We start from the raw sequence: 57,671 nt of genomic DNA, 5'->3' as shown, positions 1-57,671 counted from the left end.
AGGCCCTGCCCCATTGCCATGGTGCCGGAATGCAGGATGACGCGGCCATTGGCCGTGGCGCGCAGGCGAACCTTCTCGGTGGTGCCCGGACCGCCGGTCCATTCGATGTAGCTGGTGAGCCCGCGGCCGTAGAGCAGGCCTTTCTTCTTCGCCGCCTTCTTGCGCGCGGCGAAGCCGTCCCAATCCGACAATTCGGTGGCGCGGTCGAGCATGTGCGCGAAGGCGCCGCTGTCATAGGTCTGACCGACGGCGTTCTTGTAAGGAAACTGCGTCGGCTTGATGTAATTCACCTTGCGGATGGCGCGCGGATCCATGCCCATCTGCCGTGCGGCGGCATCCATCAGACGCTCGATGATGAAAACGGCTTCCGGACGTCCGGCACCGCGATAGGCGCCCACCGGCGCGGTGTTCGTGATGACCGCCTTGATATCGTAATGCACGTTCTGCAGGTCGTAGACGCCGGTCTGCACGAACGGCCCCAGCACCAGCGGAATGATGACAGCGGTGGCCGACATATAGGCACCAGTGCCGCCGATCGAACGGACGCGATACGCCAAGATCCGACCCTTGGCATCGAGCGCGAGTTCTGCCGTCGACGTCAGATCGCGACCATGCGTCCCGCCGACAAATTCGTCGGTACGATCGCCGCGCCAGCGGATCGTCTTGTTCAGCTTCACGGCTACATAGGCGACGACGCCGTCTTCGGGATACAGGCTCGTCTTCTGGCCGAACCCACCGCCGATATCGCCCACCACCACGCGGATCGATTCCTTCGGACGCTTGAGCACCGCGTCGGCAAGGATATCGCGGGTCGATGCCGGGGTCTGCGACTGCACGTACAGGGTCAGCTTGCCGGACTTCTTGTCGACTTCAGCGATGGTCGAGCGCGGCTCCATGGCCGATGGCACGAGACGCTGACTCACGATGTCCAGCGACACCGTATGCTTGGCAGCGGCAAAAGCAGCCTCCACCTTGGCAGGATCGCCATAGCTGGTGGCCGCGACAATATTGTCCGGCGCATCCGGCCAGACCACCGCCGCACCGGGCTTCATCGCCTCGACGGGATCGACCACCGCAGGCAGGACATCATAGCTGATGTCGATCGCTTCGGCCGCGAGCAGGGCAGCGGCGCGCGACGTGGCGACGATCGCCGCCACTGCTTCGCCGGCGAACCGCACGACCTCATGCGCGAGCAGCCGGCGCGGCGGAAAGGTCGCTGCGGAGCCGTCAGGACGCTTGAAGATCGGCAGCGTCGGCAGCGTGCCGACATCGTCGGCCACGAGATCCGCGCCGGTGTAGATCGCCTCGACACCGGGCATCGCCTTGGCGGCGGCCACGTCAATCGCGGTGATCTTCGCATGGGCATGCGGCGAGCGCAGCAGATGCAGCCACAGCGCGCCGTCTTCCGGCTTGTCGTCGATGAATTTGCCCTGCCCGGTGAGAAGTCTTTGATCTTCAAGGCGCTTGGGAGAAAGACCGGCGCCGAAGCGCAGATTGCCGGGCAGAATGTTCATCAGACGTCCTTCAATGGCGAGCCTTACGGGCGGGCTGTATGGTTTCTAGCCCAGAAAGACCGCGTGAGCCAACAGGCCAGCCGCACAAGGCTGAGCGACAGAATGTGCATGAGCGCTGCTCGTTTGCGCGTCTGGCGGCAACGACATCGATCAGCCGACATCCTGCAAAACGGCCTCGATCACCTTGCGCTCGTCGGCGGTCAAAGCCGGCTGCGGCGCTACGGGATCGCCGACATCGTAGCCCTGGATCGCCAGGCCCGTCTTGATGCAGGCGGCCAGATTATAGCGCGCAAAGGCCTCGTTGAGACGCCACATCCGCCGTTGCAGAACCATGGCTTCGTCCCAGCGATGCGCCTTGCAGAGATTGTAGAGTTCGACGCTCTGCTTCGGCACGACGCAGGCCGGGCCCGCCATCCAGCCGACGCCGCCGATCAGCATGACGGCTGACGGAATATGCGCCGAGGCGGCAAACACTTTCAGTTTGTCGCCGCAGCGGTTGATGATCGACAACAGCCGGCCGGTATTGGTGGAGGCATCCTTGATATACTGAATGCGCGGATGTTCAGCGAGCCGCGCCACGACGTCGAGTGTCAGATCCGAACGCTGGAATTGCGGATTGGTGTAGATCACCACGGGAATATCGACGGCATCGGCGATGGCGCGGAAGTAGGATTCGATCTGCGCATCCTTGAGCGGGAAATACGCTTCGAGAATAGCTAGGATGCCGGTGGCGCCGAGCTTCTGATACGACTTCGCCTGCGCCACCGCATCGACCGTCGAGGTCGATGCCACGCCTGCCACCACCGGCACGCGCCCGCCTGCCGCCTCGATCGTAGCCTGCACCACCGTCCTGCGCTGCTCGCGATTGAGATAGGCGAATTCGCCGGTCGAGCCGAGCGGCGTCAGACCATGCACGCCCGCGCTGATGAGATCCCCGCACAGGCGGCCCAGCACATCGGTGCGGATACGCCCCTCGTCGTCAGCAGGCGAGACGAGATAGGGAAACACGCCGTGGAAATCTGCCATCGCATCAGGCCTTCGGCTTGAAATTCTCGATCACGCGCAACAACACGCGCGCACCGACCTCGACATCCGCATCGTCCACATGCTCGGCAGGATTGTGGCTGATCCCGCCGCGACAGCGCACGAACAGCATCGCCACATCGGCAATATCGGTCATCGCCATGCCGTCATGGCCGGCCCCGCTCGGCAGCTCGAACGCGCGATAGCCCTCGGCAGTAATTGCATCGGCGATCTGCTTCTGCAGCCAGGGCGCACACGGCACCGTGCGATTCTCATGGGTGATGTTGATCTGCAGATCGAGCTTGCGCGCTTTGGCGATCGACTCGATCTCACGCACCATGTCGGTGATGGCGAGCTTGCGATAGGAATCCTTTGGCGACCGGATATCCATGGTGAACGATACCAGCCCGGGAATGACATTGGTCGCACCCGGCATCGCATTGATATAACCCACGGTGCCGACAAGACCGCCGCGGTCCGACTGGCAGAACTCCTCGATCGCAACGATACATTCGGCGGCGCCCACCAGTGCATCGCGCCGCATCGCCATGGGTACCGTGCCGGCATGACCGGCCATGCCGTGCAATTCGACTGCGAGACGCGTCGCACCCGAAATGGCAGTCACGACCCCCACCGGCAGCTTCTGCGCTTCAAGCACCGGCCCCTGCTCGATATGCAGTTCGAGATAGGCGAGCAATTCGCCGGGCGCGCGCGCTGCGGCGCCGACGTGATCGGGATCGAGGCCGAAGGTGATCATCGCCTCGCGCATCGAGATACCCGCTTTGTCGCGGCCGCCGAGCACGCTCTCGACAAACGTCCCGGCCACCGCGCGGCTGCCGAGCAGCGTCGAGGCGAAGCGTACGCCCTCCTCGTCGGCGAAAGCAGCGATCTCGATGGCGAAGGGCAAACGAAGGCCGCGACGGTTGAGATCGCCGACGCAGGAAATCGCCGTGATGATCCCGAGCGGTCCGTCCCAGCGGCCGGCATCGCGGACGGTGTCGTAATGTGAGCCCAGCATTAGGCACGGCAGACCGGGCCGGTCGCCTTCATAGCGTCCGCAGACATTGCCGATCGCATCGATACGCGCCCGCATGCCGGCTGCCTGCATCCAGCCGATGATCAGTTCGGCGGCAGCACGATGTTCCGGTGTAAGGAATATTCGCGTGATGTTGTCCGGCGCTTCCGAAATAGCAGCCAGCGCGTTGATGCGTTCGACGATCTCGCCGCCGAGCGATTGGCCGGAAGCTCCGACGACTTTCTCTTCCATCGCAATCATGCTTCTTTGTTCAGACCAGTGGCCCGGCTGGGACTTGAATGATCCAGCTCGTAAATACTAGTGCGGCTAGCAGGGCAAAGCGAATCCGCGTTTGACCTCGCGGGAAGCTAGCAGATTTCGACACCCGGACGACAGGAGCCCCGATGGCCAGGCAAGACTCGTCGAGTAGAGATGAGGCCCTTCTCAGACTTTCTTTCGACGCCGCACGCAAAGCCATGGAGCGCGGCAACCATCCGTTCGGCGCGATCCTGGTCGATGCACACGGCAAGGTCCTGATGGAAGCCGGTAACGCCTTCATGCCGTCCCATGACGGCACCGCCCATGCCGAACGGCTGCTCTGCAGCGAAGCCTCGATTGCCTATGACGAGAGCGAACTAAAGACCTTCACGCTGTATTCGTCGGCAGAACCCTGCGCCATGTGCGCCGGCGCGATCTATTGGGTCGGCATTGGCCGGCTGGTTTATGGGCTCGGCGAAGCAAGGCTCAAGGCGATCACCGGCGACCATCCGGAGAATCCCACGCTGGATCTGCCTTGCCGCAATGTCTTTGCTGCCGGGCAGAAGAGCATCGAGGTCGTCGGACCGCTGCTCGAAGACGAGGCAGCCGTGCAGCACGAGAATTTCTGGGCGCAACAGGGCTAGTCATGTCGACATGAAAACGACGCCGCGATTCACGCAGCGTCGTTTTCGTATTGAAGTCAGCTCAGATCAGAACTTGACGGTGACGCCGGAATAGAGCGAGTCCTCGCGGCACGATCCGGGCGCAAACGTGGTGCACGGCAGGCTGGCATTCTCATCCAAGCCGAACTTGTTCCGCCAGAGCCGATAGGCCACCCACACGTCGACATTGTGAGTGTATTTCGGTCCCCAGATCGCCTTGCTGGCGTCGAAGGTCAGACGGATCGGTTCGGCGTTGATCTCCATCTTGGTTGCCGTGCCGATGATCTGGCCGTTCTCCGAACCTTTCGGCCCGTAGAAGCCGGCCCGGCCGCTGATCGCGAAATAATCCATGCTCGGCGGCAGGAAGCCGAGATCCATGTAGTAATTGAGTTCAACGGCCCAGGTCGGGTTGAACTGGCGGTTGCCGTCGATGTTGCACGAGACGCCCGGGATTTGACCGGGAGCGCCGGCGTAACCGCACTGCGTAAAGGTGCTGCGGTTGGCGAACTCGTAATAGAACAACGGATTGACGTTGAAGAAGCCCTTGTAAGGCAGGTCGAAAGCGAATTGCAGACCGGTCACGACGTCGCGCTTGGATGCGGAGAAGAACCGGTTTTCAGTGCTGCCATCCGCACCGATGACGAACGACACGTTGCGCAGCGGGCCCATCGAGAAGGCCTTGGTGTTGAAGACCTCGTTGAAGCCGATCGTGCTACGGATCAGGCCGTAGATTTCTGTTGCGCCTTCGCAGCCCGTGATCGGACGCAGCGGATCGGCGCACGGATTAGCCGGGCTGCTCTTGCCCGCCTTCTCGAGGCCGATGTTGAAGAAGTTGGTGCCGTAGGTCCAGACGTCGAAGTGGGTGAAGGCGAAGACCTGTTTGGTGGTCTTGTTGGTCACGCCGGGATCGACCGCCCCCCACTGATAGGCATAGGTGAAGCGGTTATCGATCAACAGGAAGAACGGAAGATCCGGGATCGGCTTTGCCTTGACCGGCATGGCCGCCATGTCGGCGGCGCTTGCCGAGCCTGTCGGCACCATGGCTGTTAGCGACAGCAACGTCGCGGCTGCGATTGCGCGGAAACGATTGGCCATTGGAATTACCCCCACCTGTTGACAATGATTGCGTGCCTCTCGCGAGAGAGTTGTTGCAATCAGTCCGAGTGAGAAGCCTCAACTTTTTCCAATAGTTGCCACGGATTTCATCAGGGATGCCCAGTGAAATCAGTATTTTATGCTTGAAGCATCGTGTTTTCGGGATGGTGAAATGACACCATGCGAGCGCGTGTAAGACACGCGCTTAGAGACTGTAAAGATTGGTATTTTGCGACGTTCTGTCGCAGGTTTCCGAACGAAGCTCCGATGGTGAATTCACACTGTGATTCCGTGTTTGCACCGCAAGAAAATCACTGCCCAACTTCTCAACACACGAGAAAATCCGGATATCGAATTCGTTGCACATGTACCAGAACTGCAACACTTCAGACCAAGTATACAATGCGAAAGTCGAATAAACGTCATTCAATCAACGAAAAGCCCGAGCTCACGCGATTGCGTCGACAGGAATCGCCCAAGAAAGCGATCCAGTCCAAAAATAAGGCAGACGCTGGCGCTTATTCGAGATTTACGCTGCATTCCAATCCGGCACACACTTGCCGCAAACCTCCTTTTCACGCGTGAGTAGCGAATGTTGGATTCGGGATCGGGACACGCGCGTTCGGGGACGGTGCTTCTGCAGACCATCGGTCTGACCAAGCGCTATGGCAGTTTCCTCGCCAATGACGCCATCGACATCGCGATCCGTCCGCAGGAAATTCACGCGCTGCTCGGCGAGAACGGCGCCGGCAAATCCACGCTCGTCAAAACCATCGACGGCCTGATCCAGCCAAGCGAAGGCGAGATGCTCTGGCAGGGCGAGAAGATGGTGCTCGCCGGCCCGCACGATGCGCGCGCCCGCGGCATCGGCATGGTGTTCCAGCACTTCTCGCTGTTCGACAATCTGACCGTCGCCGAGAACGTTGCGCTCGGTCTCGACGGCAAGGAATCCTTCAAGGCGATGTCGGCGCGGCTCGAACAGGTGTCGCAGCAATATGGCCTGCCGCTCGATCCGAAGCGCGAGGTCTGGCAGCTCTCGGTCGGCGAACGTCAGCGCATCGAGATCGTGCGTGTGCTGATGCAGAATCCGAAATTCCTGATCCTCGACGAGCCCACCGCCGTGCTGACGCCGCAGGAGGCCGATCAGCTCTTCGTCGTGCTGGAGCGCCTGAAGTCGGAAGGCCGCGCGATCCTTTACATCAGCCACAAGCTCGACGAGGTGAAGCGGCTCTGCGACACCGCCACCATCCTGCGCGGCGGCAAGAAGATCTCGACCTGTCTGCCACGCGAAGAAACTGCCGCATCATTGGCGCGCATGATGGTCGGCACCGAGATCAAGCAGGTGAAAGCCGCCGCCAATCGGCAAACCACCGTGCCGCGGCTCGTGGTCAACGATCTCAGCCTCGCGCCCGACGAACCACATGGCGTGCATCTGAAAAACATCTCGCTGGAGCTGAAGGGCGGCGAGATCCTTGGCATCGCCGGCGTCGCCGGCAATGGGCAGGACGAGTTCTTCGCGGCGCTCTCCGGCGAGCGTCTCGCCAAGGATCCCGGCACCATCGTCATCGACGGCCACGCCGCCGGACATCTGTCGATTACCGCGCGCCGCAAGCTTGGCGCGGCCTTCGTTCCCGAAGAACGGCTCGGCCACGGCACCGCGCCGCGCATGAGATTGTCGGAGAACGCGCTGCTCACCGGCCACGCCGCATCCGGCATGGTGCACAACGGTTTCATCAATACGGCGGCGACGCTCGCGACCGTCGACCGCGCCACCGCGAGTTTCGACGTGCGCAAGGCCAAGCGCGATCCGGAAGCTGCCAGCCTTTCCGGCGGCAACCTGCAGAAATTCATCGTCGGCCGCGAGATTCTGCGTAATCCCATCGTGCTCGTGGTCAGCCAGCCGACATGGGGCGTCGATGCGGGTGCAGCCGCCGTCATCCGTCAGGCGCTGCTCGATCTTGCCGCTGCGGGCGCTGCCATCCTCGTCACCAGCCAGGACCTTGACGAACTCGCTGATATCGCCGACCGCATCGCTGTGATGTTCCACGGTCGTCTGTCCGAGCCGTTAATGACGGCGGATGCCGACAGGGAAACGCTGGGCCTGCTGATGGGCGGCAGCGCACTCACGCCAAAGGACGTGCCCGATGCAGTTGGTGCTTGAGAAGCGCGCGGAGCGATCGACCATCATCGCGCTGGTATCGCCCGTTATCGCCATCGGGCTCACCATCGTGACCATGAGCATCCTGTTCGTGATCATCGGCAAGAATCCGATCGCCGCGCTCAACGTCTATTTCATCACGCCGCTGACCGACGCCTATTCGCTGCAGGAGCTCGCGGTGAAAGCCGCGCCTTTGGTGATGATCGCCATTGGCCTGTCGCTTTGTTACCTCGCCAATGTCTGGAATATCGGCGCGGAGGGACAGTTCCTCGTCGGTGCCGTGGCGGGCAGTTGGCTTGCGGTGAAGACCAACGGCACCGATGCCGGCGTCTGGGTCTTGCCGGCGATGCTGCTGCTCGGTGCCATCGCGGGCGCGCTCTATGCGTTGATCCCGGCCTTCTGCAAGGTGCGCTTCGGCGCCAGTGAAATTCTGGTCAGCCTGATGCTGGTCTATGTGGCCGACCTGCTGCTGGACTATCTCGTCCGCGGCCCGTGGCGCGATCCCAAAGGGTTCAACTTCCCGACCACGGCCGAATTCGATCCGGTCGCCACCGTGCCCCTGCTGTTCGAGGGTGGACGGCTGCATCTCGGCGCGGTCATCGCGCTGGTGATCGTTGTTGCCGCTGCTGTCCTGCTCGGCCGCACCATCAAGGGCTTTGAAATTCGCGTGGTTGGCGCGGCACCGCGGGCGGCGCGCTTCGGCGGCTTCTCGTCGAACCAGCTCGTGCTGCTGACTTTCGCGATATCCGGCGCGCTGGCTGGCCTTGCGGGGATCATCGAGGTCGCCGGCCCCGTTGGTCATCTGCAGCCCGGCATCTCGCCCGGCTATGGCTTCACCGCGATCATCGTTGCATTTCTCGGACGGCTCAACCCGGTTGGAATACTAATTGCAGGGCTTTTCCTGGCGCTGACATTTATCGGCGGGGAGCAAGCGCAGATCGCCATGAAGATCCCACTCGATATCACCAAGGTGTTTCAGGGCATCCTGCTGTTCTATGTGCTCGCCTGCGACAGCCTGATCCTGTACCGGATCAAGCTCATCATGCCGCAGCGGAAGGTCGCCGATGGAGCTGCTTGAAGCCATCATCCTTGCCGTACTCGCGGCGTCGACACCGCTGCTGCTCGCCGCCTCTGGCGAGTTGCTGGTGGAGCGCGCTGGCGTGCTCAATCTCGGCGTCGAAGGCATGATGATCGTCGGCGCCGCCTGCGGCTTTGCCGGCGCCTGGGCCACCGGCTCGACCTTCATCGGAGCGCTGTGCGGCATTCTCGCCGGCGTCGCGCTATCGCTGGTGTTTGCACTGATGACGCTCGGCCTCGCCGTCAATCAGGTCGCCACCGGTCTCGCGCTGACCATCCTGGGCATCGGCGTGTCCGGCCTGATCGGTGCCGGCTTTGTCGGCGAACGCGTCAGCACAGCGCCACGTCTGTATATTCCCGGCCTGACCACGCTCCCCTTCGTCGGCAAGATCCTGTTCGGTGAAGATGCCTTCGTCTACGTCTCGCTCGCGCTGATCATCGGAATGTCCTGGTTCCTCTATCGCACCCGGGCGGGGCTGGTCCTCCGCGCCATCGGCGACAATCACGTCTCCGCCCATGCGCTCGGTTATCCCGTGCTCAAGATCCGCATGTTCGCCGTGATGTTCGGCGGCGGCTGCGCGGGACTGGCCGGCGCCTATCTGCCGCTGGCCTATACGCCGTTCTTCGTACCCGGCATGACCGCCGGCCGCGGCTGGATCGCGCTGGCGCTGGTGGTATTCGCCTCATGGCTGCCGGGGCGCCTCGTGATCGGCGCCTATCTGTTCGGCGCGGTCTCGATCTTGCAACTTCATGCGCAGGGCTGGGGCGTCGGCGTGCCCTCGCAACTAATGTCCGCACTGCCCTATCTCGCAACCGTCGTCGTGCTGGTGCTGATCTCGCGCACCCGCAGCGGCGGCTCCACGGCGCCGGCCGCATTGGGCACGGTATTCGTGCCCGACCGCTAAAGACATTCTCGCAAGACTATCTCGCAAACAGGAGACGCGTATGAACAGGAAAGCACTTGCAGCCGCCGCCCTACTGCTGGCCACCGGCCTCGGATTGGGTGCAGCCGTCGCCGCCGACAAGCTGAAGGTCGGCTTCGTCTATATCGGCCCGGTCGGCGATTTCGGCTGGACCTATCAGCACGAAGTCGGCCGCCAGATGATCGTCAAGGAATTTGGCGACAAGATCGAGACCACCTATCTCGAAAACGTCAGCGAAGGCCCGGACTCCGAGCGCTCCATCGAACAGCTCGCGCGGGCCGGCAATCAGCTCATCTTCACCACGTCGTTCGGCTATATGGATCCGACGCTGAAAGTCGCCAAGCGCAATCCCAAGGTGATGTTCGAACACGCCACCGGCTTCAAGCGCGACAAGAACATGTCGAGCTATTCCGGCCGCTTCTTCGAAGGCCGCTACATCCAGGGCCTGATCGCCGCCAAGATGTCGAAGAAGGGCGTGCTCGGCTATATCGGCTCGTTCCCGATCCCGGAAGTGATCTCCGGCATCAATGCCACCATGCTGGCCGCGCAGAAGATCAATCCGGACATCAAGATCAAGATCATCTGGGTCAACACCTGGTTCGATCCCGGCAAGGAAGCCGATGCCGCCAAGGCGCTGCTCGATCAGGGCGCCGACGTGATCATGCAGCACACGGATTCGCCGGCCGCCATGCAGGTCGCCTCCGAACGCGGCGCGCTCGCCTTCGGCCAGGACTCCGACATGATCAAGTTCGGTCCCAAGACCCAGCTCACCGCGGTCACCAACAACTGGGGTCCGTACTACGTGGAACGCGTCAAGGCGGCCCTCGATGGCACCTGGAAGTCGGAAGACACCTGGGCCGGCCTGAAGGAAAAGATGGTCGTGATGGCGCCCTATACCAACATGCCGGACGACGTGAGGAAGATGGCGATGGACACCGAAGCCGCCATCATCGCCGGCACGCTTAAGCCGTTCAAATGCCCAATCATGGGACAAGACGGCAAGGAAGTGGAATGCAAGGGCGGCGACGCCCTCGATCCCGGCCAGGTGCTCGGGATGAACTTCTATGTGAAGGGGATCGACGACAAGATTCCGGGGAAGTAACCGGCGCCGGCCCCTCGCGAGATATCCGGACGACAGCGTCCGGATATCTCGTTGATGACCGTCGGAGATTCGCTCCGACGCATCACATCTTCTGAACCCAGAACTGATACATCGAAATGAACGTATAGGGGTTCTCGGTTTCGAACACATGCCACGACCCAAGATCGGTCATGGCAATGTCTGCAGGAAATCGCTGACGATATTTTCGCTTCGTCGCGACGTCGACATCGAAGCCGAGAAACCGCAGATCGTTATCCTTCAGGAACCGCTCGATCTGCGGCAGCGTCATGCGATGTTCCTGCCCGTGAAACAGCAGGTCGCGGCAGTCGCTCAGGCTGAAGAAATCCGATGTCAATGTCACGTTCTTGAGCGGCATGCCGTCCTCGCAGGCGAGCAATTCCTGCCGGCAGAGACGAATGTCCGCGGGTACGGGCCGATAGCCACGCTCCGCGATGAATGCGCGCGCGGCGACGATGTCCCGTCTGGCGATCTCGCTATAGAGCGCGATCTGCATCACGCCATCGGGCTTCAACAGCGACACCAATATGCGCCATGCAGCGAATGGATCGGCGAGATGGTGCAGCACACCGCTCGATTCGATCATCTCGAACGTGTGGCCGATCGACGACAACTTCATAATGTCGGCATGGGCATGGCGCAGATTGCGGATGCCGAGCGCACGCGTCTGCCGCCGCGCATAACTCAGCGATTTCAAACTGAGATCAATGGCGAGGACCTGCGCGTCACGGAATCTCTGTGCCGCGTGGATAGCCGAGCGGCCCGTGCCGCAACCAGCCACCAGGATGTTGACCGATCCCTCCTTGCCACCGGGTATGAAGGACGAGTCAGGAAATTGTTCGGAGAGAAACGCATCGAGCGTCGTTGATGGACCAATCGGCTCCGCAGCGAGCCACTGCGGATAGGGATGCTCCTCATAGTGGCTGCGGACCTGCAACGACACGTCGTCATCGACCGGCGTCAAGGCCGGCATGAGGGAGCTGAGCCGCCGTTCCTCTTGCCAGGCGCGGATCTGCTGATCCAGCACGGCGCCGACGCTATCCGGCCAACGGCGATCGAGAAGACGCTCCGGATTGGCGAGAGCATGGAGCGGCATATAGCTGGCAATCGCCAGGAGCGACAAAGCTGACACGGACGCTCCCGACGCTAGTCTGGCAGCAACGTCGCTCCGCAACGACTCGACGTGCTCTGCCTCGATTGCGGATAGCGCAAAGACGTAGCTGTTGATGAAGCACTGCCGTGCGACGGCAGAGAACAGCGTCAGCACGGGTGCTGGCACCGCGGCGCCGGATAGGCCTTGCGCAGTGCTCAGAAGAACGAAGCGAAGCTCGGTCGCGAATTTTTCCAGCAACGGGTTCGACACGGGTGTCGCCTGCAGCACGGCACGCAGCAGTGAATCCCCGGCAAACGCTGCTATTCCCGACGAAGCCAGTATCGCCTCTGCCGGCTGCGACCGAAAATCCGGATCGGCAAGCCGCGCCATGCCCGATCTCAATGCATCACTGAACACGAGAAAGGTCGCACAGGCAGGCGCAAGGGTGGACGGCCTCACCCACGCCTCGGAGATCGCACGCTCCAGGATCGATCTGATATCGCCGGCATCGGGCCGAAGCAGCGGCGACTGCAGGCAAGCAGCCACCGTTGCTTTCGTCTCAAACGTCTCCTGTACGGCCAGTGCCCGGCACGACAGCCGCAGCGCCTGTGCGATATCCCCGTTCTGCAATAACAGCCTTGCCAGGGCGCACAAGGCATCCGACCAGTCCGGCTTCAGCGCCAGCGCATGACGATAAGCCTCCTCGGCGTCCCGTTCACGCGCCAGTTCGATGAACGCCCATCCACGACCAAGCCATGCTTCGGCAAGACGCGAATTGATTGCGAGTGCCTGATCGTAAGTCGCGCACGCATCACCATATTGTCGGAGCCCGAGCAAGGCACTTGCCTTGTTGACGATGACCTCCGCATAGTTCGGACGCAGTGCGATGGCCCTGTCGAAAGCAATGATGGCTTCGGCGTATCGCTTGAGGTCGTTGAGAACAGTCCCTCGGCCATTCCAGGTATCGGCAACGGCAGGATTGATCGCCAGCGCTCCGTCAAAGCGCTGCAAGGCCTCCGCCGGACGCTTCAATGCCTTCAGAACGAGACCGTAATTATAGAAAGTCGCATCCGACGACGCGTCGAGCTGAAGAGCCGTCTTGATAAATGGTTCCGCCTCGGCATGGCGTTTCAACTGGCTGAGAACGACGCTCAGGAGGTTGAGCGTGGCAATGTGTCTGGGCTGCTGCCGGAGGACTTTCCTTAGTCCTCGCTCCGCATCCTCAAGCCGGCCCGACTGCAAGAACGCAATAGCTTCCCGAAAACTGAACTCGACCGGTGCCGACATGAGTGTGCCGAAAGAACCTGAGAAAAATCTGCAATATCTCTCTCAATTACCAGCACAGCCTGCGACTTTAAAGCGCACTTTTCTCTCACCCCCTACCTTGACACCGCAGTTTTCTTAATGGGTCTGCATCGCCTTCGCCGCCGCGCTGTGTCGGCGGATCAGATCCGCGACATCCAGACCCGGAATGGCGCCGTCGATCACGCGCCACGCGCCGCCCACCATCACCCGGTCCGCACGATGCGCGCCGCACAGCACGAGTGCCGCCAGCGGATCGCCATGGCCGGAGAAGCGCAGCTCGTCGAGTTTGAACAACGCCAGATCCGCCATCTTCCCCACAGCGATCTCACCCAGCTCGGGCCGCCCAACACACGCCGCCGAGCCCTTCGTCGCCCAGCGCAGCGCATCCTTGTGGCTGACGCGGCCGACGCCGTAACGCGCCCGCTGCAGCAGAAATGCCGCGCGCACTTCCTGCATCAGATTCGATCCGTCATTCGATGCCGAACCATCGACGCCGAGGCCGATACCGACGCCCGCGTCTTCCATCTCGCAGACCGGACAGCAGCCGGAGGCCAGCAGCTGATTGCTGCACGAGCAGTGACTGATCGTGGTCCCGGCCTTGCCGAGCCGCAGCATTTCCGCCCCGTTGAAGTGGATGCCATGTGCAAGCCAGGTACGCTTGTTCAGCCAGCCGGTCTGCTCCAGATAATCCAGCGGACGGCAGCCATAGATCTCCTCGCAATAGCGGTTCTCGTCCTCGGTCTCGCCGAGATGCGTATGCAGGCGGACATCGAGCTTGTCCGCAAGCGCCGCGGTGCTTGCCATCAGCGATGTCGTCACCGAGAACGGCGAGCACGGCGCCAGCGCGATCTGCACCATGGCGTCTTCGCCGCGCTGGTGGAATTTCGCCACCACGCGCTCGCTATCAGCCAGGATCGTGTCCTCGTCCTGCACCACGCTGTCCGGCGGCAATCCGCCGTCCTTCACCGAACGGTTCATCGATCCCCGCGTCAGCAGCACGCGCATGCCGAGCCGCTGCGCCACCGCAACTTCGATATCGACGGACGCTTCGAGGCCGGCCGGAAACACATAGTGGTGATCGGTGGTCGTCGTGCAGCCCGACAGCAGCAGTTCGGACATCGCCACGCTGACGCCGAGATGGAGATTCTCAGGCGTCAGCCGCGCCCAGACCGGATAGAGCGCCTGCAGCCAGGGAAACAGCTCGCGATCCAGCGCCGCCGGCAAGGCGCGCGTGAGCGTCTGATAGAAATGATGGTGCGTATTGATCAGCCCCGGCAGCACCACATGGGTGCTGGCATCATAAGTTGCGATATCCGCCGTGGCCGGCTGGCCGCCGGCCGGCACCAGTTCGACAATCCGACCATTCCTGACGACAACGCCGCGCTCGGCACCCTCGGCGAAAATGCCGAGCGGATCCTTGATCCAGGTGGCCTGCGTTTCTGTCATGGCTCATCTCCTTCGGTCATGGACCCGACCTTGCAATTCAGGGACCAGCCACGAATACTTCAACTTGTTCTGCAATTGTCGGCGACTTGGCGTCGGTCTTGCAAGGTTCACGATGATACTTCAAGGGGTCATTGCCGAGTGAAAGCATAACCGCCCTATGGATTTGAATACGGTCACGTCCGTTGCCCGCCCCACAACGCGGGAACAGCTACCGACATGGAGTGCCGGGGATGCATGGCTCGCCGGGGGCACCTGGCTTTTCTCCGAACCGCAGACCCACCTGACGCGGCTGATCGACCTCACCGATCTCAAATGGCCGGCCCTCACCGTCACCGACAGCGAATTGCAGATCGCCGCGACCTGCACCGTGGCGCAGCTCGACGCGCTGCCCTGCCCTCCTGACTGGATCGCATCGCCCCTGATCAATCAATGTTGCCGCGCCTTCCTCGCTTCTTTCAAGATCTGGAAGACTGCAACGGTCGGCGGCAATCTCTGCATGTCGCTGCCCGCCGGCCCGATGATCGCGCTCACCGCCGCGCTCGATGGTGTCTGCACGATCTGGAAGGCCGATGGCAGCGTAGATGCGATCGACGTAGCGGACTTCGTCACCGGCAATCAAAGTAATGTGCTGATGCCGGGTGATCTCCTGCGCAGCATTGCCATTCCTCTTGCAGCGTTCAAGCGCCGCTCTGCATTCAGGCAGATCTCGCTGACGCCGGTCGGGCGATCTGCTGCGCTGCTGATAGGAAGCCTTGATGAAGATGGCTTGCGGCTGACGATCACGGCATCGACGAAGCGGCCTGTCCGTATCGCGCTCCCAACACTTCCCGATGCCGACACGCTCGAAGAAGCGATCCTCGATCGGGTTCCGGACAACCTCTATCACGATGATGTTCACGGCAAGCCGGCCTGGCGCAAGCAGATGACATTGCGGCTCGCAGAAGAGATCCGCGCCGAGCTGCGGGGCTTCGGGCCATGAGTTTCGAGATCAACGGCCACAGCTTTTCGCAGCAGCCGCAAGCCGGCCAATGCCTGCGCACCTTCCTGCGCGAGCTCGGCCATTTCGGTGTCAAGAAAGGTTGCGATGCCGGCGATTGCGGCGCCTGCACCGTGTTGCTCGACGGCGAGCCAGTGCATAGCTGCATCATTCCGGCATTCCGCGCCGAAGGCCATGCGGTCACCACGATCGAAGGTCTCGCGTCCGAAGGCGGCATCCATCCGATGCAGCAGGCGTTCCTGGACGCACAGGGATTCCAGTGCGGCTTCTGCACATCCGGGATGATCGTGACCTGCGCGTCGCTCAATCAGGCACAGCGCGCCGATCTCGGAGCGTCGCTGAAGGGAAATCTGTGTCGCTGCACAGGCTATCGCGCGATCGAAGATGCACTCGATGGCAAGTCCAATGTGCAAGACGCCGAGCCCGGCACCGCTTTCGGCCGCAGCCTGCCCGCGCCCGCTGGTCCCCAGGTGGTGATGGGCAAGGCGCGCTACACATTTGACGTCGCCATGGACGGCCTGCTGCATATCAAGATGCTGCGCGCGCCGCATCCCCATGCCCGCATCGTGTCGATTGATGCATCAGCAGCACGGGCTATGCCGGGCGTGCATGCCGTGCTGACGCATGCGGATGCGCCGGTCACATTGTTCTCGACGGCGCGCCACGAGATCGATGCAATGGATCCCGAGGATACACGGATCCTCGACGACACCGTGCGCTTCATCGGCCAGAAAGTCGCCGCCGTGGTCGCGGAGAGCGAGGCGATCGCGGAGGAAGCCTGCCGCCGCATCGACGTCGTCTACGAAATCCTGCCCGCAGTATTCGATCCCGCAGCCGCCATTGCGCCCGGCGCGCCGGTCATTCACCCCGACAAGACGCCGGTGCATCGCGTCAGCAATGCTATCAGAAACATCGTCGCCGAAACGCACGGCGAATTCGGCGACGTCGCAGCGGCGCTGGCGGAGTCGGCCGTCACCTATGAGGGCACTTTCACGACGCAACGCGTGCAGCACGGCCATCTCGAGACCCATGGCGGCATGGCCTGGCTCGATGTAGACGGCATCCTCAATATCCGCTCAAGCACGCAGACGCCATTCCTGACACGCCGCGCGCTGGCTCAATTGTATGATCTTCCCTCCGACAAGATCCGCGTGTTCTGCGAACGCGTCGGCGGCGGCTTCGGCGGCAAGCAGGAAATGTTCGTCGAGGACATTCTCGCGCTGGCCGCGCTCAAGACCGGCCGCCCGGTGAAGTGGGAACTGACCCGCGAGGAGCAGTTCATCGCCACATCGACGCGGCATCCGATGCGCGTCACGGTCAAGGCCGGCGCCGACAAGTACGGCAAGCTCACCGCGCTGCAGCTCGACGTGCTCTCCAACACCGGCGCCTATGGCAATCACGCAGGCCCGGTGTTGTTTCACGCCTGCGGTGAATCGCTCGGCGTCTATAACTGCGCCAACAAGAAGGTCGATGCCGTCGTTGCCTATACCAACACGGTGCCGGCCGGTGCGTTTCGCGGCTATGGTCTGCCGCAAACCCTGTTCGCGGTGGAAGCCGCCATCGACAATCTCGCCGCGCAGCTCGACATCAGCCCGTATGATTTCCGCCGGCACAACGTCATCAAGCCCGGCGATCCCATGCTGTCGCCCGCCGGCACGCACTACGACGATGTGCTGATCGGCAGTTACGGCCTCGACCAGTGCCTCGATCTGGTCGAGCAGGCGATGCAGGCGGAGACGAAACAAAACCTCGATGACGATTGGCTGATCGGCGACGGCATCGCGCTCACCATGATCGACACTGTGCCGCCGCAGGGCCACATCGCCCAAGTCGTCATCGCCAAACGTGACGACGGCGACTACGATCTCACGGTCGGCACCGCCGAATTCGGCAATGGCACCGCGACGGTGCATCGGCAGATCGCGGCCACCACGCTCGGCTGCAGCGTCGAGCAGATTCATCTGCGCCAGTCCGATACGCGGAATGGCGGCCACGACACCGGCGCCTATGGCAGCGCCGGCACATTCGTCGCTGGCAAAGCCACCCATGACGCCGCGCAGAAGCTGGTGGCGGCGATGCAGGCGGACAGCAGCGTACGCAGCGCCACCGGCACTTCGGGCGGCACCCCGCGTTCGGTCGCCTTCAACGTCCAGGGATTTCGCGTCGCGGTGAACAAGGGGACCGGCGCGATCAAGGTTCTCAAGAGCGTGCAGGCGGCGGACGCTGGCGCCGTCGCCAATCCGATGCAGCTCCGCGGCCAGATCGAAGGCGGCGTCGCACAGTCGCTGGGGGCCACGCTCTATGAGGAGATGGTGATCGACGACCGCGGCCGCGTCGTCAATCCGAAATTCCGCGACTATCATCTGCCATCCTTCGCCGATCTGCCGCGCACCGAAGTGTATTTCGCCGACACCTATGATGCGATCGGGCCATTGGGTGCGAAGTCGATGAGCGAAAGCCCCTACAATCCCGTCGCGGCCGCCATGGGCAACGCACTGTTCGACGCCACCGGCATCCGGTTCACGCAGGTGCCGTTCAAGCCGGACCGGATTTTTCCGGAATTGCAGAAGAAGTTTGGGAAGTAGCCGACGTCAGTAGAGGTGTCGTCCCCGCGAAGGCGGGGACCCATAGCCACGATCGTTGAAATAGGAGCGGCAGAGCTACGACCACATCGCTTTAAACAGATCCCTGGTGTTTATGGATCCCCGCCCCGCGCACGCCTTCGGCGTGCTAGGCGGGGATGACATCCGGAGATGTGCCCTGCCCCTCACCCGCCGCGAAGACGCGGCGACCTCTCTCCGCCTAGCGAAGCTTCGCTTCGCGTGGGAGCGGGGAGAGGTTAAGCAAAACTACCCCCGCCCCACCGTGCATTCGATCTGCCCGTGTGGCTCGTCCGTCGGCAGGAACACGTCGTTGTTGTTGTCGAGACCGAACGTCGAGAGATTCATCAGGATGTAGTGGATGTTGGGACAGGCCATGCTGATCTCGGAAATCTCCGGCACCGCGGCCAGCACCTTCTCACCCATACGATACAGGCTGTTCTGCACGCTCGGACTATAGGTCGTCGCGAATTCCTTCAGCAGCGTGTCCAGAATTGTCTTGTTGGTCGCGGGATAGCTCGCCGGCTTGCCGGACCATGTCCACGATGCCACCATCGATGTCGCGCAGATGCGATCACTGGTCGGCTGGATCGTCGAATATTTGTCGGTGTAGTAATTCTCCCAGCCCGACTGGGTCGACTTCATGAAGGTGAAACCGTCGAGGCCCGAGCTCATGACCGTGCCGTCGCGCGTGGCATGGATCTCGACGGTCGGCTTGCCGTTGCTGTCGAGCAGGAACGAATGCGGATGCAACTCGCCATCGACGGCGAGGCGCGCCCATTTGGTCTCATGCGCAGTGATGCTGACGGAACTCGCCTGTGGATACAGGTCGAGATAGCGCTTCGCCAGCACCTGACAGAACTCCTCGGTCGACAGCGCAGTATTCTCGCGCGCCACCACATTGACGATGTTCTTGATCGTGTCCGTGGAGGTCGAGGTGGAGTTGTCGGCGTCGGTATAGGCCCGGCCAAAATCGCCTTCCAGCATCGCCTTGATGCTGAGCTGGCTGACGTCCTGCTTGTCGCCGTCGCGATGGATCCGCATGATGCGGACACGGCCTTTTCCATATCTGTTCTTGATGAGCGGCACGCACGACCTCCAGTCTGTAGTGGCAACCGGGGAACTTCGGTCGCCGGGCAATATATTGAGCAATGCTCACTTTTGAGCAACCTTCGTGCCACCGGTCACCACACCACCAGGGCGAAACGGCTTTCAGCGGCGTCTGGCACGAGGCTTGTATCTGACGATCATAATGCCACGATATTTCATCACCTAAGCAAGGGGCTAGATCAATGACAGAGAGCGTCCATCCCGTCGACGAGGTCCTCCCGACCCCGCGCCTGCTCGCGCTGGGCCTGCAGCATGTGCTGGTGATGTATGCCGGCGCGGTCGCGGTGCCGCTCATTATCGGCCGCGCCCTGAAGCTGCCGCCGCAGGACGTCGCCTTCCTGATCTCCGCCGACCTGTTCGCCTGCGGCCTGGCCACGCTGGTCCAGTGTATCGGCTTTCCCGGCGTCGGCATCCGCCTGCCTGTCATGATGGGCGTCACTTTCGCCTCGGTCGGCCCGATGCTGTCGATGGCCACCGCCCCGGAGATCGGCCTGCTCGGCATCTATGGCTCGGTCATCGCTGCCGGAATCTTCGGCATCATTGTCGCGCCTTTCATCAGCCGGCTGCTGCCGCTGTTTCCACCGGTGGTCACCGGCACCATCATCATGGTGATCGGCATCTCCCTGATGCGCGTTGGTATCAACTGGGCTGGTGGCGGATTACCCATGTTCACAAAGATGATCGATGGCGTTCCGCACACGTTCCCCAATCCGGCTTACGGCCAGTTGCAGGGGCTCGGCATCGCGCTGTTCGTGCTGGTCGTGATCCTCGCGCTGATCAAATGGGGCACCGGCTTTCTGTCCAATGTCTCGGTGCTGCTCGGCATCATCGCCGGCGCCGTCCTCGCCAGCCTGCTCGGCGTAATGCATTTCGACAAGGTCGGCACCGCCGGCTGGGTCGACATCGTGCTGCCGTTCCATTTCGGCATGCCGCAATTCCATCTCGTCCCCATCGTCACCATGTGCATCGTGATGATTGTGGTGATGATCGAGTCGCTCGGCATGTTCCTGGCGCTCGGCGAGATGACCGACCGCAAGGTGGACCGCGATGCGCTGACCAAGGGCCTGCGCGCCGATGGTGTCGGCACCTTCCTCGGCGGCATCTTCAACACCTTCCCCTATACCTCGTTCTCGCAGAATGTCGGCCTCGTCGGCGTCACCGGCGTGCGCTCGCGCTGGGTCACCATCGCCGGCGGCGGCATCATGCTGGTGCTCGGCCTGCTGCCGAAGATGGCCGCGCTAGTGGAGTCGGTGCCGCAGGTGGTGCTCGGCGGCGCCGGCCTCGTAATGTTCGGCATGGTCGCCGCGACCGGCGCGCGCATCCTCACCGCGGTCGATTTCAAGACCAACCAGCGCAACCTGTTCGTGGTCGCCATCTCCGTCGGCTTCGGCATGATCCCGCTGGTGTCGCCGAACTTCTTCAAGGCACTGCCGCATGACCTGCACCCGCTGCTGGAGTCGGGCATCCTGCTTTGCGCGCTGGTGGCCGTGATCCTGAACGCGTTCTTCAATGGCGTCAGCAGTGCCGAGACCGCAAAGGCGGAAGCGGCGGGCGTGGCTGCGGCTGCGACGCATTGAAAAGATCAGGGCCAAACACTCCGCCCTCATCCTGAGGACCCGCGCATCTTGCGCGGCGTCTCGAAGGATGGCCGCCAACTCATGGTTCGAGACGCGCGCCAAGAGGCACGCTCCTCACCATGAGGGACGGAGTGAGAGCGTCTACTTCACCTTCGGCTCTAGCCCGCTGGCCACGATCACCGGCGCGGCCTGCTTCGAGGACAGAAACGCGATCAGCGCCTTGCCGGCATCGGGCTGCGGCGCATTGCTCGCAAGCCCCGCCGAGAACACGGTGATCTTCTGCAGCTCCGCCGGCAGCGGGCCGACGATCTCGATGCCCTTGACCGGCTTCAATTCGCTGATCTGCTGAAAGCCGATCTCCGCTTCGCCCCGGGCGACGATCTCGCCCACCGGCCTCGCCGGGATCTTGCGCGCCTTGTCCTTCATGGCGTCGGCAATGCCGAGCTTCTCGAACATCTCCTTGCTGACATACACACCGCTGGCGCTATCCGAATAGGCCACAGTCCTGGTCTTGAGCAGCGCAACCTTCAGCGTATCCGCCGAGGACAGGTCCGGCTTCGGCGCGCCCTCCTTCACGGCAACGCCAATGGGCGAATCCGCGAGATCGACGCGGCTGTCGGCGATCACCTTGCCCTTGCTGACGAGATCGCCGAGCGCATAGCCCACCATGATCAGCACATCGGCCGGCTCGCCCCGCGCCAGCCGCATCGGGATCGCCTGCGGCGTCTCCCCCATCGACGGCCCATAGGCCGTGACGACCGTATTGCCCGTCGCCTTCTCGAATTGCGGCACCAGTTCCTTGTAGGCCGCCGTAAAACCGCCGGAGATCATGACATGGACTTCGGAGGCCAAGGCGCTGACTGTGGCCATGGACGTAAATGCCGCAACCAGCAGCAAGCGATTGATGCCACGCATGACGTTCTCCCTGATTTTTTATTTTATTATGAGACGACCTATTTGGGTCGAATGTAGGATGGCGCGATTGCGAAACTCTCAGTCGTCATGGCTGGGCTTGTCCCGGCCATCCAGGTCTGAACTCCGTCCTCATCCTGAGGAGCGCGTTCTTCACGCGCGTCTCGAAGGATGTGCGTAATACTCTTCATGGTTCGAGACGCGCGCCAAGTGGCGCGCTCCTCACCATGAGGCATCGCGCCCCGCTCAGCTCCCCCGATACGTCCCATAGCTCCACGGCGTCACCAGCAGCGGCACGTGGAGATGGCCTTCGGGTTCATAGACCGAAAAGCGCAGCGGGATCTCGTCGAGGAACGGCGGATCGGACATCGGCACCCCACGCTCCGCAAAATAGCTCCCAACCTTGAAGGTCAGTTCATAGCGTCCGATCGGCACCGGCCTGCCGCCGATCAGCGGCACATCGGTGCGGCCGTCGTGATTGGTCAGCGTGCGCGCAATCACGCGACTGACGCCGAGCTTCGACAATTCGACAAGCTCGACCGAAATCCCCGCTGCAGGCCGGCCGCTATGGGTATCCAGCACATGAGTCGAGAGCCGGCCATGCACCTGCAGGCGATCTGGCCCGTCGACCAAAAGATCGGTACGCAGCGCCGCGATCTTGCAGATTTCGGCGACCGATGCGGTGACCTCGGCGGCCGGGTCGTTGGGCAACCGCTTCTCGAAATCCGCGAGGATGGAATCCTTGGTGTGACGGCGGACACAGACGATGTAAGGGAAGCCGAACTTCGCACGATAGGCATTGTTGACGCGATCGAAAGCCGCATATTCCGCTTCCGACAGCCGGTCGAGCCCGACGCTATTCTGCTCGGCATTGGATTCCGCCGTCAGGAGATCGCCGCGTTGCGTTTTATCGGCGAGATCCGGATGCGCCTTGATCAGCGCCAGCCGCTGACCTGCAGCCGCCTCCTCGACCACCTTACGCATCGCGGCGAACAACTGCTTCACGCCCGCGAAGGGCCTGCTGTCCGCGGCCTTCTCCGCGATCCACGGCGAATACTCGAAGATATTCGCCAGCGCTGCGACGAAATCCGCTTTGCTGCAGGCGTTGAGTTCGTCGAGCGTCTTCTCTGTCATGACAGGGTTATCCCAATCCTGGTCTATCCGATGGCACGAGCGTCGGCGGCAAGATGTTTCAGATTGGCGTGCCAGTGCTCGGCGATATCAAGGCGCGTCGGCACCCAGACGCGCTCGTGGCTCGCGATGTAATCGAGAAACCGCATCAGCGACGCCGCACGACCGGGACGACCGACGACGCGGCAATGCAGGCCCACCGTCATCATCTTCGGCGACGTCGCGCCTTCCGCATACAGCACATCGAACGAATCCTTGAGGTAGGTGAAGAACTCGTCACCGCCGCCAAAACCCTGCGGATTGACGAAACGCATGTCATTGGCATCGAGCGTATAGGGGATGATGAGCTGCGGTTCGCTGGGCCCCTTGATCCAGTATGGCAGATCGTCGGCATAGGAATCGCACAGATACTTGAAGCCGCCGGCTTCCATCAGCAGGCGAATGGTGTTGATCGAACTGCGGCCGGTGTACCAGCCGGTCGGGCGCGCGCCGGTCGCCTCGGTGTGCACGCGGATCGCCTCGGCAATCTCGAAACGCTCCTCCGGCTCCGACATATCCTTGTGCTCGATCCACTTCAGACTGTGGCTGGCGATGTCCCACTTCGCCTCCTGCATGGCGGCGACGATTTCGGGATTACGCTGCAGCGCTGTCGCCACGCCGAACACCGTCGTCGGCATCTTGCGTTCGGTGAACATCCGCCACAGCCGCCAGAAGCCGGCGCGCGAGCCATATTCGAACATGGATTCGATATTGGCATGGCGCTGGCCCGGCCAGGGCTGTGCCCCCAGTACGTCCGAGAGGAACGCTTCCGAGGCGCGGTCGCCATGCAGAATGTTATTCTCGCCGCCCTCTTCGAAATTGACCACGAACTGCACCGCCACGCGCGCCCCATCCGGCCATTTCGGATCGGGCGGATTGCGGCCGTAGCCGCGGAGGTCGCGGGGATAATCGCTCCCGGCCATCAGACCATCTCGAAACGAACGGGTTGCGCACCCTTCCAGAGCACGGTCTTGCCCATCTCTTTCAGATTTTCGAGGTTCGAGGTCAGCGTAATGAAATGGTTGCCGGCGAGCTGGCCCATCTTGCTGGCGAAATGCACGCCGCTATAGGCCAGCAGGATCTCGGTCTCGCTGATGCCTCCCGGATACAGGATGATGTGGCCCGGCGCCGGAAAGCTGGTGTGGTTCTCATAGGGCACGCCGAAATCGAGATCGCCAAGCGGCATCCAGACGCCCTCGCCGCTCCAGCGCACATGGATCGCCTGGCTGACAAACGGCATCGCCTTCTTGAAGGCGGCGACGGTCTTGGGGGCGTCCTTCTCCTCGAATTTCGCGTCGAAGGTGAAGTCGCCGACATGGACTTTGAGCTGGCTCATCCGTGGAATCTCGTAATTGGAGTGACTGACAGTGATCCATCCAGATTGCAGCAGAGGGCGAAAGAAGCAAGCCGCAGTTTTCGGCGGCGTTGCCTGTAGACTGCGTTCCCTCTCCAACACTGTCATTCCGGGGCCTCCTTGCTCGTCATTCCGGGGCGCACGAAGCGGCACAGCCGCGTAGTGCGAACCCGGAATCTTGAGGTGTTTTGCTGAACATGCTGGGATTCCGGGGTCGCGTCCGGCTTACGCCGGCCACGCCCTCAGGCAAACCAATTGGTTTGCCGGGGAATGACGAGTGTGGGGGCAGGAAGACGTCAAACATATTTTCCTATCTTCCATTGACAACATCCCTATATAGATTATATTCCCCTTTGTCCGGCCCCGATGAGAGGGGCGAGCGCGATCGTCACGTTCGCGGGGCTGGATGCGGTGGACGCCGGAGATGCGGCGTTACGCGGTTCGTGGGTGACGTCTGTCTTTGGGCAGGACGGATCTGCGCCAGCACTGCCACTGGCAAGGAGACGGCTGGCCTTGAGATGGAAAGAGCCCTGGACAGCGTGACGGACGACCAAGTCAAAACGTGTCCGGCCTATTCGCTTGAGGCTCCCTTCCCATCGCCTTGGGACTTTAATTCGCGATCGGAGCGTTCGTCGAGGCAAAGTGCAAGCAACCGAAAAAACGCCGCAGGCGGAACGCTGGGCAATCGCTCGTGCTTCCGAAAGTCCTGATGCACTACCCCATGCGGAAGACCGCATTCGCATCAGGCCCAAGGGTGCATCGGGCACCCGGCGTTCCGCACGCCCTCTTTTCGAAGAGGGTCGAAGGAATGCTCATAGCTCGGACGCGCAAGCGCCGCGAGAATGCGAACGCATGTTTTCAGGACAGTGGCTGTTTGAAATTTGAATCCTGCAATGATGCGCTGCCGCTATCGTTCATCACTCAGCGGTGGCTTGAACGTCAGCGGTGATTCCATCGCACGCTGCCTCGCGCGATCCACGGCCTGTGCAAAATCCTGCGCATCGAACCACGGCTCATCGCGCATCAACGCATCCAGATCCTCGTTCCAGATCTGCGACACCTCGATATCGAACTTCATATTGTACTTCTGGCTGACAGCCTGAATTCCGTAACCGGTCACGGCCCATTGCTTGCCGAGCCAAAACACATCCCGATGCAGCACCACGTCTACGCCCAATCTCGTCCGGTATCGTACAGAGACGAAAAGAACCCCAACCTGATGAGGGTGAGGCTCTACTGAACCGGTCTAGTCCATCAAATTTTAGCAACATCGTCCAGCGTTGAGAACAACGCCGATCTAGATGCGACCATTCTCGTTCGGCGGCTGTGGATGCTGCGCCTTCTGCGCCCGTTCCGCATCGGCCTTGTTGGCCTCGTGGCGTCCGATCACGCACCCCGCAACGACGCCGACCTTGCCATGTCCTGCATAGTGGCCGGCGATTCCGCCAATGATCGCGCCTTTGATACAGCCTTTCGCCTCGGCCGCAACCGATGAAAACGCGAGACCGGCAACCGCAGTGCACAGCAGCAATTTCTTCATGATAACTCTCCCGCGTGATCGACCTCCTACAAGTCGCCACCCCGCGTTTCGTTCCATCAGTTGAAATATCGCCGACTCACACTCGCATCCGATTCGTGCCATAGATGGCGCAAATTGCGTCCAGGGATAAAACGACCATGCCAGCACCCAAACCGCCTGCTTTTGAAACGCTGAGTCTGCATGCCGGCCAGCATCCGGACGCGATCACCGGCGCGCGCGCCGTGCCGATCTACCAGACCACATCCTATGTGTTTCAGGATTCGGATCACGCTGCTGCGCTGTTCAATCTCGAACGTGCCGGCCACATCTATACGCGCATTTCAAATCCGACGACGGCGGTGCTGGAAGAGCGCCTCGCCGCACTCGAAAACGGCGTCGGCGCCGTGTGCACCGCGTCAGGCATGGCGGCACTGCATCTCGCCATCGCCACATTGCTCAATGCCGGCGATCACATCGTGGCGTCGTCCTCGCTCTATGGCGGCACCATCAACTTGCTGGCCCACACGCTGCCGCGCTTCGGCATCACCACGAGTTTCGTCAAGCCGCGCGATCTCGACGCCTTCAAGGCAGCGATCAAGCCGAACACGAAACTGGTGATCGGCGAAACCATCGGCAATCCCGGCCTCGAAGTGCTCGACATTCCCGCCGTTGCCGACATTGCCCACGCCGCGAAGATCCCGCTGCTGATCGACAACACCTTCGCGACGCCGTTCCTGTCGCGGCCGATCGAGCTTGGCGCCGATATCGTGATGAACTCCGCAACCAAATGGATCGGCGGCCATGGCATCGCTATCGGCGGCGTCATTATCGATGGCGGCCGCTTCGACTGGCACGCCTCCGGCAAGTTCCCGCAATTGACCGAACCCTATGCCGGCTATCACGGCATCGTCTTCGACGAACAGTTCGGCACTGCCGCCTTCATCATGCGTGCCCGTACGGAAGGATTGCGCGATTTCGGCGCGTGTCTCTCGCCGACCAATGCCTTCCAGCTGCTGCAGGGCGTCGAGACGCTAGGCATTCGCATGGAGCGCCACATGGCCAATACCCATGCGGTGCTCGCAGCGCTCACGGCCAACAAGGCCGTCGACTGGGTACTGCATCCGTCGCTGGAGAACCATCCGGATTACGAACTCGCAAAACGCTTGCTACCGCGCGGCGCCGGCTCCATCGTTTCCTTCGGCATCAAGGGCGGCCGCAATGCCGGGCGCAAATTCATCGAGGCGCTCAAGCTGACCAGTCACCTCGCCAATGTCGGCGACGCCAAGACACTGGTCATTCATCCCGGCAGCACCACGCATCAGCAGATGGACGCCGAGCAGCTCAAGGCCGCCGGCATCGGCGAGGAGCTGATCCGTCTCTCCATCGGCATCGAAGCCGCCGATGACATCATCGATGACCTCGCGCAGGCGCTGCGCGTCTCGCAGAAGGGCTGAGCGATGCAACTCACCGTCAACGGTCACGAGACCTATATCGCGAATGGTGGCCGCACGTTCGATCCATCCCTCCCAGTCGTTGTGATGATCCATGGTGCCGGCTTCGATCACTCGACCTGGGCGCTGCATACGCGCTGGTTCGCGCATCATGGCTTCGCCGTACTAGCGCCGGATCTGCCCGGCCATGGTCGCTCGAAAGGTGAAGCGCTCACGACCATCGCCGATCTCGCCGACTGGACCGCAGCATTGATCGATGCAGCGGGCGCAATGACGGCGCGGCTGATCGGCCATTCCATGGGCTCGCTGATTGCGCTGGAGACCGCAGCGCGGCATCCCGGTAAAGTCACGCGCCTCGACCTGATGGGCACGGCAGGGACGATGACCGTCGGCCCGGATCTGTTGAAGGATGCCGAAGCCAATCAGCATTCCGCTATCGATATGGTGTCGATCTGGGGGCTCGGCTTTCGCGCCGAACTCGGCGGCAGCCTCGCGCCGGGGTTGTGGATGCATAGCGGTGCGCAGCGCGTGCTCGAAGCCACAAAGCCGGGCGTGTTGTTCGCCGATCTCAACGCCTGCAATACATACCAGAATGCGCTGACTGCTGCAGGCCAGCTTGATATCCCGGTCACGCTCATCCTCGGCGAGCGGGACATGATGACTCCCGCCAAGGCCGGCAAGACCCTGGCCGCCGCATTGAAAAACGCCCGCACGGTGATTCTGCCCGGCACTGGCCACATGATGATGGTCGAGCGCCCCGACGACGTGCTCGCCGCGCTACAGCACGAGCAATAGAGTCCACAACGCGGTGATGGCTGTTGCACCGCGCGGCGCGCTGTGCTTCCTGTCTGTCGTTATCGGTGCCTCCGCGAGGAGGTGAAACGGGAATGCGGTGCGGGGAAATATCCCCTATGCCGCGGCTGCCCCCGCAACTGTAAGCGGCCATTCCGGGTCCACAAAGCCACTGAATTTGCATCGCAGATTCGGGAAGGCGGACCGGGAGACCACCGCGAGCCAGGAGACCGGCCGGTAACGAGTTTCACACTCGTTCGACGGTGGGTCGACGGAAGGGGTTAAATGACTATCCGGAATTTGGCCGCAGGCACTGCGGCCGTTGTTGTTCTGTCCTGCTCTCACAGTGCTGCGCATGCGCAGTCCAGTGCCGAGCAGCTCTCCGAAATCGTAGTGACGGCGGACAGAGCACCCGAACAGCTCAATCGCACTGGCAGTTCGATTAGCGTGGTGTCAGGCGAAACCATTGCGACCAGCAATCCCGGCTCGCTGGTCGATGCGCTGCGCACCGTGCCTGGCCTCGATATCAGCGAAAATGGCGGCCCCGGCGGCACCGCGAATGTGCGCCTGCGCGGCGGCAATACCGGCCAGACCCTGGTGATGATCGACGGCATCCGCGTCAACGATCCCACGGCTGCATCGGGCGACTTCGAATTCGCCATGTTCACGCCCTCCGCCATCGAGCGCATCGAGGTCCTGAAGGGGCCACAGAGCGCGCTCTATGGCTCAGACGCCATGAGCGGCGTGGTCAACATCATCACCAAGAAGGGCTCCGGTCCTGCGCAGGTCAATGTCCGCACGGAAGCCGGCAGCTATGGCACCGTCATGACGCAGGGATCGCTGACCGGATCCAACGGTCCGTGGTCCTATGCCTTCACCGGCGGCGGTCAGCACAGCAACGGTTTCTCGCGTTACGGTTATCGTATCCCTGCCCTCGAAGCACGTTTTCCGAATCTCGAAAACGACAGCTTCGATCGCGTCGGCGGCTCGGCGCGCATCGGCTACGATGCAGGCGAAGGCATCCGGCTTGAGTCAGGCATCGTCCATTCGTTCACGCGCTCGGCCTATGATGCAGCAACGGGAACGCTTCCGGATACGCCGTCAGCGGCGACGCGTCTGCTGCAAACCGTCTATGGACGCGTCGGCATCGATTCATTCGGTGGCATTCTGACTCACAATGTCACCGTGTCGAATACGCACACCGAGCGGATGTTTGACGACGTCAGCTATCGCACCAACAGGTTGCCGGCAAACACCACCGAGAAAATCTCCGATTATGTCGGCAACAGTCTCGGCGCCGAATATCAGGCGACCCTGAAGCTCGGCGCATTCGGCTCCCTCGTCTATGGTGCCAAGACACAGACCGAGACCGCGCAGACCTACAGCACGAATATCTCGCCTGTTGCCGGCCCATTGACGCCGCTGCTAGCCAAACAGCAGGACACCAACTCGATCTTCGCTTTGTGGTCTGTGCCGATCGGTGAACGGCTCAACGTCACGCTCGGCGGCCGGGTCGATGACGTCGTCGACGTTGCCCGCTTCGAGACCTGGCGCGCTACGGCTGCCTACAACATTACAGAAACCGGCACCAAATTCCGCGCCAGCGCTGGCACCGGCGCAAAAGCGCCGACGCTGTTTCAGCTTTACGACACGACCTACGGCAGCAGAAACCTGACGCCGGAAACCAATTTCGGCTATGACGCGGGTATCGACCAGAGCCTCTTCAACGGCCGCGTCGTGCTGTCGGTCACAGGCTTTTCCACCGATTACAGCAATCTGATCAACTTTGTCTCCGATGCGTCCCGCCCGCTCGGCTATTACGTCAACGTCGCCCGCGCCGAGACCAGCGGTCTCGAAGTCGGCGGCAATGTCGATGTCATTCCGGGCTGGGTGAAATTCAACGTAGCCTACACTTACCTTCACGCACAGGATCTCAGCACCGACACCGTGCTGGCACGTCGTCCCAAGAACTTCGCCCGCTTCGCACTCACGATCACGCCCACCGACAAGTGGATGATCGAGCCGCGTGTCACCACGGTGTCGAAGCGCTTCAGCAGTGCCAATCAGGTCGGTCAGGTGGATGCCTATACCCGCGTCGACCTCTATACCGAGTACAAGATCGATGCGAACTGGAAGGTCTTCGCCCGCGGCGAGAACATCCTGAATGAGCATTATCAGGAAGTGCTGAACTTCGGCACCACGGGGCCTGCGGCTTACGCAGGCTTCAACGCCACATGGTGAGCATAGCGCCAGCAGCACGGCGCCGGACGATCGCGACCATCGCGCTCGTCGGCCTCGTCACGCTGCTGGCACTGGGCTCGCTCGGCACGGGACCTGTCAAACTCTTGCCGCTGACGGTGCTCGATGCACTGTTCGGCGGCGGCAGCGACGTGCATCAGATCATCGTGCGTGAAATCCGCCTGCCCCGCGCGATTCTCGCACTTGCCATCGGCGCGATCCTCGGCCTGTCCGGTGCCGCGCTGCAGGGCTTGCTGCGCAATCCCCTCGCCTCGCCGTCGCTGTTCGGCGCGCCGCAATCCGCGGCCTTCGGTGCGGTGCTGATGATCTCGCTCGGTTTGGCCGATGTCCGCTCATGGGCGCTGCCTGTTGCCGGCATCACGATGGCGTTCCTGTCGGTGTTCGTGCTGCTCGGCATCGCCGGCCGCAATGCGGGTCTGCTGTTGCTGATCCTCGCGGGGCTTGCGATCTCAAGTCTCGCAGGTGCTGCGACGGCGCTGGTGATGAACCTGTCGCCCAATCCCTTCGCCGCACTTGAGATCGCCTTCTGGTTGCTCGGCTCGCTGGAAGACCGTAGCTTCCGTCACGTCACCCTGGCGCTTCCGTTCATTGTCGCTGGCGCAATTATCCTGATGAGTCAGCGCTCGGCCTTTCGTGCATTGAGCCTCGGCGAAGAAACCGCACAGAGCCTCGGTGTCCATGTGAGCCGCCTGCGCCTGCTGGTGATCCTCGGCGTCGCGCTCGGCGTTGGCGGCGCTGTCGCGGTCACCGGCACGATCGGCTTCATCGGCCTTATCGCGCCACATCTGATGCGCCCGATCATCGGCCATGATCCCGCGCGACTACTAATTCCGAGCGCGCTGACCGGCTCGGCGCTGTTGCTCGCCGCCGATATCGCCGTGCGCATCATTCCATCGACCACAGACATCAAGGTCGGCGTCCTGACATCGATCATCGGTGTGCCATTCTTCCTCTATCTCATCATGCGCGAGCGGCGCGCTCTGGGCGGAGGCGTCGCATGACCGATCAGGCGCTGCTGACCGCGAGCAATCTGAGCGTCACGCTCTCCGGGCGCGAGGTGCTGCACGATGTCTCGCTCTCGCTACACCGACAGCACCTCGTCGCCCTGGTCGGCCCGAACGGCGCCGGGAAGACGACGCTGCTGCGCGCACTGGCAGGATTGCAATCGTCCACCGGCGCTATCCATGTCGCGGGCCATACACTGGCGTCCTTGTCGCTACGCGAGCGCGCAAAGCGCTTTGGCTATCTGCCGCAAGGTCATGTCGTGCATTGGCCGCTCGACGTAAAGGACGTCGTCGCTCTTGGCCGCTATCCACATGGCGCGACCGATCCGGCGCGGCTGACATCATCGGACAAGGCTGCGGTCGAGCGCGCAATGCTGGCAACGGACATCGTCGCCTTTGCCGATCGGCGTGTGACCGAACTCTCCGGCGGCGAACGCAGCCGCGTCGCGCTCGCCCGCGTCCTCGCTGTCGAGGCGCCGATCGTGCTGGCGGATGAGCCGACCGCATCGCTCGATCCGCGTTACCAGATCGACGTCATGAAGAACCTCCGCGATGTCGCCGACAGCGGCGTGCTGGTGATCGTGGTGACGCACGATCTCGGCCTCGCCGCGCGCTTCGCCGATACGGTGCTGGTGATGTCCGACGGGCGCCTCGCTGCGCAGGGCGCGCCGCGACAGGCGCTGTCCGATGACATCGTCGCCGATGTCTTTCGTATCAGCACCTATCGCGCCGAACACCGGAACGAAACGATTATCCTGCCCTGGGCGGGAGTCTGAGCGATGTGGCGGCTATTTCGCCAGCGCAGCAGCAAGCCGGCTCAGAGCAGCCGTATCGGGCGGCAGGCCGAAGCGCAGCAGCTCATGGCTCCAGTCGAAGTGGCGGCACCAGATCTGCTCCCGGGCCAATGCGGCATGCCATTTCAGGGCGTCGACATGTCGCGCCAACCTGTACAGCGGCGTGCCGCCGACAATCTCGAAACCGGCATAGGCCAACACGTTGTCGAGCTTGATGCTCTGCGCGACCAGCGCGACGCGAGTCTGCGTGGCCCAGCGCTCGTCGCGCAAAGCGGCCGCACCTATGTACAGTGCCGGACCGGAACAGGCCCATGGGCCCATAGCAGTCGCGATGCGCTGCGCGATCAGCGGCGCCGCAAGCGCGAAACCGAGACGCAGACCCGCAAGGCCGTAGAATTTTCCGAAGGAGCGCAGGATCACCACTGGCAGTGTCGCGCACAGGCCGACTGCGCCGATCGCGGGATCGACATCGGCGAAGGCCTCATCGATCACCAGCCAGCCTCCGCGCCGTTGCAGGATCGCCGCAACATCGGCGAGTTCATCGCGCTTGGCGATCCGCCCATCGGGATTGTTGGGATTGACGATCACCAGATGCCTGGCATGATCCGGCAGCGCGCTAAGGCTGCCGATCACTCCAACCTCATGTCCACCGGCACGCCAAGCCGCGACATGCTCGTTATAGGTCGGCCCGACAATGGCAACGGCGCTGGGCGCCGCGAGATGCGGCAGCCACTGGATCAGAGCCTGCGTACCGGCAGCAGCAACGACATCGACGTTATCGGGCACGTGGTAGGCGCTGCGCGCGGCGGACAACAGCGACTGTTCGTCGGCGCGCGTCGGCAAGCGTTCCCAAAGATAGCTCGGCAGGTTGGCAGGAATGGGCCACGGCCATGGATTGATCCCGGTCGAGAGATCGAGCCATTGGTTCGGCGCGCCGCCGAATTCAGCCATCGCCTGCGTGAGATCGCCACCATGTTTCATGGCTGTGTCATGCCATCATATTGGGCAAAGCGCGAGAGGCTTTGGCCGCTCGCGGCTACGGCACTCGTGCTTCTCGCATACGCGCCGCTGCAGGCCAGTGCAGCCGATCTGCCGCGCTTCGCCTCGATCAATCTGTGCACCGATCAACTGCTCGTCACCCTCGCCGATCCCGAGCAGATTTTGGGTCTCAGCCCCTATGCGCGCGATCCGTTTCGTTCGTGGGACAAGGACAAGGCGAAACTATTCCGCCTGCTGTCCGGTGAGGCCGAGGATGTGCTGGCGCTAAAGCCGGATGTCGTCGTTGCCGGCCGCTTCACCAAGCGCGCGACCCGCGAACTCCTGAAGGACAAGGGGTTGAAGGTCACCGAATTCGATCCTGCCCGCTCGCTCGACGACGTCAAGAAGCAGCTCCGCCAGATGGGCGCGCTGGTGAAGCATCCGGAGCGTGCTGAAGCCGAAATCGCGAAACTGGATACTGCAATCGCGCAGGCCCATGCCGCCGTACAGCGCAAGCCGTTGCGCGTGCTGGCGGTGTCGCGGCGCGGCTGGGTGTCCGGCGGCGAAAATCTGACCACATCGTTGCTATCAGCGGTCGGGCTGCGCAATGCCGGCGGCGAGCTCGGCCTCAAGGCTGGCGGCTTCGCCTCCTTGGAGGCCATCGTCACGCTGCGGCCCGATCTGCTGCTGGTCACCGACAATACTGATTTCGCCGAAGACGAAGGCCGCGCCTTCCTGCTGCATCCCGCACTGGAGACATTCTATCCGGCGTCGAAGCGACTGGTTCTGCCCGAGCGCCTCACCGCCTGCGGTGGCCCGACCATGGTGGAAGCACTCGACCGATTGACCACCGAAATCAACCGCGTGGCCCCCTGATGCTGGTGGATGGCGACGCGCTCCTCCTGGTGGTCGCGGCGCTGCTGCTCGATGCCGTGATCGGCGATCCCGACTGGCTGTGGCGCCGCGCACCACATCCCGTGGTCTGGATCGGCAACGGCATCGGCTGGCTGGAACACCGACTCAACCTCGAGAGCTGGTCGCGTCGGCAACGCAAGCTGGCCGGTGTCGTCACCGTCATCGCACTGGTTAGTGTCGCAATGCTTGTCGGCGGACTGCTCGCCGATCTCCTCAACGACAACTGGATCGGTTTCGGCGTCGAAGCCCTGATTGCCTCGACGCTGATCGCCCAACGCAGCCTGTATCAGCATGTGGCCCGCGTGCGCCGCGCTTTCACCGAGGGCGGATTGCCCGCAGCACGCCAGGCCGTCGCAATGATCGTCGGGCGCGATCCTGAACAACTCGACGAAGCCGGCGTATCGCGCGCGGCGATCGAATCCACCGCCGAAAATTTCTCCGACGGCATTGTCGCGCCGGTGTTCTGGCTGGCATTGCTCGGATTGCCCGGCCTGATCGCCTACAAGGCCATCAACACGGCCGACTCCATGATCGGCCATCGCAGCACGCGCTATATCGATTTCGGCTGGGCTGCAGCGCGGCTCGACGATCTCGTCAATCTGATCCCGGCGCGCCTGTCGGGAATATTGGTCGCGCTTGCCGCGCCAATGTCACGCGGATCAATCATCGCGTCATTGAAGATCATGATGCGCGACGCTTCCAAGCATCGTTCGCCCAATGCCGGCTGGCCGGAAAGCGCCATGGCTGGCGCGCTCGGAATCGCGATCGCTGGACCGCGCGTCTATGCCGAGGGCGTCGTCAACGATCCTTATCTCAATGCCGAAGGCCGAACCGCAGAACCTGGCGACATCAGGCGGGCACTTCGCGTATTCGTCGCAGCCTGCCTTTTGCAGGTGATGATCTACGCGGCGCTGGCGCTGCTGCTCTGACGGCTGCGGGCAATCTCGATCAGCCGATCGATATCGAGATGCTTTTCGCAATGATCGGCCAGCGCATCGAGCGCGGCTTCGATCTGCGCGTCATAGGCCAGCGACGACGCAATGCCGAGATTGGCCAGCCATGCCTTGCGGAACGCATCGCCGGTGAACAAGCCATGGACATAAGTGCCCTGCACCCGTCCATCGACTGACGCAGCACCATCAGGTCGTCCATCGATCATCAGCAGCGGCCGCGCGCAGTCGTCACCCTCGCTGCGACCGAGATGAATCTCATAGCCTTCGATGGCGGCGCCAGTTGCGCAATGCGTTCCTGCCACCAGCGTGGTGGACTTGTCGGCGCTCATCAACGTCGCAATATCGAGCAGGCCAAGCCCGTCGACGGTCCCTGGCGAACCGTCAACGCCATCGGGATCGGCGATCGTCTTACCCAGCATCTGATAGCCTCCGCACAGGCCAAGCACGTGACCGCCGCGGCGCACATGCGCCTTGATATCGATGTCCCAGCCTTGAGCGCGGAGAAAGGCGAGATCGCCGATGGTGGATTTACTGCCGGGAATGATGATCACGTCGGCATTGCCCGGAATGGCTTCGCCCGGCCTGATGAAGACGAGCTTCACGCCGGGCTCCATGCCGAGCGGATCGAGATCGTCGAAATTGGCGATCCGCGCCAGCACCGGCACGGCGATGATGCGGGTCGATGACGAGGCATGGGTGCGATCGAGATCGACGGCGTCTTCGGCGGGCAGGAACGCCGCCTGCGGCAGCCAGGGCAACACACCGATGGATGGCCACCCCGTCAGCCGCGTGATCGCCCTGAGGCCGTTGTCGAACAGGCTGGGATCGCCGCGAAACTTGTTGACGATGAAGCCGTGGATGCGCGCACGTTCTTCCGGCTCCAGCACCAGATGCGTGCCGGCGAGGCTCGCAATGACGCCGCCGCGATCGATGTCGCCGGCGAGCACTACGGGAATGTTGGCCGCGGCAGCAAAACCCATATTGGCGATGTCGCCGGCGCGCAGATTGATCTCGGCCGGGCTGCCGGCACCCTCGATGAGAACGATGTCCGCCTGATCGGCCAGCAGCGAGAAACTTTCAAGCACCGCCGGTAGGAGTGCAGCTTTCTTCTCCAGATAGTTCTTCGCCCGCAGCGTGCCCCAGCGCTTGCCCTGAACGATCACCTGGGCGCCGGTGTCCGTCTCCGGCTTCAGCAGCACCGGATTCATGTGGACACTTGGCGGCAACCTGGCGGCCCGCGCCTGCACCGCCTGCGCGCGGCCGATCTCGCCGCCATCGACCGCGACAGCAGCATTGTTCGACATGTTCTGCGGCTTGAACGGTGCCACCTTCAAGCCACGCCGCACCAGTGCCCGCGCGAGGCCAGCGACAATCGTCGACTTCCCGGCATTGGAGCCGGTCGCCTGGATCATCAACGCGGGCGTGGTGAGGTTCATGCTGCGCTCCAGCCTCTCAGCATGTCATCCCCGCGAAGGCGGGGATCCATAAACACATCAGAGATAAGTGATCGCCGCAGCAACTGCTCTGCCGTTTCCATTGCTCCGACAGGGGCTATGGATCCCCGCCTTCGCGGGGATGACAGATGGAGAGGTCCTGCGTGCTCAAGGTTCAAAACTCGATGCCCTTCTGACCTTTGATGCCGGCGCGGAACGGATGCTTGATCAGCGTCATCTCGGTAACCAGATCGGCCATCTCGATCAGCTCGGGCTTGGCGTTCCGGCCGGTGATGACCACGTGCTTGTCGGCCGGCTTCTCGTCGCGCAGGAAGGTCAGGACTTCATTGAGGTCGAGATAGTCGTAGCGCAGCACGATGTTCAGTTCGTCGAGCAGCACCAGACGATGGCGGTCATCGCGGATCATCTCCTTGGCGCGCTCCCAGCCCGCGGTCGCGGCAGCAATGTCGCGTTCGCGGTCCTGCGTGATCCAGGTGAAGCCCTCGCCCATGATGTGCAGCGTGACGAGATCCGGGAAGGTTTTCAGCAGCCGCGCTTCGCCAGTGTCCCATTCCGGCGACTTGGTGAATTGGACGATACCGACCGGATAGCCGTGACCGATATGGCGGAACACCATGCCGAGCGCTGCAGAAGTCTTGCCCTTGCCGGTACCGGTGTGAACGATCAAGAGGCCCTTCTCGCCGACCTTAGTCGCCATGATCTTGTCCTTCGCCGCCTTGTGCTTGGCGGCCTTCTCCTTGTGGCGCGCGTTCTCGGCGGCTTCGTCGTGGGCGGTTCCGGTCATGCGATTTCCTTTGCTATCTCTTTGTGTACCTGCGGCAGAAGTTCGGCAATCAGATCGGCAGCGCGATTGGAACGCGGTGTCCACAGATCCCGGCGAATGGCTTCGGCAAAGCGCGCCGCCGTCTCACGCAGTGCCGCGGGATTGGCAGATGCCATAAAGCCGCGAACTTCGTCATTTTCCAGATAGGAGGCGAACAGCTGATCGAAATGGTGATTGGCGACCGCATTGGTGGAGGCCGCGAAACCGAACAGATAATCAACCGTGGCCGCGATCTCGAACGCACCTTTGTAGCCATGGCGCATCACGCCGGCGATCCATTTCGGATTGGCGCCGCGACCACGCACCACGCGCGAGATCTCATGCGCCAGCGGCCGCGCGACCGGCGCTTCGGGACGCGACGTATCGATATGGGCGATGCGCGGCGCCGCGCCACGCAGCGTCTGCACCGTCGCGGCGAGACCGCCGATGAACTGGTAATAGTCGTCGGAATCCAGAATGTCGTGCTCGCGATTGTCCTGCGCCTGCGCGACGAGATCGACGCCCCTCAGCCGTTCGGCGAATTCGCCTCGCGCGTCCTCGCCATCGGTTCCACCGCCATAGGCATAGCCGCCCCAATCGAGATAGACCTCGGAAATGTCGGCACGATTGTTCCAGCCACCCTCATCCATCAGCGCCTGCAGGCCCGCACCATAAGCGCCAGGCTTGGAGCCGAACACACGGCGCGTCGCCTGTCGCCGTGCGATCTCGCAGGTCATGCCACCGGCTTCGAGCGTGCGGGCACGCGCGCGGACATTGGCGGCAATAGGATTGGCGTCGTCGGGTTCGTCAAGTTCGGCCACGGCACTCACGGCGGAGCCGATGATGTCCATCTGGGTCGGGAACGCATCGCGGAACAGGCCGGAGACACGGAAGGTCACATCCACGCGTGGGCGCTTCAGCTCAGACAGCGGCGTAATGGCAAAGCCGGTGACGCGGCCCGAGGTTTCCTCCCACAACGGCCGTACGCCGATCAGCGCCAGCGCCTGCGCGACGTCGTCACCGCCGGTGCGCATATTGGCCGTGCCCCAGGCCGACAGCGCAATCGCGCGCGGCCATTCGCCGGCCTCCTGCCAATAGCTCTCGACCAGCCGTTCGGCCGCCAGTTGCCCGATGCGCCAGGCGGATGGCGTTGGCACGGCGCGAACGTCGACGGCGAAAAAATTGCGCCCGGTCGGCAGCACATCGGGGCGTCCACGCGTCGGCGCGCCAGATGGACCGGGCCTTACGAACTGACCGTCGAGACCTTTGAGGAATGCGGCCGTCTCCGCGCCGCCGCAAGCATCGATGGCGGGTCGCAGTTTCGCATTGATCCAGTGAAGTACATCGGTGGCGCGCGTCCAGGTGGGATCGCAGGGCAGCTGGCCGGAGACCAATTGCAGCGCCAGCCCTTCGATTCGTTCGATGGTGTCACCTGTGGTGCGCCACACTGCATCGCTGACATCGGCAAGAACGCCGGGGCGCGGGCCGAGATAGTCATCGGCCATATCACGGGTGAGCGGGTCGAACGTGCCAAGACCGAGATCGGCAGCCAATGCGCGATGCAGTGACGCATCCTGCGGCTTGATGTCCGAGCGCGGCAGGCGCGCGATGGATACAAGGAGATCATTGCGCTGCGCGTCCTCGGGCACGCGGCCAAAGATGTGCAATCCGTCGCGGATCTGCATTTCCTTGAGATCGCACAGATGGGCGTCGAGCGCGCGCAGCGCCTCGCCCGTCGGCGTGTCGCGGGTGACATTGACGTCGGCATCAATCTGCTGCGCGCGGGCGAGCGACAGGATGTCTTCGGCGATCACGGCAGCGCGCTTGGGATCGAGATCGGTCGCCATGGCATATTCGTCGACCAGATTCTCCAGCTGCGCCAGATCGTCGTGCAATTCGGCCCGCGTCATCGGTGGTGTCAGGTGATCGATGATCACGGCGGAGGTGCGGCGCTTGGCCTGAATACCCTCGCCGGGATCATTGACGATGAACGGATAAAGATGCGGCAGCGGACCGAGTACGGCATCGGGCAGACAATCGGCCGACGGGCCTGCGCTTTTCCCCGGCAGCCATTCGAGATTGCCGTGCTTGCCGAGATGCACCACCGCATGGGTATCAAAGTCGCGGCGCAGCCAGAAATAAAAGGCGAGATAGTGATGCGGCGGCACCAGATCGGGATCGTGATAGGTGCTCTTCGGATCGATATTGTAACCGCGTGCCGGCTGCACGCCGACAGTGATATTGCCGAAACGATGCAGGCCGAGACGGAATGCACCGTCGACCACATGCGGATCGTTCTCAGCTTTGCCCCAGCGTGACTCAATAGCTAGCCGCACATTGGTCGGCAGCGTCGCAAAGGCCGCGTGATACTCAGCCAGCGGCCACGTCACGCCACCGCTTCGCTCGGCGCGACCGGCAAGCGCATTCGTTGGACCCTGTTGCAATAGCTGCATCATGGCGGCCGTCGTGTCAGGCGCGTCACCAGTGCCGTAGCCGGCTTCGCGCATCGCGGCGATCACATCGATCAGGCTCTGCGGCGTATCGAGGCCGACGCCATTGGCAAGGCGTCCATCGCGATTGGGATAATTGGCCAGGATCAGCGCGACGCGTCGTTGGCGCGCCGCAGCGCGGCGCAAGCGCACCCAGGCGCGCGCCAGATCGGCGGTCGCATCAATCCGATCCTGCACCGGCTGCAATGTTGTCGGCGCAAAGCCGCCGTCGCTGGCGCCACGTTCCTTGAAGGCGATGGCGTTGGCGAAGATGCGCCCATCGACTTCCGGCAACACCACATGCATCGCCAGATCGCGCGGCGTCAGGCCGCGAGTAGAGGCTTCCCAGCTGGCGCGTGAAATGCCGGCCTGCGCGACCTGCAGAATCGGACAGCCTGACGCCGACAACACGCTGGCATCGTCATGCGCGGTCGCAGTGGCGAAGGCCGTCGCGTTAATGATGATATCGGGCGGATAGGCCGCAAGCGCGGCGCGCAGGAAAGCCGCGGAGCGCTCATCCTTCAGGCTGGTCACATAGAGGCAGACGGTGTTGAGGCCGCGCGCGTCGAGCGACAGACGTAATGCATCAATTGCCGCAGTATCGCCGCCGGCCACCAGTGCGCGGTAGAAGATCACAATCGCATTCGGCCGGTTATCCCCCGCGGGTTCACCCGGCCAGAAGCCGGCCGAAGGCATCGGCCGCGCAACAGGCGGCTCCTCACCATGGCCGATCAGATGTGCGGCATAGCGCAGTGCCAGCTGCGCGTTGTCGACACCGCCCTCGCTGCAATAGCGCCACAGCGCGTGCGTTTCATCGCTGCTGACAGTGCCGTGCGCGGCCAGCTCGGCATTCCAGTCCATCTCGCCGGGCAGGCAGGCGAATTTGGCGCCGCGGCTCAGCGCATCGCTGCGCAGGCTTTCGACGCCATGCGGCCAATAGCTGATACCGCCGAGCATGCGCAGCACCACGATCTTCGCCTCAGCCAGCGTGCGCTCGACATAGAGATCGACCGACGCGGGATGACCGAGCGCCAGCATGTTGGTGAAGCGCACGCTGGGAAAGTCGCCCGGCAGCATCGCATGTGCGGCGCCGAACGCCGCCAGATCGCTGTCCGCCGCCGACAGCACGACGATATCGGCGGTGTCCTGCCCGAGATCGCGGGCGACGTCGCCGTCGTCAATGCTGCCGGAGGTATCGAGCTTCAGATGCATGCGGGTGAACCTGCGTTACCCGGCGAGTGCCTTTCGCACGGCGTCGCCGTCGAATCCCTTGAGGCCGATGACCACCAGATGCTCGGCCTGCATCACGTCTGGCCGGGCGAAGGCGAGTTCAACGCGAGCGCCGACGGCCTGCACCACGATCGGCGCGGGCTTGTCCGTAATGCGTGCATGACCCTTCACGCGCAGCACGCCGTCGAGGCCAAGCGCGTCACTGATGCGTGCACGCATCGCGTCGATGCTCGCAGCAGCGGTGGGTTTGACGACGATGCTGTCGAAGTCGTCATGGTCGTGTTCTTCTTCCTCGCCGTGATGACCGACGCGGGCAGCCATATCGTCCTCGGCGGCGGCATTGAGGCCGATCAGCACCGATGGCGCGAGATCACCCTTGGAGCGCACGATGCTCACGCCGGGACGCAGCACGGCTTTGAGCTTGGTCTCAATCTCGGCGAGTTTTTCCGGAGCGACGAGATCGCTCTTCGACAAAACCACCAGATCAGCGCAAGCGAGCTGGTCCTCGAACACTTCCTCGATGGGGTCGTCGTGTTCGATGCCTTCGTCCTTGGCGCGCTGTTCGGCAACAGCGTCTTCGTCCAGCGTGACACGGCCTTCAGAGAGCGCCAGTGCGTCGACGACAGTGACGACGCCATCGACAGTGGCACGCGTCTTCACCGCCGGCCAGGCAAATGCCTTCAACAGCGGCTGCGGCAGCGCGAGGCCGGAGGTCTCGATGACAATGGCGTCGAGCGGGCGTTCACGCGACAGCAGCTTGTCCATGGTCGGCACGAAATCATCGGCCACGGTGCAGCAGATGCAGCCATTGGTGAGCTCGACGATATCGCCGGGTGCGCAGGCTTTCGCCGCGCATTCCTCGACCAGGCCGCCATCGAATCCGGCATCGCCGAATTCATTGACGATCACGGCGATGCGGCGGCCATCGGCCTGTGTTAGCAGCGAGCGCAGCAGCGTGGTCTTGCCGGCGCCGAGAAATCCGGTGAGGACGGTGACGGGAACGCGGGACATTCAATTCTCCTGGGAACGCTTGAGCCACAGCGGGAGTCCGGCTGCGATGAAAGCTACATTCGGCACGGCGGCCGCGATGATCTGGTTGAGGCGGCCCTGCGCATCGCGAAAAGCGCGTCCGAGTGGCATCTCCGGCACGAGACCGAGGCCGACTTCGTTGGACACGAACACGATCGGATAGCGCGAGACATCGAGGAAGCGCACCAGGCGCTTGGCTTCGATTTCCGGATCGCGCTCGGCAAACATCAGGTTCGACAGCCACAGTGTCAGGCAATCCACCAGCACAACGCGCCCGACCGTGGCCTCACGCGTCAGCGCATCGACCAGCGCCAGCGGCTCTTCCACGGTGATCCAGCCTTCGCCGCGCTGCTTGCGATGCTGCGCGATGCGGGCATGCATCTCGTCGTCACCGGCCGTCGCAGTGGCCAGATAGATTTTCGTCAGGCCGATGCCATCGACCAGCTTTTCGGCGAAGGACGACTTGCCCGAGCGCGCACCACCCAGCACCAACGTGGTAGAGGTCGCGGTCATTTCGGCGCACGCCCATCTTCAGGCGACCACCGCATCGGCGGCACGCGCGCGACCATGCCCTTGCGCAGCACCTCGGCGCGCTCGCGCCATGGCACCAGGCCGTAGTCGGCCTTCTGATAGGACTCCACGAAAGACACCAGCGCCGCGCTGCCGCTATCGGTCTGCAGATCGCCGAACAGGAACGTGTAGCCGTCAGGGCTCGTCACCGCGACGGTTGCTGGCCGCTTGCAGACGCTGAGACACTGCACCGGACGCACCATCACGGCGGCATCGCCCTCGCCGAGCGCGGCCTTCACCGCGTCGAACATGTCCGGCCCGATGATCGTGCCGGTTTCGGCGGCCTTGCAGCTGATGCACACGCTCACGACAACGGGACCAGCCGGCACAGGGCGCGGCGGTTCGACCGAAATTTGTTCGCCAGAGATATCGGCGCTGTCGTGATCCATCACATGCTCAATTCATGCCCTCACGGGCCTACGAGCTTTGTTGGATCGCGCCGACAGCATGGCCGTCGGTTCGCTCCCGTCCGGTGCACCCCGCCCCGACGACGCCTCCAAAGCACAGTTCGTGATGGCAGGTCTCCTGGCTTGCGAGTCATAGCCTGTTGCCGCCTTCCCAAGAATTCTGAAGAATTCCCAGTGGCACCGGCGCGGGCTCGTCGCTTACAGTTGCGGGGGCAGCGCCGGCCTCAAACCGGCTTCCCTATTCACCTTCCACGCGGAAGGACCATCGCAAAAGACGCTATCTGCCGGGTGCGCCGGGGTCAACCGCGCCGACGGACTGTCGCCCGGACCTGTTGACCTTGTAGGTCGTCTTGCGTCAGTTAGGCCGCGAAAAGGAACCCTATGCCCGCTTATTCCCAGTCCTTGTGGCAGCCGCCCGCCATTGCGCCTGTTGACCCGCAGATCGCGGCAGGCATCCGCGCCGTCATCGACGGCAAGGCCAAACCGCCGGGATCGCTGGGGAGAATCGAGGACCTGGCGCTGCAGCTCGGCATGATCCGGCATCCGGGCGAGCCCCGCGGCGACAATGCCGTGCTGCTGGTCTTCGCGGGGGATCACGGACTCGTAGCCGAAGGCGTGTCGCAATATCCGTCGGCGGTCACGGTCGCGATGGTGACGACCTATCTGGCCGGCCGCGCCACGGCCAATGCTTTCGCCGCGGCCAATGACATCGGTGTGCGCGTGATCGACATCGGCGTCGCCGCCGAGCTGCCGGTGCACCCGAAGCTGGTCGATGCAAAGGTTCGCATGGGTACGGCGAATGCCGCGCGCGAGCCAGCGATGACGGCACAGCACGCGGCCGATGCGCTGACGCGCGGCTTCAGAATCGCCGTCGGTGAGATCAAGGCCGGCGCAGACATCATCGCGCTCGGCGAGATGGGAATTGGCAACACGGCCTCATCGGCACTGGTGGTTCATCGACTCGCGCCGGCCCCCCTGGATGATTGTATCGGCGTTGGCGCCGGGCAGGATGATGCCGGCATGGCGCGCAAGCGCGCGGCGATCACGAAGGCGGCAGCGCGCAGCGACGCAACTGCGCCGCTGGATGTTCTTGCCGAATTCGGCGGACTGGAAATCGCAGGCATGGCCGGAGCGATCCTCGGCGCAGCTTCGCAACGGCGGCCGGTGATCATTGACGGCTTCATCTCCAGCGCCGCGGCATTGCTCGCCGTTCGTCTGTGCCCGGCCGCACGCGACTACTGCGTCTTCGCGCACCGTTCGGCCGAACGCGGCCACGACATCGTACTCAACGCGCTCGATGCCCAGCCGCTACTTGATCTCGGCTTGCGGCTCGGTGAAGGCACCGGCGCGCTGCTTGCGGTGCCGTTGGTCCGCGCCGCTGCGCGCATGCTGACCGACGTTGCGAGCCTCGACGACGTGCTGGCCGGAAAGATCTAGATGAGGCTGGATCCGCATCTTTTGAATGCGATCCGTTTCCTGACGGTGCTGCCGGTACCGGCAACTGTCGACCCGCAAGGGCCTGACTGGCTTGCGCGTGCAATGAAGTATTTTCCGGTGGTCGGCGCCGGCATCGGCGCTGCATCCGCAATCGTGTTTCTCGTTGCCGGCGAATTCTGGTCACCGCTGATTTCCGCCCTGCTGGCGATCACGACAAGCATCGCTCTGACCAGCGCGCTGCATGAAGACGGCCTCGCCGACACAGCTGACAGCTTCGGCGGGGGCTGGACCGTCGAGAAGCGCCTTGCGATCATGAAGGACAGCCGCATCGGCACCTACGGGGCGCTCGCACTTTGCCTGGGCACGGCGCTGCGTATCGCGGCGCTTGCCATATTGCCGCTGTGGGCAGGTGCGGCAGCGCTGATCGCCGTCCACGCCGCAGCGCGCGCCATGCCGGCCTTCGTGATGAACCGCCTGCCCTATAGCGGCGATACCAGTGCGATGAAGGTCACTTACGCCGAGGCGCCCGTGCGATTTGAGGAATCGTTGTTTGCACTTGGTGTGGTTGTGCTTGCAGCAATCCCGCTTGCACTCGTCTCGGTCGCATCGCTTTTTGCGGGTCTTCTGCTCGGCGCAGCGCTCGCCACACTGCTCGCACTCTGGTCGCGTCGTCTGATCGGTGGTTACACCGGCGACGTGCTCGGTGCCGTCGAGCAACTCTTCGAGATCGGATTTCTTCTCGGCGTTGCGGCCCTGATCAGATAGGCCAGTTCAGCGGCAATCGATAAGGCTCACCTTCAAAAGCGTCCGCGCCGCGGCCGATGCGTGCGATGGCTTCGACCATGCGGCCGTCGCGGCCAAGCTGTTCGTCGGCCAATTGCACCATCAATTTGTTCGGCGTCACATAAGGCGAACGCTTGCGTAGTTCATCGGCGATCACCGCCTCATAGCCAGGATTGCGATCGCAGGCGATGGCGTAAGCGGCGGCGCTGGAACGGCTGATACCGGCCCAGCAGTGAATGAGCATCGGGCGGTCAGCGATGCTGCCGCGGCCGAATTGAAGAATGGCATCCACGACGTCGGCATCGGGCGCGATCAGGTCCGGCGCTGCTTCGACGATATCGTGAAAGGTTAGCTCCACATGCCGCTCACGCGCCAACCCGCTCCAGTCGCGCTCGCTCGCGGCGGGCGACAGAAGGGTCAGCAGATCGAAGGACGGCAGTGAGTTTGCCACAGCAGCAAGGCCTCCGAGCGAGCTCACATAGATCATTCGAACACCCTGCTCGCTGTTGTCATGTTCTTCCTCTCACCCACGGCGAATGGACCTTCTTCAACCTCATGCCGCTGCGATGTCGCTGACGCAAGGTCGGTTTCTTAATACCACCCCCGACCTTTTCGCACCTGCACCATCGCAAACAGAAGAAAATACACCAATCAGAACAATTGGTTACTCGCTCGAACTTTAGACAACCGAGGCAGGCCAATCTTAAAGAAGTTGCGATAGGTATCTAACTTACCAGTGCAGAGTCCAGGACGGTACGATGCTGAACTACTTCGAAATGGCGGCATCACAAATCGGAACGATCTTCCGCGTGCCGCGCGAAAACCCCGAACTGGTGGAAGCGAAACTCGCTGCCTTCACCCGTCAGGTGCCGATGATGTATGCGCTGGTGGTCGTCAACACGACGGCACTTGCGATCACCTTTTATGGTACTGCGCCACATCTGCTTACCGTCTATCTCCCTGCTGCATTCGATGCAATCTGTGTGATCCGGATACTGAGCTGGCTGAGAGCGCGGAACACCACGCTGTCACTCAATCAGGCCGTCGAGAAGCTCACCGGCTCGATCATCTTTGCAGGCATTCTCGGCGTCGCGTTCACTGCCTGGAGCCTCAGCCTGTTTCCCTATGGCGACGCCTATAGCAAAAGCCACGTTGCGTTCTTTATGGCCGTCACATCGATCGGCTGCGGTTTCTGCCTCATGCATCTGCGCGCGGCAGCGCTGATCGTAATGGCGCTGGTTGTCGTGCCTTTCGCGTTCTTTTTCGGCTCCAGCGACAATGTCGTCTTCGTCTCCATTGCCTTCAACTTCGTCGTGGTTATCGGGGCCGTTCTCTTCATGCTGCTCGGCAATTACTCCGACTTCGAGAAGCGGGTGAATTCGGAGAAGGCGCTGCGTATCAAGCAGGCTGAACTGCAGGTGCTGAGCGACAAGAATTTCCGGAATTCGAATATCGACAGCCTCACCGGTCTCCCCAATCGCCGGAACTTCTTTGCCGAGCTCGAGCGCGGCATTGTCAACACTGAGCACAGTAGCGGCGGCCTGCTGCTCGGTATCCTGGATCTTGACGGCTTCAAGCCGATCAACGACATCCATGGGCACCACACGGGTGATCGCTTGCTGGTCGAAGTCGCAGACAGACTGCGTGCACATCTCGCCCCTCACGTGTTTCTGGGCAGACTGGGCGGCGACGAATTCGTCATGTTCAGCGACCAATTGCTCGACCCGGACGCGATTGTTGAGGCGGAAGAGAGCATCGAGAACCTGTTCGACATCCCGTTCGAGATTGATAACATTACAGTTAGCATCAGCTGCTCGATCGGATATGCGGAATTTCCGGACACAGCCAGGACCGCGCAGGATTTGTTCGAGCGCGCCGATTACGCGCTGTTCTTTGCCAAGCAGCACAAGCGTGGCAAGGCCGTTCGGTTTTCTGCAGAACACGAAGCCGATATCCGCGAGGCCTCCTCTGTGAGTCGGGCCCTGGCCAGTGCCGACCTCGAACGGGAATTGTGGATCGCCTACCAGCCGATCATCGACGCAGAAACACAACAGCCCGCGAGCTTCGAAGCCCTGGCGCGCTGGAAGAGCCCGGAGCTGGGCAATGTTCCACCGATGAGCTTCATTGTCGCCGCCGAGCGCTCAGGCATGATCGGCCAGTTGACACCGTTGCTGCTGCGCAAGGCCCTTGAAGGTGCAGCGACATGGCCGGAGCATGTCCGGATTTCGTTCAACCTCTCTGCGGTGGACGTCGCCTCTCCCCTGTCGATCCTCAAGATCATTGCTGTTGTCCAGCAAAGCAAGGTGAAGGCCAGCCGCATCGACTTCGAGATTACCGAGACGGCCGTGATGGGCAATCTCGCACAGGCGACCGAAGCGCTGAATGCCCTGAAGGCTCTGGGGGCCCGCATCTCGCTGGATGATTTTGGCACCGGCTATTCGAGCCTGAGCTGCATTCGCGAATTGCCGCTGGACAAGGTCAAGATCGATCGCAGCTTCATCAGCAAGATCGAGACGGATTCTGCCGCGCGCCTGATCCTGCGCACCATGCTCGGACTGTGCAACGGCCTCGGTCACGACTGCATCGTCGAGGGCGTCGAGAGCGGCGAACAGGTCGACTTCCTGCGCAAGGAGCACTGCCGTTTCATGCAGGGCTACTTCTTCGCCAAGCCCATGGGCATCGAGCAGGTCGGCGATTATCTGGCTTCTGTTCAACACGGCGTGCTGGCCGAACGCACCGCCAGCTAGTCGTTCTGTCCGTCGAGTAGCCGCACCGCCTCGAACAGTGTTGCCGCCCCGACGGCCAATTGCTCGGGCTCCGACCATTCCTCCGGGCAATGGCTCTTGCCGTCCTTTGACGGAATGAAGAGCATCGCGCTGCGGCCGATATGCGACATGAAAGCCGCGTCGTGACCGGCCCCCGACGCCAGCCGCGTCGTGGAATAGCCGAGCTTGGCAGCGCTATGCCCGAGAACATCGAGCAGGTGATCGTCGCAAGGCGCGGGAGGATTTTGCGAAATCAACGCGAAACGTTCACGTTCGACCTTGGCGCGTTTGGCGATGGCGAGGCTCTCGCGGTCGAGCAGTGCCACGAATTCATCGACCAGCGCGGCCTTCTCTGCGCGAATATCGAGGATCATGCGCGCACCGCCGGGGACGACATTCGCAGCGTTCGGGCTGATCTCGAGGATCCCCGTGGTGGCGACGAAGTGGCCCTGCTTGCGCGCCGCAAACGCCTTGGCCTGCTGAGCGACGAGCAGCACGAGTTCGGCGGCGGGCAAGCTTGCATCCCTACGATATTCCATCAGCGTCGAGCCGGCGTGATCGGCGGCGCCCTTCAGCACGATCTCGACGCGGGTGATGCCGGCGATCCCGGTGACGAGACCGAGATCGAGCTTCTTGCTTTCCAGCACCACGCCCTGCTCGATGTGCAATTCGAGATAGCCAACGAATTCCGGCTTCTGCATCGCGGCGACGGCGGCGGGATCACCGCCGACGCGCTTGATGGCATCGGCCAGCGACTCACCCGCTGCATTGGTGTAAGTCAGCATCCTGGCATCGAGCTCGCCGACCATGGCGCGGCTGCCGACGCATGACAGGCCGTATTCGCTGGGCTCCTCGGCGAGGAAATCCACGATCTCGATCGGATGTCGCGATTTGTAGCCGGACGCCTGCAGCGCACGCACGGCCTCCAGCGCCGTGAGGATGCCGGAAATGCCGTCGAAGCGCCCGCCGGACGGCACCGTATCGGAATGCGAGCCGAGCATGATCGGCGGCAGGCCTGCGACACTACCTTCCAGCCGTGCGATCACATTGGCGGCGGCATCCATGCGCACCGTCATGCCGGCTGCGATATATTGCTCATGCAGCCACGCACGGCCGTCGAGGAAGCGCTGCGAGAACGATCGCCGCGTCCATGGCTTGTCGGGATCGGTGATGGCGGCGAGCGCCATATGGTCGTCCCAGAGGCGGTTCTGATCGATGGGCGGCTTTGTCTCGGTCGGCATGATCGGCATGAGGCTCATGAGTTGGCGGCACTGGCGCCGGCGCGATTATTGTTGAACACTTTGGCCTTCGTGAAGCAAGACGATGGACATCGTGAAGCAAGAAACGATCGGGAGAAAATCGTGAGCAGCAAGACCAGGATCGCATGGGTGACCGGCGGCGGCACCGGAATCGGCAGAGCGGGCGCAGAGGCGCTGCTGGCGGATGGCTGGACGGTGGTCATTTCCGGCCGCCGGGCCGATGTGCTGAAGGGCGTCGCCGATGAACTCGGCGCCGGCGGCAAGCCCGTGGAGGCAATGGTGCTGGATGTCAGCAATGCCGACGACGTCAACAAGGTCGCACAGGCCATCCTCGCCAAACATGACCGTATCGATCTTCTGGTCAACAGCGCCGGCGTCAACCTGCCGAAGCGCAGCTGGGAGGATGTCACGCAGGACGGCTGGGACCAGATCGTCGACATCAATCTCAATGGCGTGATGTATTGCATGCGCGCCGTGCTGCCCGCGATGCGCGCGCAGAAAGACGGCTGCATCATCAATGTCGCCTCATGGGCCGGGCGCATTGTCTCCAAGATGACGGGACCAGCCTACACCGCCACCAAACATGCGGTACTGGCGCTGACCCATTCCTTCAACATGGACGAATGCGTCAACGGCTTGCGCGCCTGCTGTCTCTCGCCCGGCGAGGTCGCCACTGACATCATGAAGAACCGTCCGGTGCCGCCGAGTGACGAGGTGATGGCGCGGATGCTGCAGCCCGACGATCTCGGCAAGACCATCGCCTTCATCGCCAGCATGCCGCCGCATGTCTGTATCAACGAGGTGCTGATCAGCCCGACCTGGAATCGCTCGTTCCTGGCGATGTGAGCGCGTCAAAGGCAGTAACGAAGGATGAGGTGAGCACAGCGAAACCCATCGCCTTCGCGTGCCGGTGCATGCTCCGGCGCGGTGCGCTGCGCTCCACCCATCCTGCGATCTCGCGTAACGCTCTCAGTCGTCATGGCCGGACAGTGCGAAGCGAGCTTCGCAATGATCCCAGGCCTCTCCCACGTCATGGCCGGGCTTGACCCGGCCATCCATCTTTCTTGTGCGACGGTGTGCGGGCCAAGCTGGATCCCCGGGTCAAGCCCGGGGATGACACCTGTGGTGCGGCGCCTTCATCGCGCCATCGTAGATTCAACTGTCAAACAGCCACTGCTCTAGACAACACGTGCCCTTCAGACATGCCTCATCGCCCCCTGTTGTTTGCGGCGCGGGGGCGCCGTCGTTGCTTGCATTCCCACCCTCCTGTGAGAGGGCGTGCGGAACGCCGGGTGCCCGATGCACCCTTGGGCCTGATGCGATGCGGTCTTCCGCAATTGTGAGTGCATCAGGACTTTCGGAGGCGCCGAGCAAGTGCCCGACGTTCCGCCTGCGGTGTTTTTTCGGTTGCTTGCACTTTGCCTCGACGAACGCTCCGATCGCGAATTAAAGTCCCAAGGCGATGGGAAGGGAGCCTCAAGCGACTAGGCCGAACGCGTTTCGATTTGGTCGTCCGTCACACTGTCCAGGGGTCTGTCCATCCGAAGGTCGGCCGTCTCCTTGCCAGTGGCAGTGCTGGCGCAGATCCGTCCTGCCCGAAGACAGACGTCCCCCGTGAACCGCGTGACGCCGCATCTCCGGCGTCCACCGCATCCCACCCCGCGAACGTGACGATCGCGATCGCCCCTCTCGGTGGGGCAGGACGAATGGGAATGTAAACCTGACGGGGATATTGTCAACGGGGGATAGGAAAAAATGTTTAGGCGATGCCTGCCGCCCCAAACTGTCATTCCGGGGCGCGGGCGCGTCTTCGCGCACGTGAACCCGGAATCTCGACATGTTCAGCGCAAAACACGTCGGGATTCCGGGTTCGCGCTCTGCCGGCTTCGCCGGCGACGCGCGCCCCGGAATGACGAACCCAGGCAGACGCCCCGGAATGACAGTGGAGAGGTCAGCGCTTCGGATACAAGGAATCGCCCCCTCACCCGTTCTTCGCGAACAACTCCCGCCCGATCAGCATCCGCCTGATCTCGCTGGTGCCGGCGCCGATCTCGTACAGTTTGGCGTCGCGCAGCAGGCGGCCGGTGGGATAGTCGTTGATATAGCCATTGCCGCCGAGCAGCTGGATCGCGTCCAGCGCGCATTGCGTGGCGCGTTCCGATGCGTAGAGGATGGCGCCGGCGGCATCCTCGCGGGTGGTTTCGCCGCGGTCGCAGGCTTTCGCGACTGCATAGACGTAAGCGCGCGCCGAACTCAGCGCGACATACATGTCAGCGATCTTGCCCTGCACGAGCTGGAAGTTGCCGATCGGCTCACCGAACTGTTTGCGCTCGTGCACATAAGGCTGCGCGACGTCGAGACAGGCCTGCATGATGCCGAGCGGGCCTGCCGCGAGCACCGCGCGCTCGTAATCGAGGCCGGACATCAGGACATTGACGCCGCGACCGACCTCCGCGAGCACGTTCTCCTCGGGCACTTCGCAATCCTCGAAGACGAGTTCGCAGGTATCCGAGCCGCGCATGCCCAGCTTGTCGAGCTTCTGCGCCGTCGAAAAACCCTTCATGCCCTTTTCGATGATGAAGGCGGTGATACCGCGCGGGCCGGCAGCCGGATCGGTCTTGGCATAGACCACCAGCGTCTGCGCCACCGGGCCATTGGTGATCCACATCTTGTTGCCGTTGAGAACGTAGCGGTCGCCCTTCTTGTCGGCGCGGGTCTTCATCGACACCACGTCCGAGCCCGAACCCGGCTCGGACATCGCGAGGGATCCCACCTGTTCGCCCGAGATCAGCTTCGGCAGATATTTGCGCTTCTGCGCCTCGTTGCCATTGCGACGCAACTGATTGACGCAGAGGTTCGAATGCGCGCCATAGGACAGGCCCACCGACGCCGAGGCGCGCGAAATCTCTTCTACCGCGATGACGTGTTCGAGATAGCCGAGCCCGGCGCCGCCGAACTCTTCCTCCACCGTGATACCGTGCAGGCCGAGCGCGCCGATCTTGGGCCAGAGATCGAGCGGGAACTGGTTGGTCTTGTCGATGGCTTCGGCGCGCGGCGCGATCTCGTTCTGGGAGAAGTCACGCACGGTCTCGCGAATCGCGTCCGCAGTCTCGCCGAGATCAAAATTGAACATCCGTTGAGCGTTCGCAATCACAGGGTCGCCTCCGGTCAGAACGGCGCGCAAGCGCACCGGTTTTGTTGATTGAAATCACCATGTCACGGGCTGAACGGGCTGAGAAGAGGCATAAAGTGGTCCTTGCTCTTGGCCGCGCAACGGGTTGTAATTCATCCAAATAAGCCCTCCGGGACCAACCACGGAGGACATGCCAGGGAGAGAACCGATGCTCGATCGCGTCCAGGATTCCGACAGCAGCAAATCCGCCCAAGCCGCCGCTCACGCCCAAGCTTACGGGATGCCGCTCGATGAGTTCGATCCCGGCAATCCCGAACTATTCCGCACCGATACGTTCTGGCCTTATTTCGAACGGCTGCGCCGCGAGGATCCCGTCCACTACTGCAAGGACAGCATGTTCGGACCGTATTGGTCGGTGACCAAGTACAACGACATCATGCAGGTCGAGACCAATCACGCCACCTACTCCTCCGCCGCGGCTTTCGGCGGCATCACCATCCGCGATGCCGGTGTGCAGTTCCGCCGGCCGATGTTCATTGCGACAGATCCGCCGCATCACAGCGCCCAGCGCAAGACAGTGGCGCCGATGTTCGCACCTCACCACATGGACGAGCTTTCCAGCCTGATCCGCAGTCGCACTGCCGAGGTGCTGGACTCCCTGCCCCGCAACGAGACCTTCGACTGGGTCGATCGCGTGTCGATCGAATTGACCACACAGATGCTGGCGACCCTGTTCGACTTCCCCTGGGAGGAGCGCCGGAAACTCACCCACTGGTCGGATGTCGCCACAATGTTGCCGCCCACGCCGGAGGCCGAGCTGGAGCGGCAGAGAGAACTGCGCGAATGCGGCGAGTATTTCGGCCGGTTGTTTCAGGAGCGACTCAATGCGCCGCCGAAGAGCGACCTGATATCGATGATGGCGCATAGCGAGGCCACGCGGCATCTCGATCCGGAGAGTTTTCTCGGCAACATCATTCTGCTGATCGTCGGCGGCAACGACACCACGCGCAATTCGATGTCTGGCGGCGTCTACGCACTCAATCAATTCCCTGGTGAATATGACAAGCTGCGCGCCAACCCGGCGCTGATCGAGAGCATGGTGCCGGAGATCATCCGCTGGCAAACGCCGCTCGCACATATGCGGCGCACGGCGGTGCAGGACACCGAACTCGGCGGCAAGCAAATCAGGAAGGGTGACAAGGTCGTAATGTGGTACGTCTCGGGCAATCGCGATGACGAGGTCATCGAAAACCCCAACGAATTCATCATCGATCGCGTGCGCCCGAACCGCCATCTGTCATTCGGCTTCGGCATCCACCGCTGCGTCGGCCTCAGACTTGCCGAACTTCAATTGAAGATTGTGTGGGAAGAGATCATCAAGCGCTTCGACAGGATCGAAGTCGTCGGCGAGCCGCGCCGCGTCTTTTCGAGCTTCGTGAAGGGTTATGAAACATTGCCTGTGCGGATCGCCGGCTGAACCAGCGACCGCAACGGCTCAGGATCGATTTTTTGGAGAGCAGACGCCATGAATATCCAAGCCAGGATCAATCCTGACAAAGCCGAGATCCAGCGCGTCGCGCGCGAGATCGCCTATTCGACGCCGCTGAAGGACTTCCATCCCGGCGCGCCGAAATTGTTCGCAACCGATACGCTGTGGCCGTTCTTCGAACGGCTGCGCAAGGAAGAGCCGGTGCATTACTGCACCAATGCACCGATCGAGCCCTACTGGTCGGTGACCAAGTATCACGACATCATGCATGTCGATACCAATCACGGCATCTTCTCGTCCGACGTGAAGCATGGCGGCATCGCGATCCGCGACGTGCCGGAAGGCTATGACTGGCCAAGCTTCATCGCCATGGATGAGCCGAAGCACAGCGCACAGCGCAAGACCGTGACGCCGATGTTCACGCCTGATCATCTCGACGAGATGGCAGTGCTGATCCGTGGGCGCGTGTGCAAGGTGCTCGACGGATTGCCGCGCGGCGAGACCTTCGACTGGGTCGAACGCGTCTCTGTCGAACTCACCACGCAGATGCTTGCGACCCTGTTCGACTTCCCGTGGGAGGAGCGCCGCAAGCTGACGCGCTGGTCGGACGTGTCCACAGCGCTGCCAAAAAGTGGCATCGTGTCGTCGGAGGAAGAGCGCCGCCGCGAGATGGACGAATGCGCCGCCTATTTCCAGAAACTCTGGAATGAGCGCGTGAATTCCGACCCACGGAATGACCTGATTTCCATGATGGCGCATAGCGACGCCACACGCTTCATGGATCCCGACACGCTGATGGGCAATATCATCCTGCTGATCGTTGGCGGCAACGATACCACCCGCAACACCATGACCGGTTCGGTGCTGGCGCTGAACGAGAACCCCGACCAGTATCAGAAGTTGCGCGACAATCCGTCGCTTATCGAGACCATGGTCCCTGAAGTGATCCGCTGGCAGACGCCGCTGGCGCATATGCGCCGTACCGCCATGCAGGATACTGAACTCGGCGGCAAGACCATCAAGAAGGGCGACCGGGTGGTGATGTGGTACGTCTCGGGCAACCGCGACGAGGAGGTGATCGAGCGCCCCAACGAGTTCATCATCGACCGCGCGCGGCCGAAGATTCACCTGTCATTCGGTTTTGGCATACACCGCTGCGTGGGCATGCGCCTGGCGGAGTTGCAATTGAGGATCGTTTGGGAGGAGATACTGAAACGGTTCGAGAACATCGAAGTTGTGGGGGAACCCAAGCGCGTGTATTCGAGCTTCGTTAAAGGCTACGAGACCCTCCCGGTGAGGATTTCGTAATGCCGGTCAGGATTCATAATTTTCCCCTCAAGAAGAGAAGCTCAATTCCTTGACGAAGCACCATCCCGCGGAACAGGACGAATTCCACGATATCCGCGATGCCGTTGCCAAACTGTGTGCACAGTTCCCCGGTGAATACTGGCGCAAGCTCGACCGCGAGATGGCCTATCCGAAGGCTTTCGTCGATGCATTGACGGAAGCCGGCTATCTGTCGGTGCTGATCCCCGAGGAATATGGCGGCTCCGGCCTCAAGCTGTCGGCCGCGGCGGCGATCCTCGAAGAAATCCAGCGCGCCGGTTGCAATGGCGGCGGCTGCCACGCGCAGATGTATACGATGGGCACGGTGCTGCGTCATGGCAATGACGAGCAGAAGGCCAAGTGGCTGCCGAAGATCGCCAGTGGCGAAGTTCGCCTGCAGGCCTTCGGCGTCACCGAGCCGACCTCGGGCACGGACACGTCCTCGCTGAAGACGGTGGCGAAGAAGGACGGCAACGGCGACTACATCGTCAACGGCCAGAAGATCTGGACCAGCCGCGCCGAATATTCCGACCTGATGGTGCTGCTCGCACGCACCACGCCGAAGGAGCAGGCGGCGAAGCGCACCGACGGCCTGTCGGTGTTTCTGGTGGACATGAAGGAGGCCAAGAAGAACGGCCTCGAGATCCGCCCGATCCGCACCATGATGAACCATGCCACCACCGAAGTGTTCTTCACCGACATGAAGGTGCCGGCGGAAAACCTGATCGGCGAAGAGGGCAAGGGCTTCCGCTACATCCTCTCCGGCATGAATGCCGAGCGTATCCTGATCGCCAGCGAATGCGTCGGCGACGCCAAGTGGTTCATCGCCAAGGCATCGGCTTATGCCAAGGAGCGTCAGGTGTTCGGTCGCCCGATCGGCCAGAACCAGGGCATCCAGTTCCCCATCGCCAAGGCCTATGCGAATATGCGCGCGGCCGAACTGATGGTGAAGGAAGCGCTGCGCAAATACGAGGCCGGTATGGAATGCGGCGCCGAGGCCAATATGGCCAAGATGCTCGCCGCCGATGCGTCGTTCGAGGCGGCCAATGCCTGTATCCAGACCCATGGTGGTTTTGGATTTGCCGAGGAATACGACGTCGAGCGCAAATTCCGCGAGACGCGTCTGTATCAGGTGGCGCCGATCTCGACCAACCTGATCCTGTCCTTCGTGGCCGAGCATGTGCTCGGCATGCCGCGCTCATATTGAGATAGACCCATGCTGCCGCTCAAGGGACTGACCGTCATCGCCGTTGAACAGGCGGTGGCTGCACCATTCTGCAGTTCGCGTCTCGCAGACGCCGGCGCGCATGTCATCAAGATCGAGCGCCCCGAAGGTGACTTTGCCCGCGGCTACGACGCCGCGGTCAAGGGCCAGAGCAGCTATTTCGTCTGGCTCAACCGCGGTAAGGATTCCGTGGTGGTCGATCTTGCGACGCCGGAAGGCCGCAAGGCGATGGAAGAGCTGATCGCCAATGCCGACGTGCTGCTGCAGAACCTCAAGCCGGGCTCGATGGACAAGCTCGGCTTCACGCGCGAACGCCTGCGCAAGGACTATCCGCGGCTGATCTGCTGCACCATCACCGGCTATGGCGACACCGGTCCCTACGCCCATCGCAAGGCCTATGACCTGCTGATCCAGGCGGAGAGCGGATTGGCGTCGATCACCGGCGGCCCCGAAGGCCCGTCGCGCGTCGGCGTCTCCATCGTCGACGTTGCTACGGGCGCTGCCGCGCATGCGGCGATCCTGGAAGCGCTGATCGGGCGTTCGGTGACCGGCGAGGGCGCCGATATCCGTATCTCGATGTTCGACGTGATGGCCGACTGGCTGACCGTGCCGCTGCTCAATGCCGAAGCCGGCAACGAGCCGAAGCGCATGGGCCTCGCGCATCCCTCGATCGCGCCCTATGGCGTGTTTCGCTCCAGGGACGGCAAGGACATCCTGATCTCGATCCAGAGCGAGCGCGAATGGAAGATCCTCTGCGCCAAGGTGCTCGGCGATCCCGCGCTGGCCAGCGACCCACGCCTGGTCAACGGCGTCGAGCGCGTGCGCAACCGCGCCTTCACCGACCAGACAGTCTCCGACATCTTTGGATCGCTCAGCCGCGACGAACTGCTGAAGCGGCTAACGGATGCCGACATCGCGTTTGCGGAAGTGAACACCATGGCGGATCTCACCACCCATCCGCATCTGCGCCGCATCACGGTGAACACACCGAATGGCGAAGTGTCCTATCCGGCGCCGGCCGCGATCTGGGTCGATGCACCGCGCAGCTATGGCGCCGTGCCCGGCATCGGCGAAGTGCAGAAATAATCTTCAAGATCAGATGGAGGTCGTCATGACCGACAAGCTCGACATCGATCATCTCAAGCAGTGGATCGGTCGCACCGACGAGGCCTCCGACGTCGTGACTGCGCAGCTCGTAA

47 protein-coding genes and 2 riboswitches (2 of these 49 cut by a window edge) are annotated in these 57,671 nt (G+C 62.5%); of the genes, 24 read left to right on the top strand and 23 right to left on the bottom strand.

Annotation, left to right across the window (positions count from 1 at the left end; all coding sequences use genetic code 11):
* The 3 genes from AB8A23_RS14115 to AB8A23_RS14105 form a co-directional block, all read right to left on the bottom strand.
* Window positions 1-1,514, bottom strand: the 5' portion of a protein-coding gene (locus AB8A23_RS14115) for a xanthine dehydrogenase family protein molybdopterin-binding subunit (RefSeq protein WP_439059399.1). Its footprint begins 814 nt before the window's first position; only the first 1,514 of its 2,328 coding nucleotides appear in the window; its start codon is at window positions 1,512-1,514; its stop codon lies beyond the left edge, outside the window.
* Between the two features lie 150 nt (window positions 1,515-1,664).
* Window positions 1,665-2,540 carry a dihydrodipicolinate synthase family protein gene (locus tag AB8A23_RS14110; RefSeq protein WP_439059400.1) on the bottom strand — a complete coding sequence of 292 codons (876 nt, stop codon included), beginning with the start codon at window positions 2,538-2,540 and terminating at the stop codon, window positions 1,665-1,667.
* 4 nt (window positions 2,541-2,544) lie between these two features.
* Window positions 2,545-3,804, bottom strand: coding sequence for an allantoate amidohydrolase (locus AB8A23_RS14105; protein WP_439059401.1), 1,260 nt, complete (start codon window positions 3,802-3,804; stop codon window positions 2,545-2,547).
* A gap of 152 nt (window positions 3,805-3,956) precedes the next feature.
* Here AB8A23_RS14105 and AB8A23_RS14100 point away from each other — a divergent pair, with 152 nt between their 5' ends.
* Window positions 3,957-4,454, top strand: a complete 498-nt coding sequence (locus AB8A23_RS14100; protein WP_175366612.1) for a nucleoside deaminase — start codon at window positions 3,957-3,959, stop codon at window positions 4,452-4,454.
* A 66-nt stretch (window positions 4,455-4,520) separates the two neighbouring features.
* Here the strand turns inward: AB8A23_RS14100 and AB8A23_RS14095 are convergent, their stop codons facing one another.
* Window positions 4,521-5,567, bottom strand: coding sequence for a hypothetical protein (locus tag AB8A23_RS14095; protein ID WP_175366613.1), 1,047 nt, complete (start codon window positions 5,565-5,567; stop codon window positions 4,521-4,523).
* A gap of 592 nt (window positions 5,568-6,159) precedes the next feature.
* On the opposite strand from AB8A23_RS14095, the gene AB8A23_RS14090 reads away from it, so the two are divergent.
* Genes AB8A23_RS14090 through AB8A23_RS14075 form a run of 4 tightly spaced genes read left to right on the top strand, consistent with a single transcriptional unit; the run spans window position 6,160 to window position 10,827 of the window.
* The gene (locus AB8A23_RS14090) at window positions 6,160-7,728 is read left to right on the top strand and encodes an ABC transporter ATP-binding protein (RefSeq protein WP_439059402.1); all 1,569 of its coding nucleotides are present in this window, start codon (window positions 6,160-6,162) and stop codon (window positions 7,726-7,728) included.
* A complete protein-coding gene (locus tag AB8A23_RS14085) occupies window positions 7,712-8,803 on the top strand; it encodes an ABC transporter permease (protein ID WP_120291479.1) in 1,092 nt (363 codons plus the stop codon). The genes AB8A23_RS14090 and AB8A23_RS14085 overlap by 17 nt, the downstream gene beginning before the upstream one ends.
* Window positions 8,790-9,707 carry an ABC transporter permease gene (locus AB8A23_RS14080; RefSeq protein WP_439059403.1) on the top strand — a complete coding sequence of 306 codons (918 nt, stop codon included), beginning with the start codon at window positions 8,790-8,792 and terminating at the stop codon, window positions 9,705-9,707. Before AB8A23_RS14085 ends, AB8A23_RS14080 begins: the two co-directional genes overlap by 14 nt.
* Before the next feature lie 40 nt (window positions 9,708-9,747).
* Window positions 9,748-10,827, top strand: coding sequence for a BMP family ABC transporter substrate-binding protein (locus AB8A23_RS14075; protein WP_439059404.1), 1,080 nt, complete (start codon window positions 9,748-9,750; stop codon window positions 10,825-10,827).
* An 82-nt stretch (window positions 10,828-10,909) separates the two neighbouring features.
* On the opposite strand, the gene AB8A23_RS14070 is transcribed toward AB8A23_RS14075, so the two are convergent.
* The gene (locus AB8A23_RS14070; protein WP_439059405.1) at window positions 10,910-13,225 is read right to left on the bottom strand and encodes a tetratricopeptide repeat protein; all 2,316 of its coding nucleotides are present in this window, start codon (window positions 13,223-13,225) and stop codon (window positions 10,910-10,912) included.
* 114 nt (window positions 13,226-13,339) lie between these two features.
* Window positions 13,340-14,689 (bottom strand): 8-oxoguanine deaminase, encoded by a 1,350-nt coding sequence (locus AB8A23_RS14065; RefSeq protein WP_439059406.1) that lies wholly within the window; start codon window positions 14,687-14,689, stop codon window positions 13,340-13,342.
* A 157-nt stretch (window positions 14,690-14,846) separates the two neighbouring features.
* Between AB8A23_RS14065 and AB8A23_RS14060 the strand changes: the two genes are divergently transcribed.
* Together AB8A23_RS14060 and AB8A23_RS14055 are read left to right on the top strand one after the other, a co-directional pair.
* The gene (locus AB8A23_RS14060; protein ID WP_439059407.1) at window positions 14,847-15,668 is read left to right on the top strand and encodes an FAD binding domain-containing protein; all 822 of its coding nucleotides are present in this window, start codon (window positions 14,847-14,849) and stop codon (window positions 15,666-15,668) included.
* Window positions 15,665-18,271: a molybdopterin-dependent oxidoreductase gene (locus AB8A23_RS14055; RefSeq protein WP_439059408.1), complete on the top strand. Its 2,607-nt coding sequence runs from the start codon at window positions 15,665-15,667 to the stop codon at window positions 18,269-18,271. Before AB8A23_RS14060 ends, AB8A23_RS14055 begins: the two co-directional genes overlap by 4 nt.
* Before the next feature lie 264 nt (window positions 18,272-18,535).
* On the opposite strand, the gene pucL is transcribed toward AB8A23_RS14055, so the two are convergent.
* A complete protein-coding gene (gene pucL / locus AB8A23_RS14050) occupies window positions 18,536-19,375 on the bottom strand; it encodes a factor-independent urate hydroxylase (protein ID WP_439059409.1) in 840 nt (279 codons plus the stop codon).
* Between the two features lie 203 nt (window positions 19,376-19,578).
* On the opposite strand from pucL, the gene AB8A23_RS14045 reads away from it, so the two are divergent.
* Window positions 19,579-20,973, top strand: a complete 1,395-nt coding sequence (locus tag AB8A23_RS14045) for a nucleobase:cation symporter-2 family protein (protein WP_439059410.1) — start codon at window positions 19,579-19,581, stop codon at window positions 20,971-20,973.
* 141 nt (window positions 20,974-21,114) lie between these two features.
* Here the strand turns inward: AB8A23_RS14045 and AB8A23_RS14040 are convergent, their stop codons facing one another.
* From AB8A23_RS14040 to AB8A23_RS14015, 6 genes are all read right to left on the bottom strand, one after another.
* Window positions 21,115-21,843: a substrate-binding domain-containing protein gene (locus AB8A23_RS14040; protein WP_439060527.1), complete on the bottom strand. Its 729-nt coding sequence runs from the start codon at window positions 21,841-21,843 to the stop codon at window positions 21,115-21,117.
* Window positions 21,844-22,131: 288 nt separating this feature from the next.
* Window positions 22,132-23,019, bottom strand: coding sequence for a 2-oxo-4-hydroxy-4-carboxy-5-ureidoimidazoline decarboxylase (uraD, locus tag AB8A23_RS14035; RefSeq protein WP_309948291.1), 888 nt, complete (start codon window positions 23,017-23,019; stop codon window positions 22,132-22,134).
* A gap of 23 nt (window positions 23,020-23,042) precedes the next feature.
* Window positions 23,043-23,978, bottom strand: a complete 936-nt coding sequence (gene puuE / locus AB8A23_RS14030; RefSeq protein ID WP_439059411.1) for an allantoinase PuuE — start codon at window positions 23,976-23,978, stop codon at window positions 23,043-23,045.
* Window positions 23,978-24,391, bottom strand: a complete 414-nt coding sequence (locus AB8A23_RS14025; protein ID WP_068735441.1) for a DUF3830 family protein — start codon at window positions 24,389-24,391, stop codon at window positions 23,978-23,980. Before AB8A23_RS14025 ends, puuE begins: the two co-directional genes overlap by 1 nt.
* 925 nt (window positions 24,392-25,316) lie before the next feature.
* The gene (locus AB8A23_RS14020) at window positions 25,317-25,487 is read right to left on the bottom strand and encodes a hypothetical protein (protein ID WP_170849552.1); all 171 of its coding nucleotides are present in this window, start codon (window positions 25,485-25,487) and stop codon (window positions 25,317-25,319) included.
* A 219-nt stretch (window positions 25,488-25,706) separates the two neighbouring features.
* Window positions 25,707-25,949, bottom strand: a complete 243-nt coding sequence (locus tag AB8A23_RS14015; RefSeq protein WP_068734329.1) for a hypothetical protein — start codon at window positions 25,947-25,949, stop codon at window positions 25,707-25,709.
* 137 nt (window positions 25,950-26,086) lie between these two features.
* On the opposite strand from AB8A23_RS14015, the gene AB8A23_RS14010 reads away from it, so the two are divergent.
* From AB8A23_RS14010 to AB8A23_RS13990, 5 genes are all read left to right on the top strand, one after another.
* Window positions 26,087-27,382, top strand: coding sequence for an O-acetylhomoserine aminocarboxypropyltransferase (locus AB8A23_RS14010; protein WP_439059413.1), 1,296 nt, complete (start codon window positions 26,087-26,089; stop codon window positions 27,380-27,382).
* A gap of 3 nt (window positions 27,383-27,385) precedes the next feature.
* A complete protein-coding gene (locus AB8A23_RS14005) occupies window positions 27,386-28,174 on the top strand; it encodes an alpha/beta fold hydrolase (RefSeq protein WP_439059414.1) in 789 nt (262 codons plus the stop codon).
* A 46-nt stretch (window positions 28,175-28,220) separates the two neighbouring features.
* Window positions 28,221-28,424, top strand: a riboswitch (cobalamin riboswitch).
* Between the two features lie 32 nt (window positions 28,425-28,456).
* A complete protein-coding gene (locus tag AB8A23_RS14000; RefSeq protein ID WP_439059415.1) occupies window positions 28,457-30,412 on the top strand; it encodes a TonB-dependent receptor plug domain-containing protein in 1,956 nt (651 codons plus the stop codon).
* Window positions 30,406-31,431: a FecCD family ABC transporter permease gene (locus AB8A23_RS13995; protein WP_439059416.1), complete on the top strand. Its 1,026-nt coding sequence runs from the start codon at window positions 30,406-30,408 to the stop codon at window positions 31,429-31,431. The genes AB8A23_RS14000 and AB8A23_RS13995 overlap by 7 nt, the downstream gene beginning before the upstream one ends.
* Complete coding sequence (locus AB8A23_RS13990) at window positions 31,428-32,210, top strand: ABC transporter ATP-binding protein (protein WP_439059417.1); 783 nt, start codon at window positions 31,428-31,430, stop codon at window positions 32,208-32,210. Before AB8A23_RS13995 ends, AB8A23_RS13990 begins: the two co-directional genes overlap by 4 nt.
* A 12-nt stretch (window positions 32,211-32,222) precedes the next feature.
* Here AB8A23_RS13990 and cobD read toward each other — a convergent pair whose 3' ends face one another.
* Complete coding sequence (gene cobD, locus AB8A23_RS13985) at window positions 32,223-33,209, bottom strand: threonine-phosphate decarboxylase CobD (RefSeq protein ID WP_439059418.1); 987 nt, start codon at window positions 33,207-33,209, stop codon at window positions 32,223-32,225.
* A gap of 66 nt (window positions 33,210-33,275) precedes the next feature.
* Between cobD and AB8A23_RS13980 the strand changes: the two genes are divergently transcribed.
* Window positions 33,276-34,082: an ABC transporter substrate-binding protein gene (locus AB8A23_RS13980; protein WP_439059419.1), complete on the top strand. Its 807-nt coding sequence runs from the start codon at window positions 33,276-33,278 to the stop codon at window positions 34,080-34,082.
* Window positions 34,082-35,050 carry an adenosylcobinamide-phosphate synthase CbiB gene (gene cbiB, locus AB8A23_RS13975; RefSeq protein WP_439059420.1) on the top strand — a complete coding sequence of 323 codons (969 nt, stop codon included), beginning with the start codon at window positions 34,082-34,084 and terminating at the stop codon, window positions 35,048-35,050. The genes AB8A23_RS13980 and cbiB overlap by 1 nt, the downstream gene beginning before the upstream one ends.
* Here the strand turns inward: cbiB and AB8A23_RS13970 are convergent.
* The 6 genes from AB8A23_RS13970 to AB8A23_RS13945 form a co-directional block, all read right to left on the bottom strand.
* Complete coding sequence (locus AB8A23_RS13970; RefSeq protein WP_439059421.1) at window positions 35,023-36,510, bottom strand: cobyric acid synthase; 1,488 nt, start codon at window positions 36,508-36,510, stop codon at window positions 35,023-35,025. The two genes, cbiB and AB8A23_RS13970, sit on opposite strands and share 28 nt — an antisense overlap.
* Window positions 36,511-36,682: 172 nt before the next feature.
* On the bottom strand, window positions 36,683-37,312 hold the full coding sequence (gene cobO / locus AB8A23_RS13965; RefSeq protein WP_320445086.1) for a cob(I)yrinic acid a,c-diamide adenosyltransferase: 630 nt from the start codon (window positions 37,310-37,312) through the stop codon (window positions 36,683-36,685).
* Window positions 37,309-41,031 (bottom strand): cobaltochelatase subunit CobN, encoded by a 3,723-nt coding sequence (cobN, locus tag AB8A23_RS13960; protein ID WP_439059422.1) that lies wholly within the window; start codon window positions 41,029-41,031, stop codon window positions 37,309-37,311. The genes cobO and cobN overlap by 4 nt, the downstream gene beginning before the upstream one ends.
* A 15-nt stretch (window positions 41,032-41,046) precedes the next feature.
* Window positions 41,047-42,060 carry a cobalamin biosynthesis protein CobW gene (gene cobW, locus AB8A23_RS13955; protein ID WP_093756700.1) on the bottom strand — a complete coding sequence of 338 codons (1,014 nt, stop codon included), beginning with the start codon at window positions 42,058-42,060 and terminating at the stop codon, window positions 41,047-41,049.
* The gene (cobU, locus tag AB8A23_RS13950) at window positions 42,061-42,591 is read right to left on the bottom strand and encodes a bifunctional adenosylcobinamide kinase/adenosylcobinamide-phosphate guanylyltransferase (RefSeq protein ID WP_439059423.1); all 531 of its coding nucleotides are present in this window, start codon (window positions 42,589-42,591) and stop codon (window positions 42,061-42,063) included.
* The gene (locus AB8A23_RS13945) at window positions 42,588-43,037 is read right to left on the bottom strand and encodes a DUF1636 family protein (RefSeq protein WP_439059424.1); all 450 of its coding nucleotides are present in this window, start codon (window positions 43,035-43,037) and stop codon (window positions 42,588-42,590) included. Before AB8A23_RS13945 ends, cobU begins: the two co-directional genes overlap by 4 nt.
* Window positions 43,038-43,146: 109 nt before the next feature.
* Window positions 43,147-43,337, bottom strand: a riboswitch (cobalamin riboswitch).
* 99 nt (window positions 43,338-43,436) lie between these two features.
* On the opposite strand from AB8A23_RS13945, the gene cobT reads away from it, so the two are divergent.
* Both cobT and cobS read left to right on the top strand, forming a co-directional pair.
* On the top strand, window positions 43,437-44,492 hold the full coding sequence (gene cobT / locus AB8A23_RS13940; protein ID WP_439059425.1) for a nicotinate-nucleotide--dimethylbenzimidazole phosphoribosyltransferase: 1,056 nt from the start codon (window positions 43,437-43,439) through the stop codon (window positions 44,490-44,492).
* The gene (gene cobS / locus AB8A23_RS13935) at window positions 44,493-45,257 is read left to right on the top strand and encodes an adenosylcobinamide-GDP ribazoletransferase (protein WP_439059426.1); all 765 of its coding nucleotides are present in this window, start codon (window positions 44,493-44,495) and stop codon (window positions 45,255-45,257) included.
* Here the strand turns inward: cobS and AB8A23_RS13930 are convergent.
* Window positions 45,250-45,762 (bottom strand): tyrosine phosphatase family protein, encoded by a 513-nt coding sequence (locus tag AB8A23_RS13930; RefSeq protein WP_439059427.1) that lies wholly within the window; start codon window positions 45,760-45,762, stop codon window positions 45,250-45,252. The two genes, cobS and AB8A23_RS13930, sit on opposite strands and share 8 nt — an antisense overlap.
* Before the next feature lie 271 nt (window positions 45,763-46,033).
* Here AB8A23_RS13930 and AB8A23_RS13925 point away from each other — a divergent pair, with 271 nt between their 5' ends.
* On the top strand, window positions 46,034-48,022 hold the full coding sequence (locus AB8A23_RS13925) for a putative bifunctional diguanylate cyclase/phosphodiesterase (protein ID WP_439059428.1): 1,989 nt from the start codon (window positions 46,034-46,036) through the stop codon (window positions 48,020-48,022).
* Here AB8A23_RS13925 and AB8A23_RS13920 read toward each other — a convergent pair.
* The gene (locus AB8A23_RS13920; protein ID WP_439059429.1) at window positions 48,019-49,281 is read right to left on the bottom strand and encodes a Zn-dependent hydrolase; all 1,263 of its coding nucleotides are present in this window, start codon (window positions 49,279-49,281) and stop codon (window positions 48,019-48,021) included. The two genes, AB8A23_RS13925 and AB8A23_RS13920, sit on opposite strands and share 4 nt — an antisense overlap.
* 120 nt (window positions 49,282-49,401) lie before the next feature.
* Here AB8A23_RS13920 and AB8A23_RS13915 point away from each other — a divergent pair, with 120 nt between their 5' ends.
* Window positions 49,402-50,145 carry an SDR family oxidoreductase gene (locus tag AB8A23_RS13915; RefSeq protein WP_439059430.1) on the top strand — a complete coding sequence of 248 codons (744 nt, stop codon included), beginning with the start codon at window positions 49,402-49,404 and terminating at the stop codon, window positions 50,143-50,145.
* Between the two features lie 1,135 nt (window positions 50,146-51,280).
* Here the strand turns inward: AB8A23_RS13915 and AB8A23_RS13910 are convergent.
* On the bottom strand, window positions 51,281-52,453 hold the full coding sequence (locus tag AB8A23_RS13910) for an isovaleryl-CoA dehydrogenase (protein WP_439059431.1): 1,173 nt from the start codon (window positions 52,451-52,453) through the stop codon (window positions 51,281-51,283).
* A gap of 259 nt (window positions 52,454-52,712) precedes the next feature.
* Between AB8A23_RS13910 and AB8A23_RS13905 the strand changes: the two genes are divergently transcribed.
* The 5 genes in view from AB8A23_RS13905 to AB8A23_RS13885 are tightly spaced (at most 49 nt apart) and all read left to right on the top strand, a layout consistent with a single transcriptional unit that may run on beyond the window.
* Window positions 52,713-53,909: a cytochrome P450 gene (locus tag AB8A23_RS13905; protein WP_309948669.1), complete on the top strand. Its 1,197-nt coding sequence runs from the start codon at window positions 52,713-52,715 to the stop codon at window positions 53,907-53,909.
* 48 nt (window positions 53,910-53,957) lie between these two features.
* Entirely contained in the window at window positions 53,958-55,229 is a 1,272-nt protein-coding gene (locus tag AB8A23_RS13900) for a cytochrome P450 (protein ID WP_439059432.1), read from the top strand.
* Between the two features lie 49 nt (window positions 55,230-55,278).
* Entirely contained in the window at window positions 55,279-56,454 is a 1,176-nt protein-coding gene (locus AB8A23_RS13895) for an acyl-CoA dehydrogenase family protein (protein WP_439059433.1), read from the top strand.
* 9 nt (window positions 56,455-56,463) lie between these two features.
* Window positions 56,464-57,558 carry a CaiB/BaiF CoA transferase family protein gene (locus AB8A23_RS13890; protein WP_439059434.1) on the top strand — a complete coding sequence of 365 codons (1,095 nt, stop codon included), beginning with the start codon at window positions 56,464-56,466 and terminating at the stop codon, window positions 57,556-57,558.
* Window positions 57,559-57,583: 25 nt separating this feature from the next.
* On the top strand, window positions 57,584-57,671 hold the 5' end (the start) of the coding sequence (locus AB8A23_RS13885; protein WP_439059435.1) for an FAS1-like dehydratase domain-containing protein. 764 nt of this gene lie beyond the right edge of the window; only the first 88 of its 852 coding nucleotides appear in the window; its start codon is at window positions 57,584-57,586; its stop codon lies off the right edge, out of view.

Source organism: Tardiphaga sp. 619_E2_N8_4, assembly GCF_051810905.1.
Lineage (GTDB): Bacteria > Pseudomonadota > Alphaproteobacteria > Rhizobiales > Xanthobacteraceae > Tardiphaga > Tardiphaga robiniae.
This window is presented reverse-complemented; position numbering and strand designations above follow the sequence as displayed.

Excerpts from the sequence above, each read along its gene's own strand:
- puuE (WP_439059411.1), bottom strand. The coding sequence starts at position 23,978 with ATGGCCGGGAGCGATTATCCCCGCGACCTCCGCGGCTACGGCCGCAAT.
- cobT (WP_439059425.1), top strand. The coding sequence starts at position 43,437 with ATGCCCGCTTATTCCCAGTCCTTGTGGCAGCCGCCCGCCATTGCGCCT.
- cobO (WP_320445086.1), bottom strand. The coding sequence starts at position 37,312 with ATGACCGGAACCGCCCACGACGAAGCCGCCGAGAACGCGCGCCACAAG.
- AB8A23_RS13905 (WP_309948669.1), top strand. The coding sequence starts at position 52,713 with ATGCCGCTCGATGAGTTCGATCCCGGCAATCCCGAACTATTCCGCACC.
- AB8A23_RS14095 (WP_175366613.1), bottom strand. The coding sequence starts at position 5,567 with ATGGCCAATCGTTTCCGCGCAATCGCAGCCGCGACGTTGCTGTCGCTA.
- AB8A23_RS14065 (WP_439059406.1), bottom strand. The coding sequence starts at position 14,689 with ATGACAGAAACGCAGGCCACCTGGATCAAGGATCCGCTCGGCATTTTC.
- AB8A23_RS14100 (WP_175366612.1), top strand. The coding sequence starts at position 3,957 with ATGGCCAGGCAAGACTCGTCGAGTAGAGATGAGGCCCTTCTCAGACTT.
- AB8A23_RS14055 (WP_439059408.1), top strand. The coding sequence starts at position 15,665 with ATGAGTTTCGAGATCAACGGCCACAGCTTTTCGCAGCAGCCGCAAGCC.
- AB8A23_RS14080 (WP_439059403.1), top strand. The coding sequence starts at position 8,790 with ATGGAGCTGCTTGAAGCCATCATCCTTGCCGTACTCGCGGCGTCGACA.
- AB8A23_RS14025 (WP_068735441.1), bottom strand. The coding sequence starts at position 24,391 with ATGAGCCAGCTCAAAGTCCATGTCGGCGACTTCACCTTCGACGCGAAA.
- cobW (WP_093756700.1), bottom strand. The coding sequence starts at position 42,060 with ATGTCCCGCGTTCCCGTCACCGTCCTCACCGGATTTCTCGGCGCCGGC.
- AB8A23_RS14105 (WP_439059401.1), bottom strand. The coding sequence starts at position 3,804 with ATGGAAGAGAAAGTCGTCGGAGCTTCCGGCCAATCGCTCGGCGGCGAG.
- AB8A23_RS13925 (WP_439059428.1), top strand. The coding sequence starts at position 46,034 with ATGCTGAACTACTTCGAAATGGCGGCATCACAAATCGGAACGATCTTC.
- AB8A23_RS14005 (WP_439059414.1), top strand. The coding sequence starts at position 27,386 with ATGCAACTCACCGTCAACGGTCACGAGACCTATATCGCGAATGGTGGC.
- cobS (WP_439059426.1), top strand. The coding sequence starts at position 44,493 with ATGAGGCTGGATCCGCATCTTTTGAATGCGATCCGTTTCCTGACGGTG.
- cobN (WP_439059422.1), bottom strand. The coding sequence starts at position 41,031 with ATGCATCTGAAGCTCGATACCTCCGGCAGCATTGACGACGGCGACGTC.
- cobU (WP_439059423.1), bottom strand. The coding sequence starts at position 42,591 with ATGACCGCGACCTCTACCACGTTGGTGCTGGGTGGTGCGCGCTCGGGC.
- uraD (WP_309948291.1), bottom strand. The coding sequence starts at position 23,019 with ATGACAGAGAAGACGCTCGACGAACTCAACGCCTGCAGCAAAGCGGAT.
- AB8A23_RS14045 (WP_439059410.1), top strand. The coding sequence starts at position 19,579 with ATGACAGAGAGCGTCCATCCCGTCGACGAGGTCCTCCCGACCCCGCGC.
- AB8A23_RS14110 (WP_439059400.1), bottom strand. The coding sequence starts at position 2,540 with ATGGCAGATTTCCACGGCGTGTTTCCCTATCTCGTCTCGCCTGCTGAC.
- AB8A23_RS14015 (WP_068734329.1), bottom strand. The coding sequence starts at position 25,949 with ATGAAGAAATTGCTGCTGTGCACTGCGGTTGCCGGTCTCGCGTTTTCA.
- cbiB (WP_439059420.1), top strand. The coding sequence starts at position 34,082 with ATGCTGGTGGATGGCGACGCGCTCCTCCTGGTGGTCGCGGCGCTGCTG.
- AB8A23_RS13990 (WP_439059417.1), top strand. The coding sequence starts at position 31,428 with ATGACCGATCAGGCGCTGCTGACCGCGAGCAATCTGAGCGTCACGCTC.
- AB8A23_RS13930 (WP_439059427.1), bottom strand. The coding sequence starts at position 45,762 with ATGATCTATGTGAGCTCGCTCGGAGGCCTTGCTGCTGTGGCAAACTCA.
- AB8A23_RS13995 (WP_439059416.1), top strand. The coding sequence starts at position 30,406 with ATGGTGAGCATAGCGCCAGCAGCACGGCGCCGGACGATCGCGACCATC.
- AB8A23_RS14085 (WP_120291479.1), top strand. The coding sequence starts at position 7,712 with ATGCAGTTGGTGCTTGAGAAGCGCGCGGAGCGATCGACCATCATCGCG.
- AB8A23_RS14090 (WP_439059402.1), top strand. The coding sequence starts at position 6,160 with ATGTTGGATTCGGGATCGGGACACGCGCGTTCGGGGACGGTGCTTCTG.
- AB8A23_RS13945 (WP_439059424.1), bottom strand. The coding sequence starts at position 43,037 with ATGGATCACGACAGCGCCGATATCTCTGGCGAACAAATTTCGGTCGAA.
- AB8A23_RS13890 (WP_439059434.1), top strand. The coding sequence starts at position 56,464 with ATGCTGCCGCTCAAGGGACTGACCGTCATCGCCGTTGAACAGGCGGTG.
- AB8A23_RS13970 (WP_439059421.1), bottom strand. The coding sequence starts at position 36,510 with ATGAACCTCACCACGCCCGCGTTGATGATCCAGGCGACCGGCTCCAAT.
- AB8A23_RS14010 (WP_439059413.1), top strand. The coding sequence starts at position 26,087 with ATGCCAGCACCCAAACCGCCTGCTTTTGAAACGCTGAGTCTGCATGCC.
- AB8A23_RS14075 (WP_439059404.1), top strand. The coding sequence starts at position 9,748 with ATGAACAGGAAAGCACTTGCAGCCGCCGCCCTACTGCTGGCCACCGGC.
- AB8A23_RS13920 (WP_439059429.1), bottom strand. The coding sequence starts at position 49,281 with ATGCCGACCGAGACAAAGCCGCCCATCGATCAGAACCGCCTCTGGGAC.
- AB8A23_RS14020 (WP_170849552.1), bottom strand. The coding sequence starts at position 25,487 with ATGAAGTTCGATATCGAGGTGTCGCAGATCTGGAACGAGGATCTGGAT.
- AB8A23_RS13900 (WP_439059432.1), top strand. The coding sequence starts at position 53,958 with ATGAATATCCAAGCCAGGATCAATCCTGACAAAGCCGAGATCCAGCGC.
- AB8A23_RS14070 (WP_439059405.1), bottom strand. The coding sequence starts at position 13,225 with ATGTCGGCACCGGTCGAGTTCAGTTTTCGGGAAGCTATTGCGTTCTTG.
- AB8A23_RS14060 (WP_439059407.1), top strand. The coding sequence starts at position 14,847 with ATGGATTTGAATACGGTCACGTCCGTTGCCCGCCCCACAACGCGGGAA.
- AB8A23_RS14000 (WP_439059415.1), top strand. The coding sequence starts at position 28,457 with ATGACTATCCGGAATTTGGCCGCAGGCACTGCGGCCGTTGTTGTTCTG.
- cobD (WP_439059418.1), bottom strand. The coding sequence starts at position 33,209 with ATGAAACATGGTGGCGATCTCACGCAGGCGATGGCTGAATTCGGCGGC.
- AB8A23_RS14040 (WP_439060527.1), bottom strand. The coding sequence starts at position 21,843 with ATGGCCACAGTCAGCGCCTTGGCCTCCGAAGTCCATGTCATGATCTCC.